The sequence below is a fragment of the bacterium genome, assembly GCA_013360195.1.
In the GTDB taxonomy this organism is placed as follows: domain Bacteria; phylum Electryoneota; class RPQS01; order RPQS01; family RPQS01; genus JABWCQ01.
On record JABWCQ010000017.1, the window covers coordinates 1 to 48,065 of the forward strand.

The 48,065-nt window shown below is 53.8% G+C and carries 39 protein-coding genes; 25 read left to right on the top strand and 14 right to left on the bottom strand.

The window, feature by feature from the left end:
* On the bottom strand, positions 1 to 1,061 hold a 1,061-nt coding region (locus HUU59_11560; protein ID NUO20076.1), incomplete at its 3' end, for a ChaN family lipoprotein.
* 2 nt (positions 1,062 to 1,063) lie between these two features.
* Positions 1,064 to 2,746 carry a T9SS type A sorting domain-containing protein gene (locus HUU59_11565; GenBank protein NUO20077.1) on the bottom strand — a complete coding sequence of 561 codons (1,683 nt, stop codon included), beginning with the start codon at positions 2,744 to 2,746 and terminating at the stop codon, positions 1,064 to 1,066.
* Between the two features lie 212 nt (positions 2,747 to 2,958).
* Here HUU59_11565 and HUU59_11570 point away from each other — a divergent pair, with 212 nt between their 5' ends.
* Genes HUU59_11570 through HUU59_11580 form a run of 3 tightly spaced genes read left to right on the top strand, consistent with a single transcriptional unit; the run spans position 2,959 to position 4,355 of the window.
* Positions 2,959 to 3,228 (top strand): type II toxin-antitoxin system Phd/YefM family antitoxin, encoded by a 270-nt coding sequence (locus tag HUU59_11570; protein NUO20078.1) that lies wholly within the window; start codon positions 2,959 to 2,961, stop codon positions 3,226 to 3,228.
* Complete coding sequence (locus tag HUU59_11575) at positions 3,225 to 3,584, top strand: type II toxin-antitoxin system mRNA interferase toxin, RelE/StbE family (protein NUO20079.1); 360 nt, start codon at positions 3,225 to 3,227, stop codon at positions 3,582 to 3,584. The genes HUU59_11570 and HUU59_11575 overlap by 4 nt, the downstream gene beginning before the upstream one ends.
* Entirely contained in the window at positions 3,585 to 4,355 is a 771-nt protein-coding gene (locus tag HUU59_11580) for a methyltransferase domain-containing protein (GenBank protein ID NUO20080.1), read from the top strand. It abuts the gene before it with no gap.
* On the opposite strand, the gene HUU59_11585 is transcribed toward HUU59_11580, so the two are convergent.
* From HUU59_11585 to HUU59_11595, 3 genes are read right to left on the bottom strand one after another with little or no spacing between them, the layout of a single operon-like run.
* Positions 4,352 to 5,833, bottom strand: a complete 1,482-nt coding sequence (locus tag HUU59_11585; GenBank protein NUO20081.1) for an oligosaccharide flippase family protein — start codon at positions 5,831 to 5,833, stop codon at positions 4,352 to 4,354. The two genes, HUU59_11580 and HUU59_11585, sit on opposite strands and share 4 nt — an antisense overlap.
* A 43-nt stretch (positions 5,834 to 5,876) precedes the next feature.
* On the bottom strand, positions 5,877 to 7,652 hold the full coding sequence (gene asnB, locus HUU59_11590) for an asparagine synthase (glutamine-hydrolyzing) (protein ID NUO20082.1): 1,776 nt from the start codon (positions 7,650 to 7,652) through the stop codon (positions 5,877 to 5,879).
* Positions 7,653 to 7,661: 9 nt separating this feature from the next.
* On the bottom strand, positions 7,662 to 8,672 hold the full coding sequence (locus tag HUU59_11595) for a methyltransferase domain-containing protein (protein NUO20083.1): 1,011 nt from the start codon (positions 8,670 to 8,672) through the stop codon (positions 7,662 to 7,664).
* Between the two features lie 30 nt (positions 8,673 to 8,702).
* On the opposite strand from HUU59_11595, the gene HUU59_11600 reads away from it, so the two are divergent.
* Positions 8,703 to 9,830, top strand: coding sequence for a glycosyltransferase family 4 protein (locus HUU59_11600; protein ID NUO20084.1), 1,128 nt, complete (start codon positions 8,703 to 8,705; stop codon positions 9,828 to 9,830).
* Positions 9,831 to 9,897: 67 nt separating this feature from the next.
* Here the strand turns inward: HUU59_11600 and HUU59_11605 are convergent, their stop codons facing one another.
* The 3 genes from HUU59_11605 to HUU59_11615 are packed head-to-tail and all read right to left on the bottom strand — an operon-like array spanning position 9,898 to position 12,534.
* Positions 9,898 to 10,083, bottom strand: a complete 186-nt coding sequence (locus HUU59_11605; protein NUO20085.1) for a hypothetical protein — start codon at positions 10,081 to 10,083, stop codon at positions 9,898 to 9,900.
* 15 nt (positions 10,084 to 10,098) lie between these two features.
* Entirely contained in the window at positions 10,099 to 12,333 is a 2,235-nt protein-coding gene (gene feoB / locus HUU59_11610) for a ferrous iron transport protein B (protein ID NUO20086.1), read from the bottom strand.
* Positions 12,334 to 12,336: 3 nt separating this feature from the next.
* Positions 12,337 to 12,534, bottom strand: a complete 198-nt coding sequence (locus HUU59_11615; GenBank protein ID NUO20087.1) for a ferrous iron transport protein A — start codon at positions 12,532 to 12,534, stop codon at positions 12,337 to 12,339.
* Between the two features lie 287 nt (positions 12,535 to 12,821).
* Between HUU59_11615 and HUU59_11620 the strand changes: the two genes are divergently transcribed.
* From HUU59_11620 to HUU59_11645, 6 genes are read left to right on the top strand one after another with little or no spacing between them, the layout of a single operon-like run.
* Entirely contained in the window at positions 12,822 to 13,892 is a 1,071-nt protein-coding gene (locus HUU59_11620; GenBank protein NUO20088.1) for a glycosyltransferase, read from the top strand.
* 34 nt (positions 13,893 to 13,926) lie between these two features.
* Complete coding sequence (locus tag HUU59_11625; protein NUO20089.1) at positions 13,927 to 14,283, top strand: four helix bundle protein; 357 nt, start codon at positions 13,927 to 13,929, stop codon at positions 14,281 to 14,283.
* Positions 14,284 to 14,323: 40 nt separating this feature from the next.
* Entirely contained in the window at positions 14,324 to 16,168 is a 1,845-nt protein-coding gene (locus HUU59_11630; protein NUO20090.1) for an ABC transporter ATP-binding protein, read from the top strand.
* On the top strand, positions 16,165 to 17,244 hold the full coding sequence (locus tag HUU59_11635) for a glycosyltransferase (protein ID NUO20091.1): 1,080 nt from the start codon (positions 16,165 to 16,167) through the stop codon (positions 17,242 to 17,244). Before HUU59_11630 ends, HUU59_11635 begins: the two co-directional genes overlap by 4 nt.
* Positions 17,241 to 19,271 (top strand): metallophosphoesterase, encoded by a 2,031-nt coding sequence (locus HUU59_11640; GenBank protein NUO20092.1) that lies wholly within the window; start codon positions 17,241 to 17,243, stop codon positions 19,269 to 19,271. The genes HUU59_11635 and HUU59_11640 overlap by 4 nt, the downstream gene beginning before the upstream one ends.
* Entirely contained in the window at positions 19,268 to 20,299 is a 1,032-nt protein-coding gene (locus HUU59_11645; protein ID NUO20093.1) for a glycosyltransferase family 9 protein, read from the top strand. Before HUU59_11640 ends, HUU59_11645 begins: the two co-directional genes overlap by 4 nt.
* Positions 20,300 to 20,371: 72 nt before the next feature.
* Here HUU59_11645 and HUU59_11650 read toward each other — a convergent pair whose 3' ends face one another.
* Together HUU59_11650 and HUU59_11655 are read right to left on the bottom strand one after the other, a co-directional pair.
* Positions 20,372 to 20,755, bottom strand: coding sequence for a hypothetical protein (locus tag HUU59_11650; protein ID NUO20094.1), 384 nt, complete (start codon positions 20,753 to 20,755; stop codon positions 20,372 to 20,374).
* Positions 20,752 to 21,435, bottom strand: a complete 684-nt coding sequence (locus HUU59_11655) for a hypothetical protein (protein ID NUO20095.1) — start codon at positions 21,433 to 21,435, stop codon at positions 20,752 to 20,754. The genes HUU59_11650 and HUU59_11655 overlap by 4 nt, the downstream gene beginning before the upstream one ends.
* Before the next feature lie 72 nt (positions 21,436 to 21,507).
* Here HUU59_11655 and HUU59_11660 point away from each other — a divergent pair, with 72 nt between their 5' ends.
* The 9 genes from HUU59_11660 to HUU59_11700 all read left to right on the top strand — a co-directional run bounded on the left by HUU59_11660 (position 21,508) and on the right by HUU59_11700 (position 37,040).
* Positions 21,508 to 23,286: a M20/M25/M40 family metallo-hydrolase gene (locus tag HUU59_11660; GenBank protein NUO20096.1), complete on the top strand. Its 1,779-nt coding sequence runs from the start codon at positions 21,508 to 21,510 to the stop codon at positions 23,284 to 23,286.
* Between the two features lie 41 nt (positions 23,287 to 23,327).
* The gene (locus tag HUU59_11665; protein NUO20097.1) at positions 23,328 to 24,371 is read left to right on the top strand and encodes a PD40 domain-containing protein; all 1,044 of its coding nucleotides are present in this window, start codon (positions 23,328 to 23,330) and stop codon (positions 24,369 to 24,371) included.
* 79 nt (positions 24,372 to 24,450) lie between these two features.
* Complete coding sequence (locus HUU59_11670) at positions 24,451 to 26,202, top strand: hypothetical protein (GenBank protein ID NUO20098.1); 1,752 nt, start codon at positions 24,451 to 24,453, stop codon at positions 26,200 to 26,202.
* Between the two features lie 468 nt (positions 26,203 to 26,670).
* Complete coding sequence (locus HUU59_11675; protein NUO20099.1) at positions 26,671 to 27,531, top strand: site-specific DNA-methyltransferase; 861 nt, start codon at positions 26,671 to 26,673, stop codon at positions 27,529 to 27,531.
* Positions 27,524 to 28,153 (top strand): hypothetical protein, encoded by a 630-nt coding sequence (locus HUU59_11680; GenBank protein NUO20100.1) that lies wholly within the window; start codon positions 27,524 to 27,526, stop codon positions 28,151 to 28,153. The genes HUU59_11675 and HUU59_11680 overlap by 8 nt, the downstream gene beginning before the upstream one ends.
* A 1,142-nt stretch (positions 28,154 to 29,295) precedes the next feature.
* Entirely contained in the window at positions 29,296 to 30,669 is a 1,374-nt protein-coding gene (locus HUU59_11685; GenBank protein ID NUO20101.1) for a hypothetical protein, read from the top strand.
* On the top strand, positions 30,666 to 31,040 hold the full coding sequence (locus tag HUU59_11690) for a hypothetical protein (GenBank protein NUO20102.1): 375 nt from the start codon (positions 30,666 to 30,668) through the stop codon (positions 31,038 to 31,040). The genes HUU59_11685 and HUU59_11690 overlap by 4 nt, the downstream gene beginning before the upstream one ends.
* Before the next feature lie 40 nt (positions 31,041 to 31,080).
* Entirely contained in the window at positions 31,081 to 32,163 is a 1,083-nt protein-coding gene (locus tag HUU59_11695) for a hypothetical protein (protein NUO20103.1), read from the top strand.
* 68 nt (positions 32,164 to 32,231) lie between these two features.
* Entirely contained in the window at positions 32,232 to 37,040 is a 4,809-nt protein-coding gene (locus HUU59_11700) for a T9SS type A sorting domain-containing protein (GenBank protein NUO20104.1), read from the top strand.
* 137 nt (positions 37,041 to 37,177) lie between these two features.
* Here the strand turns inward: HUU59_11700 and HUU59_11705 are convergent, their stop codons facing one another.
* From HUU59_11705 to HUU59_11720, 4 genes are all read right to left on the bottom strand, one after another.
* Entirely contained in the window at positions 37,178 to 38,881 is a 1,704-nt protein-coding gene (locus HUU59_11705) for a T9SS type A sorting domain-containing protein (protein ID NUO20105.1), read from the bottom strand.
* A gap of 10 nt (positions 38,882 to 38,891) precedes the next feature.
* A complete protein-coding gene (locus HUU59_11710) occupies positions 38,892 to 39,332 on the bottom strand; it encodes a hypothetical protein (GenBank protein NUO20106.1) in 441 nt (146 codons plus the stop codon).
* Positions 39,333 to 39,524: 192 nt separating this feature from the next.
* Positions 39,525 to 40,505 (bottom strand): ADP-glyceromanno-heptose 6-epimerase, encoded by a 981-nt coding sequence (rfaD, locus tag HUU59_11715; protein ID NUO20107.1) that lies wholly within the window; start codon positions 40,503 to 40,505, stop codon positions 39,525 to 39,527.
* Positions 40,506 to 40,522: 17 nt separating this feature from the next.
* Positions 40,523 to 42,085 carry an alpha-amylase gene (locus HUU59_11720; protein NUO20108.1) on the bottom strand — a complete coding sequence of 521 codons (1,563 nt, stop codon included), beginning with the start codon at positions 42,083 to 42,085 and terminating at the stop codon, positions 40,523 to 40,525.
* 111 nt (positions 42,086 to 42,196) lie between these two features.
* Here HUU59_11720 and HUU59_11725 point away from each other — a divergent pair, with 111 nt between their 5' ends.
* The 6 genes from HUU59_11725 to HUU59_11750 all read left to right on the top strand — a co-directional run.
* Positions 42,197 to 42,733: an FKBP-type peptidyl-prolyl cis-trans isomerase gene (locus HUU59_11725; GenBank protein NUO20109.1), complete on the top strand. Its 537-nt coding sequence runs from the start codon at positions 42,197 to 42,199 to the stop codon at positions 42,731 to 42,733.
* Positions 42,734 to 42,839: 106 nt separating this feature from the next.
* A complete protein-coding gene (locus HUU59_11730) occupies positions 42,840 to 44,294 on the top strand; it encodes a hypothetical protein (protein NUO20110.1) in 1,455 nt (484 codons plus the stop codon).
* Between the two features lie 265 nt (positions 44,295 to 44,559).
* On the top strand, positions 44,560 to 45,009 hold the full coding sequence (locus tag HUU59_11735) for a hypothetical protein (protein ID NUO20111.1): 450 nt from the start codon (positions 44,560 to 44,562) through the stop codon (positions 45,007 to 45,009).
* Positions 44,994 to 46,697, top strand: a complete 1,704-nt coding sequence (locus tag HUU59_11740) for a T9SS type A sorting domain-containing protein (protein ID NUO20112.1) — start codon at positions 44,994 to 44,996, stop codon at positions 46,695 to 46,697. Before HUU59_11735 ends, HUU59_11740 begins: the two co-directional genes overlap by 16 nt.
* A 284-nt stretch (positions 46,698 to 46,981) precedes the next feature.
* The gene (locus tag HUU59_11745) at positions 46,982 to 47,371 is read left to right on the top strand and encodes a hypothetical protein (GenBank protein ID NUO20113.1); all 390 of its coding nucleotides are present in this window, start codon (positions 46,982 to 46,984) and stop codon (positions 47,369 to 47,371) included.
* Positions 47,344 to 48,065 (top strand): hypothetical protein (locus HUU59_11750; GenBank protein ID NUO20114.1); only part of this gene is annotated, 722 nt, incomplete at its 3' end. The genes HUU59_11745 and HUU59_11750, both read left to right, overlap by 28 nt.

The following is a 48,065-nucleotide window of genomic DNA, read 5'->3' on the forward strand; positions in this document are numbered from 1 at the left end:
GATTGCTGTTTGGCGCGTTCGTAATTCTTGCCATTGATGAAACCTTCAATCGGCGTGACGCCATGATATTGCGAAATCGGGCATTGAAAAATCCAACCGTCGGCAAAAGTTGAGAGCGTAAAATTCTCGTAGCCTTGACTGTAAACGGAATTTTCGCCTTTCAATACTCCGAACGGCGTATTTTGCAAGTCGAATCCGACGGGATAATAAGTTGGCCCAAGTTCCTTGAAGAGCGCGTCAATTTGTCCGTCGGCGGCATAGACATAGATTCCACCGTAGCCGTCTTTCGGCGGCCAGATAGCGTGAAGATAAACCGTCATCACACGGTCGCCAAGAGATTTCTTGACAAAATTGCCCATGCGTTCGGTTTCAAAGCGAATGAATTTGCCGTCACCTACTATCGGCTGATTGTAAGATGAAAAGCCGTGATGAATCCCGCAATAGACCAGCACTTTCTCGCCATTCGCGACGGCATCGGTCACGACTTTAGCCCAAAACTTTTCACCGCCGCCCTGCCAAACTTTCTTCTTCTTCTCAGGGTTGTCGCGGTCTTCTTCCGTTTGGATGTGCGACCAATCGGGCGAATCGTTCATGCCGAGAATCCGGAACTTCGGCAGACTGTCAGGAAGTGCGCGATTCAGTTCCCACGCCGCTTTGAAGATATCCACGTACTCCTGAAAGCCCCAGAATGAAAATTGATTAAACGTAATTTCGCGCGCCAGCGCTTCATTATATGTGGCGCCGCTTAACAAGCTGTCAATCAACGGTTGGTCTTCACGGCGCGCGAACTCGGTGGCAAGGGTCCGGACGCTGCGGCCGTAGCAGCGCGGAATCAACTCGTGAATCAGTTCGACATTCTCTTTGATCCGGTGGTATTCGCCGAGAATCACCACATCGTGATTGGCGAATTTGCTCACAACGTAGTCGACCGGAGTTTGTTTGTGCGCATCGAGATAGCTCTTCAGCTCCGCACCAACCTTCGCATCCAGCGGCGGCGGCGCGTGGCGGTTGCTCGCGCAGGAGAGGAAGAGGAGGGCAGCAAGAAGAACAAGAAAGCGCATTCCTACCTCATCAACATCAACTTAACCGTCGCATTTTGATTGCCCGCGGCGAGTTTGGCGAAATAGACTCCGCTGGGTTGAGACAGGTCGAGCGAATAGGTATACTCGCCTGCGGACAGTTGACCGAGCGATTTTTGCAGGACACTTTGGCCCAGCGTGTTAAACAGTTCCAGCGACACGTCGGCGGGATTCGAGAGCGTGTACGATAGATTGGTTGTCCCGTTAAACGGATTCGGATAGGCGGAAAGAACGAAGGATGACGGATTCGGAATAGTTGGATCAACAGCATTCGGCTCGAACAGCGAATCAATCACCGCAACAAAAGCATCCTGGTCACCCATTCTGGTGTCGGTCCAGACGCAAACTGCTTTGTCATGCGCGGCGTACCAGCCGATATATTCACCGATTAACCCCGCATCGAGCGTGCCCGCTCCCGGGTTGCTGGACACTTCCGTGATACGTTCGTTGGGCCGCCATGTTTGACCGCCGTCTTCGCTAACCGTGAAATAAACATCCATGAGAATGTTCTGCGCGCTGTTGCGGCGGTCATACCACGCGCACCACACACGACCCTCTTCATCCACGGTTATCCACGGATGGAACTGGTCCACGGCATGCGGCTGATTCTCATCGTCAATCAGAATTGGCGCCCGCCACGTCGTGCCGCTGTCGTCACTTGATGTATAATATACTTCGGTGTGAGAGAGATTCGGTACGGCGTTCGTATAAAGCGCGTGTATGCGGCCACGATGGGGGCCGTTCGAATTATCTACGGCCATCGCCATGTACGAAAAGATGAGTAGCGCAGGGTCAATTTCGGCATTGGCAAAACGTGTTTCAAAGACAATCTGCTCGTCACTCCATGTCTGTCCACCGTCCAGCGAGCGTGAGAACATGATGCCGTCGTTGCGGTAGCTTACCCACGACACATACACCTCGCCGTTCGGGCCGGTGGCCACATTAGCCCATTGCACCGAGCGCGAGTCGGAGATTCGAATCGGCTCCGAGTATGCTTCACCGGGACGCTTGTACACCAGCACGATATGAGTCGAATCAAAGTTGCCGTTGTTCTGATTGATGAAGAAGCGTGCCCACGCGACATAAAACGTCCCCTGATAGGGTGAATCCGGCGAGTTGTCAATCGCCATCATCTGCTTGTCTTCAAACGAGGAGCCGTCCGTCGTGAGTTCAGCCCACACCGAATCCGTCCACGTCACGCCGCCGTCATAGGAAGACACCGAGAGCAAACCGTTGTCATCCACACCGCTCGGCTCAAAGGAAATCATATTGGCCGTGAACACGCCGTTGTGGTCCACCACGAGCACCGGATCGCTCTGCCACTCGTAGAACATCGCCGGAAAGAGCGTGTCGTGCCACGTCCAGCCTCCGTCGAGAGTATAGCCTACACCGATGCGGCGATACCCCAGACGGAAATCGCGCCACACGGCCACCATATTGTCCGGGTCGAGCGGGTTGATACAAACCTGCTGCTCATTCTGTATTTCACCGGAATTGTCCGTGTTAATTCGCTGATTCAGGTGCTCATCGAAAGGAATTACAAAGCCGCGGTGCTCAAGAGGTTTATGCTGCCAAATCGAATGCGGCTTTTGATGCTCAACCAGCGGCGTCACGCGAGCGAATGCTGTCGCCGCGAGGAGCAGTGTCATGAGAACGAAGTAATGCATGGTGCGGGGCCTGAGTTAGAGTTACCTTCTAATATACTTCTCCCTTTTCGCAATGGCAACTGCAAACCACGAGAGGTTGTCTTGCTTCGGCAACAGCCACAACAGGCCGATTAATTCAATTAATTGATTATTCTACACATAGCACAAAAAACACCATTTGCATCGAAACTATTTCCTTTGTACATTGATTTGTACAACAGAAAGGACAAAAGATGGCGAGACACATCAGCATAAGCGAAGCTCGCAACCAGCTGACACGGCTGCCGGAAGAACTCGAGAAAACTCACGAAACGGTGGCGATAACACGTAACGGCGAGCCGAAACTCGCCGTGATGAGTTGGGACCTCTATCAATCCATGGTCGAGACCATGGATATCATGAGCGATCCCGAGCTTGTCGCGCAAATACGCAAAGGGATCGCTGACATTGAGGCCGGCAGAGTCATTCCGTGGGAAGAGGCGCGTAAGGAACTTGGGCTTTGATCTACAAGGTGGTTGTAACGCGCACCGGAGTGGATTCGCTGAAGTCCATTTCCGATATTCGTATTCTGAGGTTGCTCGATGAGAAGATACAGGGTCTTGCTCATGTTCCGGAATTACAGGGCGAGCCGCTCCGTGATGAATTCACAGGCTACAGAGCGTTGCACGTCATCGGGAACAGATATAGAATCATCTATCGGATTGACAATGACATCGTTTCCGTATTTGTCGTCGCGGCGGGCATTCGCAAGAAAGGCGACAAGAAGGACATCTACGAGGTCATGCGACGTTACGTCCGGTTAGGGTTGATTGACGTACCCGGTCCGAAAGTACATCCTAAAAAGAAGCCGCGCAAATAAATGACCGAAACTTTACAAAACCCGCTGCCGAAAGGCGCATTTCGAATGAAGTACGAGGAGCAATTGCGACTCGTGCCGTGGCCATTTAAGGGCTATTGGAAAAAATTGGCCGCCAAGAACGGTTATTACAATCACACCTTCATGCAGGAATGGGCCGACGGGCTGGAAGATGAGCCCGTGCTCGAAGCCGGCTGCGGAGAAAGCAGCGACCTGACTAAACGCGAGAAGAAGATGAATTTTCTTGTCGGCATTGACCCCTTGCCCGATGATATCGCGAAGAACGAAGGATTGAAGTATAAGGTCATCGGAGTGTTGGAGGAACTGCCGTTCCGGGACGAACAGTTCGCCGGCTATTACAGCGATTCAGTCTATGAACATATTGACGATCCCGCCAGATGCTGCAATGAAGCATTCCGCGTGCTGAAACCGGGCGGAAGACTTATCATTAACACCAACTCGGTGTTCAATCCCTTCATGTTTCCCAACAAGTTTCTCTCCATCAAATGGCGGGAGAAGCTCAAAGGCGCCGCCAAAATCCAAAGCGAAGGCACATTTCGCGCGCCCTACAAAATCAATACAGCCAGACGGCTAAAAAAATACCTGCGCGAGGCAGGTTTTGTGGACATCAAAATTTATCGGTGGGGTGTGCCGGCGATGTATAAGCCGCGCTGGGTGCTGTTTCTGCTGCTGTGCATGGAGTTATTAGGTGAGACACCGTTGTTCTGCGGATTGAAACACCGCTTGATGGCAACCGCTCGCAAACCGGATTAAAACTTCCAGAGCGGCTTCGGCAGTTTGCTGTTGATGAAATCGCGCTCTTCCTTCGAGAAGCCGCGATTGACCATTGAGAAAATCAGAAACAGCGCACCGAAGACAAACACGCTCGCAATCACGCCGCCGAGACTGTTCAAATAAGGTTTGATGAAATAGACGATGCCGCCTGCCGCGGCGGCATTCAGCCAGATGCGGATGTTGCCCCATACATCCATGCGCGCGTTCGCGATGCGCTTGACGTTGTAGTAAACAATGTTGTTCTGCAGAATAACGGCAAATCCCGTTATCCATGGCATGATATTGTAACCGTATTTCGGAAGCAGCAGCACACCGGCGATGATTTTCAAAATGCCGGCAAGCTTCGCGAAAATGAGAATATCCACCCGCTCATGATTCTGCATCATCAGCCCGAGCGGCATCCGCACCGACGCGGCAGGCAGAAATAACGCCATCACCGCCACAAGCATCCATGCGTCGGCGTAGCGCGGGTCGAACACATAAATGATGACCTCCTTCGACATCACGGCAAGCCAAACCGCGACTGCGACCGTCGGAAACAACGTCGCCTTGATGAGCATCCGGAATCCGAACTCGGCCTTCTCCTTGTTCGCACCGTACTCGCTGAAGAAGAGCGGCTGTATCACCGGACCGAGCATCTTCATCGGCAGCACCTTTTGTGCAAGGTCATTGATGCGGTTGGCAAGACCGTAAAATCCGGTGGCCACTCCGCCCAGAATTCCGCTCACGAGAAAAAAATCCGTGGCGACCGAGAGAACCGATACGCCGATTTCGTTGACATAGCTAAGGCCCGCAAACTTCTTCATGCGCGGCCAATCGAGCTCCGCTGATTCCGCTTCGACTTTGACTGTTCGCTTGTAATAGAGTGCGTAAAACAGCAGGCAGAAAAACAGCGCGATTCCTTCCGCGATAACAACGGCCATGAAGTCGCGATAGTAAAGCCAGACACCGCCGAGCAGAATGAGCCGAATCGTGTTGTAAAGAACGGTAACGACGAAAATCGTCTGCTGCCGGAAGATACCGCTGAAGACGAGGTGATAGACCTCCGTCAGCAAATAGAGAATCGCCGCCAGACTGAACACGCGCAGGATGTTGGCTTCGTCCGGAAAATTTATCCACTTGCACAACTGCGGCGCGAGGAAGAACACCAGCACGCACGCACCAATCGCGACCAAAAATTGCGTGCGCAGGACCTTGCCGAAAATTTCGTGAATCCCGCGCCAGTCACTTGAGGTGAACCGCTCCGGCACATAGCGCGTTATCAAATTCGGCATTCCGAGTTGAAACACCATCGAAAGATTCACCATCACACCGATAAAGAGCAGCGAGTACAGTCCGTATTGCTCAACGGTAAGTACGTCAAGCAGCAGCCGGATGACAATATACGAGAATATTGCCGCCTGTGCCTTGCCAAGCAGCGAGAAGACCGTATTATGGAGTGTGCGTCGGCGGGGCAATTAAAGTCGATGATGAGAAGTTAATGATGAAACGGCGGAACGTCTAACGCTTCAGCCATTGCTGCAATACCAGTACGGTATAATTCGGGGGGAGTGAAAGTCCGCGCTTGAAAAAGCCGCCGTCACCGCGTTGCTGAGCAAAGTCCGGCATGGATTTTACCCACGTCATCCACGGAATCGAAAATCCCTTTTTCGGTTTTGACAATATGGACTCCGGCAGCACTCCGCGCATCGCTTGTTTGAAAATAAGTTTCAATGTCTTGCCGTCACTGCGCAGCTTGTCGGGAAGAGCGAATGCCGCCTCGACCAATTTGTGGTCAAGTAATGGCTCCCGCGCCTCAAGCGAAACGGCCATGCTTGCCCGGTCCACCTTAACCATGATGTCGTCGGGCAAATACGTTTTCAAGTCGAGATACTGCAGCCGCGTTGCCAACGGCAGCTCGGATTTCCAGAATCTCCGCCACGACCAATAGTCGTCGTAGTCTCTGAATTCGCGCAGAAGCTCAGCATTCAGCAGCCGCTCTTTGTCAGCTTTGGGAAAGCCGCCCATCAACACGCACCACAGCTCGAAATCGTCGAGCAGATAAAGCTGCGAACGGATGCGCCCTTTGCTCATGAACGGATAATACTTGTGCACAAAGTCGCGGAACGCGCCGCGCAGAGGAAAACCGTGCTGACCGTTGTGTTCCGCGAAATGCTGATAGCGTTTGTATCCCCAGAAAATCTCGTCTCCGCCGTCACCGGAAAGCGCGACCGTCACCTTCTCGCGCGCCATCTGAGAAACGAGTGTCGTCGGGAAAATCGAGGAGTCACCGTGCGGTTCGCCATACAAGAACATCCAGCGCGCGAAATCCTCTTTGGCGGATGCGACGTCGTAGTGCCTGACAACATGATTTGACTTCACAGCGTCCGCGACAATCTTGGCAAACTCAAGTTCGCTGTGCTCGTCGAAGCCTATCGAAAACGTATAGAGCGGATGGTCGGCGTTCTTTTGTGCGTACCATGTCACGCAGCTTGAGTCGATGCCGCCGGAAAGCAGCGTACCCACCGGAACATCGGACACAAGCCTCAACGCAATCGCTTGCTCGAGTTGCTCGCGAATCAGTGAGATGGCGTCGTTCGCTGAGATTCTATTCGTGCCGAATTCCGTTACATCCCAGTATTTCACATCGCGCAGTTTGTTATCTTGCCAAACAAGATAGTGTCCAGCCTCAAGCTTGCGCAGCTCCTTGAAAGCAGTTTTCGGCGACGGAATGTAACCGTAGGTCAGCGTGTCATACAGGGCGCTGACGTCGTCGCTCAATTTGAATTGCTCACATTGGGAGAATTGCTGAATCTCTGAGGCGAACGCGAATACGTCGCCCTGATGATAATAGATTACCGGTTTGACGCCAAGCCGGTCGCGCGCGACCCACAGGAGTTTCTTGTTATCGTCCCAGAGCGCGAACGCGAACATCCCGCGAAACTTGTGAATTGCGTCGAAGCCCCATTCCGCGTATCCGTGCAGCACAACTTCGGTATCGCTGTGCGTGCGAAACTTGTGGCCGAGCGCCTCCAATTCCTTGCGCGGCTCCGTGTAGTTGTAGATTTCGCCGTTGAACGTGATTGACAAACCACGTTCAGGATAGTGCAGCGGCTGGTTTGACCGCGGATCGAGATCGATAACTGCAAGTCTGCGGTTCCCAAGCGCAAGCGTGCGTGCATCATTAAGCCACGTCCCGCCTGAATCGGGTCCCCGATGGAACATGATGTGCGTCATCTTCTCAACAAGAGAAGTCTCCACGCCGCGAGGGTTGCAGATGCCGCAAATTCCGCACATAGGAAATTCTTACTGAGTAACCTTTCCGCCTGAAACCGGCTTCTTCGCCACGACAACGATAGGTTTGGTCTGGTTAAATGTGAATTCGGAGAATCCGGCCTCTTTGAGCCAGCGGGTTATCGTTGCCACGGAACTCGGCAAGTCATACGCCGGAGCAAGAGCGTCGAATGTGTCGTGAATGCCGTATTCCAATAGCTGTTGTTCACTCAGCTGCGGAAAGATGCGTCGGTAGTTCCGGTAGGGAAGCAGGTGAAAGTGAATCTGTCTCGTCCAGCGATTGCGGTCAAGCACGCCGACGATGGGATGAAGAAAAGGCGCGTACCAGCTGATGAACTTGTGCAATGTCTCAGGTTTCATTCGCTTGGTTAAGGGACGCATCCAATACTTCCACTGCAATACGTGCCGGAACGACTTCGGATAGGAGTGCAGAAACAGCGTTCCTCCCGGTTTCAAGTAGCGCACTATTTCCTTGAAGGTCGCTTCCGGATCCGGCGTATGCTGAATCACACGATGGCAATAGACAACGTCGTATGATTCCTCTTTGAGCGGCAAATTCATGATGCTGGCCTGCATCACGTTCAAGCGTTCGTTGGGATAATTGTTGTCCCGGCAGAAATCCGCGCCGATGCTGATATCAACTGAGGTCACAATCGCTCCCAAGTCCAGCAGGACCTGCGTGTCCGGCCCCGCGCCGCAGCCGCATTCAAGCAGCGTCCTGCCGCGCAAAAAATCCTCCGGCCATCTGCTGCGCGACAAAATGGTGTCCCGTTGAATCGTCGTCCCGTTGTACTTGTCCATCTGCAGCCGTGCGTGCTGCATACGCTGATACGCGAAACTGTCCGCGTAGTTTGACAGAGGAACAAAGCGCGGCACAAAATCCTTAATGACGTATGTGGCGCCGCAAACACCGCAAGCAAGCGTTCCGGACTTGATCTCTCCGTCCGCACGTTCGACGTCGGTTATCGTCAGTTCGCTGTGCTCCTGAGGACATCGCAGCAGGCTGAGAAGACTTTCTTTCATTCAAAAGGTTCGATTAAGAGATTATCTGAATTGCCACGCATTCTTTTTGTCACGCAATACCACTACCTGCGCCATACCGGCGGTGCCGAGCTGCAATGCTGGATGCTCGCGCGGGAATTTGTCCGCCGTGGATGGGACGTGCACTATGTCAGCGAGAATGACCGTCCCGATGCGCCGCGCGAATTGGACGGCGTCGCTTTGCACTACATCCCCGAAACCGCCGTCCGAAACGGTAACAACAGGGAAGAGTGCCGCCGCATACTCCGCGAGTTGAACCCCGATGCCGTTTATAACCGCGTCTTCAACATCTATACGTCCTACGCGATTTCGCTGGCGCCGGATAATGCAGTCACAATCTGGGCTGCAGCCGGACAACATGACGGCGAAGTTTCCACGACCCTCGGTGAATTGTGGCAAACTAAATCCCTGAAGCAATTTCTCGTTCTTGTGCCCAGAATTCTTCGCACAAGATTTCTGGCGCGCAAAGCCGCGTTGCATGCAAACGTTCAGCTTGCCCAATCTCGCGAACAGCTTGAACGGCTGACGCGGCAGGGGTTTCATCCTGTGCTCTTGCGCAACAGCCTCGCCAACACCGCCGAAACCGCTTTGCAAAAACATGAGGGCAAACCCCTCGTGCTTTGGGTCGGTTCCATCAAACAGTGGAAGCGCCCCGAACTCTTCATCGAGCTGGCACAACGCTGCGCCGATCTGGAGTGCGAATTTGTCATGGCGGGAGAGTTTCATGACTCAAAGAGTCAGACTGTTGTCGAGCGGGCTGGTCGTGAACTGTTTAACTTCCGCTATGCAGGATTTGTGCCGCCCGAGCAAATCGGAAAACTCTATGACAAAGCGCACATACTTGTTTCGACCAGTCGCGCCGAAGGTTTCCCCAACACCTTCACACAAGTCTGGCTGCGCGGTGTTCCGGTCTTATCTCTTGATGTAGATCCCGACGGTCTCTTGAGCAGGGAAGGCTTCGGTGCCGTGACGTCCGACACCACCGGACTTGAACAAAAGCTCAGAGAATTGATTGCAGACCAGGGCCTCCGAAGACAAATCGGCCTGCGTGCTTCTGAATTTGCCAAGAAAGAGTTTGATTTGCAAGCGAATGTGGACAGACTGGAGAATTTAATCAAGAAACGCCTGCAAACTACCTGAACAACAGGTTCGAAACTGACTCACAGCGATAAAATGAAGCGGGCGCCGTTATCGGCGCCCGCTTGCGTTACTTGGAAGAAAGCTGCACATGTTCCCGTGCTTTCTTGCGTATCTCGATGACCGGACAGCTGTCACAAGCCTCCACGTGTCCGCTCGTCCAGTCGCGCGGCACTCTCCGCGCCTGTCGCACTTTCCGCCAGACAAGATAGCCCGCAGCCAGGAAAACCGACAGGCTTACTAAGATGAGGTTCATGGTGTCTGACATCTCTTAACTCAACCCGAGCAGCTTACCGCCCTGATACACCGCAAATGCACCCGCCCACGCCAGTATCGTCATGTAAGCAACCATGAATGCAGGCCACTTCCACGAATTCGTCTCGCGTTTAACAATCGCGACGGTGGACATGCACTGACACGCCAGCACAAAAAACACCATCAGCGCGAATCCGACCAGCGGCGTGTAAATCAAACTGCCGTCGTCGTGCCGCGCCGTCTGCAGCGTCTCGCGCAATGATGTGTCGCTCTCATCGCTGCTCGACACTCCGTGAACCACCGCCAGAGAACTCACAAACACCTCGCGTGCCGCAAAGCTCGCAATGATGCCGATTCCCATTCTCCAGTCAAATCCAAGCGGTGCGATGACCGGCTCGATAAGCTTGCCAAGCTGCCCGCCTATCGAATGCTCCGTGCGCAGCGCCGCCTCCTGAGCGTCTATGCGCTCCAGCATCACCGCTTGCGTCTCTTGGTCGAATGCCGCATTTTTCTGTACTTCTGCGCGCGCGCGCTCAAACGTCGCGCTGTCCGTCGGGACCCACTCAATGGTCATCAAAGCCCAAAGCACAACCGTTGCCGCCAGAATCACCGTGCCCACTCGAACGATGAACAGCTTCGCCCTGTCCACCAGATTCATGATGACGGAGCGCGCTGACGGCAGCTTGTAGGTCGGAAGCTCAAGATACAGCGGCGGCGGCGGACTCTTCAATATCGTTTTCTTGAACAGCGCCGCCACACTGATTCCGGCAAACACCGATATCAAGTACATCCCCATCAGCACCATGCCGCCCACGGTGAACACTCCAAGAACACTCTGGTTTGCCGCGAACACCGTGCCGATGACAAGCGTGTAAACCGGCAAACGCGCACTGCACGACATCAACGGAGCGACCAATATCGTCACCAGTCTGTCCTTCTTGCCCGCGATTGTCCGTGTGGCCATAATCCCCGGGACGGCACAAGCGAAACTCGAAAGCAGCGGCACGAATGCGCGGCCGTCGAGTCCCACCTTTGCCATCACCCTATCCATCAAAAATGCGGCACGTGCCATATATCCGGTGTCTTCAAGCACTCCAATAAAGAAGAACAACAGTAATATCTGCGGCAGAAAAACAATCACGTTTCCCATTCCCGCAATCGCGCCGTCTATAACCAAATTCCTGAATAATCCTTCCGGCAGCATGGCCCCCACGTTCATTGCAACCCAACCCACCAAACCTTCCGTGGCCGCCATCGCCGGTTCCGCCCACGAGAAAATGGACTGAAAAACAAAGGCCATGATGGACAAGAATATCACCGGTCCGAACAAACGATGGAGCAGCACTCTGTCCAGCGCTTCCGTCACGCGATGAGGCAAATCCTGCTCAACTGCCGAGGACAGCACCATCAGATTGCGCAAGTACTGATATCTCGCGCTCGTCTCAATGGCACGCACCTGCCGCGTGGTCAATTTGCGCTTGTTCAGCACGCGCTTCGCCAGCGCCGTCTGCGTCGGTGAAACCCGGATTGCTTCGTCACCGTCCAGCGTGGAGACCAGGAGCCACAGAGCCTCGGCACGCGAATTCTCATTGCTCGATAATCCGCTCTGTTCCAAACCCTCGGCAAGCTCCTTGACAGTGCTCTCAAGAGGTTCCGGAAGCGTGTCAATAAACCTCGGCACTTGTGCAACCGGTCCGTCCGTGCGCGTGCCCTTCTCAACTTCAGCCAGAAGTTTGTCCACTCCTTCACCGGTTCTCGCAACCACCGGAACCACCGGACAGCCGATGGCCGCCGCAAGTTTGTCCGCGTCAATATGAAATCCGCGCTCGCGCGCGATGTCCATCATATTGAGCACCACTATCAGACGCACGCCCATGTCGCGCAACTGTGTCGCGAAATACAAATTCCGCCGCACGTTCGAGGCATCGAGCACCACAATCACCGAATCCGGTGACTTGAGCCCTTGACTCTCACCAATCAGCACGTCATGAGATATCTGCTCTTCGGGAGAACGTGCCGCAAAACTGTATGTCCCCGGCAAATCTACAAGGTCAACCACTTCACCGGAGGGAAGTGTGAACTGCCCTATCTTTCGCTCAACCGTCACACCCGGGTAGTTTCCAACCTTGTGCCGCGCTCCCGTCAAACGATTAAAAAGCGTCGTCTTGCCCGAATTCGGGTTTCCCGCAATAGCAATAAGCCGACGTGTTTGCGTCGGCGTACTGATATTCTGACGGGCGAACATTGTCATAACTTACTTATTGTCAGCCAAAGGAGCGACTACCAAGTGTTGCGCATCCTCCCGGCGAACAGCCAGAGTGCAACCCGGCAACCGAACACTAAACGGACTGTTCAGAGGAGCTGTTCGCTCAATTGTGACATCAGTCCCGGGGATGAGACCCATTTCCATCAGCCGGAGGATATTCTCCGATGGATCCTCAATCTCTATCAACTTGCAGCGACTCCCCACCGGAAGGCTGTCCAGACTGCATAAATCCGCCCGATTTCCCGTATAACCGCAACTAAGACACTGAAAACACTTATCTTCCATAATAAAAGTTAGATACTTCTAACATTAGTGCGTATTTCTTCGAGCTTTCTAAACTTTTCACGTGCAAATATGCACAATTTGTAGTAAGGAGTCAAGAAATCTCATTGTAAACTGCTCACACTATTTTGCTTATCCCCGCAAATTTGGCGATATTTCATGATTACCATTGACCCCTTACGCCTCGACCTGTGCGAATTCTCTTCAGCAACGCCTCGCTTATGTGGGGCGGTAACGAAAAATGGACACTCAATGCTGCCGAGACTCTCGCTTCGCGGGGTCATCAGGTCTCTGTGGCCGTCCGCGAACGAAAGCTCTGGCTCGAACGCCAAAAAGCTAATCAGGTCAATTGGATTGAGTTTCCGTTCTTGAATGATGCAGACCTGCGCACAATTCTCGGATTGCGCCGCTTCATCAGACAAAACAAAATCGAAATTTTTCTCCCCACTCGCAGCCGCGACTATTGGCTCGGAGGGTGGGCTGCGCTCGGAACGTCGGCAAAATATGTGATGCGCATGGGCATCACCCGCACGCTCCCCAATACAATCAAAGAGAGATTGCGCTACTCGATTTGGCCTGACGGCATTATCGTCAATGCCGAAGCCGTCAAACAATCTCTCATCGCGCATCCGTGGATTAAGGGCGACCGCATTCGCGTCATCTACAACGGCGTCGACCAGCGTGAACGCTGGACCCAAAGTGCTACGCGCAATTCTCAGGAGTTGCTGGTGCTTGCGGCCGGTCGTGTTGAAAGCGAAAAAGGCTTTGATGTTCTCATTGATGCAATGGCACTCGCAGTCAAACAAGAGCCGCGCCTGATTTGCGAAATCTGGGGACACGGAGATCTCGTTGATTCGCTGAATGCGCAAATCGAACGTCTCAACCTTGAAGAACATGTCCGTCTGCGCGGCTTCACACACGACATCAACCGCGAACTCGCACGGGCTGATATCGCGGTTTCATCTTCCTATCGCGAAGGCATTTCAAATTTCATTTTGGAAAGCTGGTCAGCCGGAGTTCCACTCGTTGCAACTTCCATCGAAGGCTCAGCCGAAATCGTTCATGACCGCACACGCGGCCTGCTCGTTCCGCCGGGCGATGCCCACAGCATGAGCAACGCTATCCTCGAACTCGTTAAGAACAAATCACTCCGCGAAACCTGCATCGCCGGGGGAAAACAAGCCATCGCCACGACTCACAACTGGACTGCCATGGCGGAAAAGATGGAAGCGTTTTTCTTGGAAATAGCAAATAGGAAATAGGAAATAGGAAAGAGGAAATACGACCTCAACTATTATGATAGACGACCTGAAGAATAGAACAAAAGCTTTTGCCGTTCGTATTGTTTCGCTTCACAATAGTTTGCGGGAGAAAAACTCGGCACAAGTGATTGCAATTCAGGTTCTCAAATCTGGAACTTCCGTAGGGGCTCATTGTGCTGAAGCCTCTCGCGCAAAGTCAAGAGCTGACTTCTTGAATAAGATTGTTGGTGCGTCCCAGGAGCTTGAAGAAACATTGTATTGGATGGATTTACTCGTCGAAGCCAAGTTGATAAAAGAATCAAGATTAGAGTTGCTAAGAAAAGAGGCTGATGAACTAATGGCCATTCTAACTGCAATCGCCAAGAACACAAAGGCCAGAGGTATGAAGTGACTGCGGTCCTCTTTCCTCTTTCCTTTTTCCAATTTCTTAAGTGATTACCTACCTCCGTTTCATAAACCCCTTTAAGCGCTACCCGCGTCATCTCATCCTGACCGCGCTGAGCACGCTGTTCTATGTCGTGTTCAACACGCTGTCCATTTGGTTGATTGCGCCGGTCCTGAATATCATCTTCCTGCCCGGCAAATCCACCGAACCTGCCGCGACGGAAGTGCTCACCGGCGGCCTTCGCGGAATGTATGATAGCCTGAAACAGTGGTCGTGGGAGATGCTCGGTGGAGGAGAACCGCTCTCCGTGCTGCCGCGGCTGTGCGTCGCGTTGGTTATTGTCTTTCTGCTGAAGAATATCTTCGCCTACTTGCAGATGCACTTTGTCTCCTATGTCGAGCAGCGGATGATCAAAGACCTGCGCGACCGTGTGTACGCGCATGTCATTCGCCAGCCCTACAAATTTTTCGACCGCAGTTCGACCGGTGAATTGATGAGCGCGGTGATGAATGACGTCAACACTCTGTCCGTCACTTTCCAGCGCGTCTTCACTCAGGCCGTCCGCGATCCCATCACCGTGGTCACGTTTCTGATAATTTTATTCGGCATATCGTGGCAGTTGACCTTGGCCGCGCTGGTCATCGTTCCGGCTTTTGGTGTGCTGTTCAAGAAAACCGGCGGAAGCCTGAAACGAAAATCGGGCCGCATTCAAGAAGGTTTAGCCGAAATAACGGGAGCACTTCAAGAGACCATCAGCGGTGCGCGCCTGATCAAATCCTCTGCAACCGAAAAGCTGGAAACGGAACGATTCGAAAACAGATCAAGCCGTCTGTTCCGTAATTCACTCAGACTGGCGCGGCTTGAACGGCTTGCGTCTCCGCTCTCTGAAACCATTGGCGTCATCATTATCGCCTCCGTGCTTCTGCTCGGTGGTCAGCAGGTTCTCTCTGGTTCCCTGCTCGATGCCGAAGACTTTATCCGTTTCATCGTGGTGTTGTTCTCGATGCTTGCTCCCGCTCGTGCCGTCGGGAATTTGCACAACTATTTGCAAATCGGAGCCGCCGCCGGTGCGCGCATTGACGCACTCTTAAACGAACCCATCGAAGCACCGGCAGAGTCCGTAAATGAGCAGACCATCAGCGGACTGAATGACTGCTTGGCCTTTGAGCATGTCTGGTTTCGGTATCCGACTTCCGAGCAATGGGTTCTGCGCGATATCAGTCTAACCGTCAAGCGCGGTGAACGCGTCGCACTCGTCGGCCGTTCCGGCAGCGGCAAAACCACCATGGCGAACCTGCTGCCGCGATTCTATTCGGCTGAACGCGGACAAGTGCTCTGGGACGGAACAAACGTCGAATCCATCGCGCGCGAATCGCTGCGCAAGTATATCAGCATCGTCAGTCAGGACGTGTTCCTGTTCAACGAGAGCGTGCGCTACAACCTCACCTACGGCCGCAGCGAAATCACCGAAGAGCAATTGAATGAGGCCATGCGCCGCGCACAATGTACGGAATTTGTGCAAAGACTCCCGCACGGACTCGATACGGTCGTCGGTGAACGCGGTGCACAGCTCTCCGGCGGACAAAAACAGCGTATCGCCATTGCCCGCGCATTGTTGAAAGACGCGCCGTTGCTGATTTTCGATGAAGCCACCTCCGCACTCGACAACGAGTCCGAGCGGCTGATTCAGCACGCGCTCGAAGAACTCTTCCGCGAACGCACTGTGATTCTCATCGCCCACCGCTTGAGTTCAATCCGATTTGCCGATCGCGTCATCGTGCTCGACGAAGGTCAAATCGCCGCGCAGGGCACACACGACAAGCTGCTCGAGCAAAGCGACCTTTACCGCACACTCACTCAACTCTACGAGCGCGAAAGTCTCTCCGAGTGAACATCCTGCTCGTCAATTCCGCCGCACCTGAATTGTGGGGCGGCGGCGAAAAGTGGTTTGTCAACGCCGCGCAGTGGTTCAACTCGCAGAGCCATTCGGTGACGCTTGTGGCGCGACCCAAATCAAAACTGCAGAGTCGCGCAGAGGAGCTGAATCTCGATACGATACCGTGCAAGTTCGGCGGTGACTTCGACCCGCTGGCCATGTTGCGTGCGCGTGAAGTCATCCGTGCAAGCCGCGCACAGGTCGTGCTCACTAATTTCAACAAGGAAAGCTGGCACTTCGGTGTCGCCGCGCGCACGCTGAAAATTCCGCTGGTCGCGCGTCACGGATTCACCCTCTGGTCGAAAAAATTCCGCCACAAACTGCTGGCCGAGAAAATCATCACGAAACTGATTGTCAATGCCGAAAGCATTCGGGACTACTATCTGTCGCTCGGTCTGTCACCCAGGGAAATGGTCGTCATTCCAAACGGAGTCGATGTTGCCCAACAGCGCGGCGGCGAACTGCGCAAGCAGCTTGAGATGAACGAGAGCACGCTGCTGCTCGTCGCGGCGGGAAGGCTCGAGTCACAAAAGCGATTCGACAGACTCTTGAACATCGCGGCGCAATCGAAGCATGAGTTCGAGTTCAAACTTGCAATCTTCGGCGCCGGACCTGATGAACAGGACTTGCAGGAGCAATGCAGGCGGCTTGGTTTGGAAAAGCTCGTTTCCTTTCGCGGCTTTGACCCGAACTTCGCGCACGTTGTCGGTGATGCCGACCTCTTCCTCCTGACTTCCGATGAAGAAGGCGCGCCAAACGTCGTCCTTGAGGCGATGAGCGCGGGTGTTCCCGTACTCGGGTTCAATGTCGGGTCAATGTCGAACATACTCGCAGGTGAGCTTGCGCCGTTTTTAATCGAAGCAAAAAATGAGCAGGTGTTTCACAAGCGTCTGCGTGAACTGGCGGGCGATCGCGCCACGCTTAAGAGCTGGCGCGCGAAGTTTCAAAACCGCGCGCGCGACGAATTCAGTTTTGAGTCTTCCATGCGACAATACCTTGATGTGCTAACCTCCGTACTCCCCTCCGCATGAGCACCCGCCGCGAACAGGCAATCGGTGCAGCATTGTTCATTCTGCTTGTGCTGCTGGGCTGGACTCCCTTCTTTTGGGAGACCGTACAAGCCGGAATCTATGATGCGATGCCAGTCATGCTTGGCGGATTCTTCGCCATCATCGCCGCCGGAATGACCTACGACACGGCCGAGCGAATGTTCGGCGATGGCAAAGGTATCTATGCGGCCGCAATCCTGACCTCACTGCCCGCCGCGGGAATCGTCTTCAGCGAACCGCCGCTGCTGGCAAATGCGTCGCTGATGTTCATCACCAGCGCGACCTGCTGGTTCGCGTCCAGAGCACGCGCCGAAAATCCGCGTGAAACCCTGTTCTTTATCGTCGTTCTCGGAGCAATTCCGCTCGCAATTTTCGGCTTCTGGCCGCCCGCGTTCATTCCGCTTGCTGCCCTGCTGCTCGTCCGTGACAAACTGAACGTACCGTGGACTACGATACTGATTACCGTTGCTCTCGGTCTCACAGGTCTATTGGCGAAGTATGTGATGCGGCTCGATTTGCCGAACATCATGAACCATCAGCCGCACATGGCGCTGTCACCGGCAGAGTCCGTCGTCATGCTCCTCCCGTGGCTGGGCGTGTTGCTGCTTGGATTGCTCAGCAAATCCGCATGGCCGGCGCTCGCAGTTCTGATAACAGCGCTGCTAAGCATGATGCACGTCGCATTCGACGGCGCGTGGCCGGCCATCATCGGTACCGCGTCGCCGCTGCTCGCGTTGGCCGGTCTGTCGGTGGTGCTGAAATGGTTTGACGCTGAATCAGAGAGCAGGCTTGGACAGTGGCGCTGGTTTGCTCTGCCGCTCGCGTTGGGGCTGATTGCGCTTGTCGCCGTGCGCATCGCGCGCTACGAAGATATTATCATCACACGCAACCATGCCGTGTTTGCGCTGGTCACCGGCATCGTGCTGCTCGTCGCCGTCATGAACGACTCGCGAAGATGGATTTTCGCGCTGCACGTGCTGGGCGGCTGGCTCATCGGGGCGTTGTGGTGGCACTACTGGCATATCGAGAATTACGGCGAAGAACCGCAGCCGTCCTTTGACGTCACGCCGTGGATACTCATCGCGGCCCTGCTTGTGCGCGCGCTGATAAGACTCTGGTACGGAAAACGCATGCCGCGCGCGCTTGCCGAAGAAGGACCGCGGCATCGCTTCGACGAGGCGGTCTTTCGCATGTTCACGAATGTTCGCCGCAAGCAGTTGGAAGGCGTGCCGGTTTCCGTCCAGCCGAAAGATGAGCCGCGCATTCGTTTCGCAATCTTCGGTGATGTTGCAGGTTCAGAGTTTCCGTTTGCTTCGCGCAAGTCGGGTTATTATGCGTTCAAACAAATTATCAAAGCGATTACCGCGCGTCAGCCCGATTTCGCCGTTTCCACAGGCGACCTGGCGACGCGCGCGACGCCGCTGGCCTATCGCCGTCTGCGCATGCTGCTTCGTCACGTCACGTTTCCGCTTATCACCACTCCCGGCAATCACGATATCGTCAATCGCGGAGCCGTACAATCGCAATTCTTTCACGGTTTGTTCGGCAGCGACCACGGCGATATCACCGTCGGCTGCGTGCGTCTGATTCTAATTAACAACGCTTGGGGAAGCCTGACCGATGAGCAGTGGCGATGGGTTGAAGAAACGTTTGCAAAGTCGTGCGTCTCGAAATTCACGCTCGTGTTCTGTCACAAGCCTGTTTTCGACCCGCGCGAAGGAACATTCTATGGCATGGAATGGCGGCCGCACGCTGAACGTCTTCACGCGCTGTTCGTGCGGAATCGAGTGAGCGCGGTTTTCTCCGGTCATATTCACAGCCTGCTGCACGACGAACGCGACGGCGTCCGCTATGTCATCTCCGGCGGCGCTGGCTCAAAACTGAAATCCGCAAACGACGAACACCACTATCTCTGGTGCGAAGCGGACGGTGAGCGCATGCGCATTACCGCACACGCGCCCGGCGCTGCAGAATCGCTGCTTGATTTGACTTTGGAGGCGAAATCGTGAAACTCTCGCGCAGCGCGCCCCGACTCTCGCCGAAAAAAATTCTGCTGGTGCAGCTTCGCCGCATCGGCGATTGTATTCTTTGCACGCCGGCAATTCGCGCGCTGCACGAAAAATTCCCTGATGCGCAGATTGATTTTCTGGCCGAATATCCCGCCGAAGAGACGCTGCGCTATCATCCGCTCATCTCGAAATTATGGGTGGCGCCAACGCGCGGATTGTCATCGACAATCGAATTGATTCGCGGGCTCAGGCGGGAGCGCTACGACTTCGTCGTGGATTTCTTCACGAATCCGCGCAGCGCGCAATTTGTGTTCTTCACCGGCGCTAAAGTGCGGGCCGGTTTGAAACGGCGAGGCAGAACGTGGGCTTATAACCACCACTTCATCGAGGAGGAAGAGGACCGCGGTCTCTACGCCGCCGACTTGCGGCTTGAGATGCTGAAGCTCTTTGATGTGCCGTCCTCCTCGCGCGCGCTCGAAATTTACAGCGATTCGCAGGATGACGCCGCTCAGACGAAGGCCGGCAAACTCATTGACAAACTCACCGGTGTCGTTGTGGCCGTCGCGACCGGAAGCGCGAACGCCGCAAAACGCTATCCCGCCGATCTGACTGCGCAGGTCATCGAATTGCTGCGCGCTTCACACTTGGAAGTTGTGTTGACCAGCGGACCCGGTGAGCAGGAGTTTGCGCAGCGAATCTTGAATCGGCTGGCGCGTCCCGTTCCGCATTTTGCCGATGCGCGCGTGCCCGATTTGGCCGCGCTCTATCGTCATTGCGCGCTCTATGTCGGACCGGATTCGGGACCGAAGCATGTCGCGGTCGCCTGTGGAATTCCCACCGTCACTATTTTCGGTCCGGGAAACCCGAACAATTGGAACGATTTCGCAAATCCGAAGAACATCGTGCTCTTTCCGCCGTGCAAAGTGCGTCCGAATTGCGTCGAACTTGAATGCGTGAAGCTCGGCCACTTGCCGATGATTACTCCGCGTGAAATTCTCGCCGCGTCCCTGAAGCTGATTCTTGAATGAAAAAGGCGGCATTGCTGCCGCCTCGAATGATGTTCGTGGTTGCGGGTTTCCAAACCCGCAAGCGCAATCAAATCATCTTCCGCGCAGCTTCTCAATATCGCGCCGGTCTTTCTTGGTCGGTCGTCCGCCCTGCTCACGCTTGCCGGACTCGCGCCAAAGTTTATTCGATTCCTGAATCTGCCGGAATTTCTCCGCCGTCGCTTCATCCGTAATCTCTTCGTACATGCGCGGCGCGTCCTTCTTGGACAGGTTGATATCCGCCGCCTCCAAAATGCGAAACGTGCGGTAAAGTCCCTTCATGCGGATTTTGATAACTGCACCTGCGTCAACCGTGTCGTGAGCGTCGGCGAATTTCTCGCCAATCATGATCTTGCCTTCCTTGCAGGCTTCCGTCGCCTGTGTGCGCGACTTGAAAATGCGCGCGCGATGAAGCCAGATGTCGACTCGCAGTTTCATATTTTGCCCAGCCAGCGGTCGGCAGCGCCGATTGCAGCCGCAGTTTGTTCCTTGGTAATTTCCTGATTGGCAAGCATGCTCGCGAGCACCGCAATCAACGTGCCGGGCAGAATCTTGAATTGCTTGTTTCTGCCTTCGGACAACTCGCCGTAGACCACCGGATATTCGGTGACTATCGACACGACGCGCTCAATTTCGCCGTCGGTCGCGCCAAGCTGCGACAAGTCGAGCCGGAGAGAAGAGACATAACCCGCCACTGATTCTTTGTCATGGCAGAGCAGCGTGGCAAACGCGGTCAACGCCCAGCCGTTTAAGCGCTCGTCCACGACAACGTCATGAAATCTGCACACGCGGCCAAAACTGAATTCGCTCAGACCGTCCGCCCAATGCTCAAGATGCACCTCCTCGACTGCCGCCAAGCGAAAATCGCGCACATCGGTATAGGCTGTCCACGACGGCACAAACTCTTCGAGCACGTCCACCGCATTCAGCACGGCTAAGGCTCGTCCGCGCTCGGGATAGGAGAGAATGCGCCACAAATAGTCGCGAGCGTCGGCTGGATTCGGAAGCAGCGGAGCAGGCAGTTCCGCAACTTCGCCAATCAGGTCGCGCGGAGGCATCTCGCCGCCCTGTGCATACTGCACCGCGCACTCCAAGAATCGTTTGACCCGTTTGTCCATAACCGTTGTCTCCTTGATTGAAGACAAGATACAAAGTCCCGCACAATTTTTCCACCATTCCTCCAACGAATCATGAAACGATTGACTTTACTTTGCTTGCTGTTCACCTTCGCGGCTCTCGCGTTCGCGCAGCCCGATGAACAGCGTATTCGCGCCGATGTGGCCTATCTTGCCGACGATGCCCGCGAAGGCCGCGGCATCGGAACCAAAGGGCTTGATGACGCCGCCGTCTATATCGCGGACAAGATGAAAGAGGCCGGACTCGAGCCCGCTTTCGGTGATTCCTACTTTCAGGAATTCGAAATGGGCTGGGGATTCACACTCGGCGAGAAAAATTTCATTACCTACGGCGGCCAAACGATTGACACCAAATCGGGCGTCATGCCCACGGGATTTTCCGCCGCCGGAGAAGTGACGGGCAAAGTCATGTTCGCAGGCTATGGCATCATCGCTCCCGAATTCGAGTATGACGACTTCGCGGACATTGACGTCAAAGACGCCATCGTGCTGTGCATGCGCAAAGAGCCGGGCGAGTTTGATTCAACCTCAAAGTTCGACGGCATCAATGTCACCGCGCACTCGACACTGAGAGCCAAAGCTGGCAATGCGAAATTGAAAGGCGCGAAAGCGCTCCTGCTCGTGGACGGGCCGCTCTATGCCGATACGTCGCAGGCCGAAGAGCTTGTGCCCCCGTCCTCCAACGAAGCCTATATTGACTGCGGTATTCCCGTGCTCAGAATCACGCGCGCTGCCGTCAAGAAGCTGTTTCCCGAATTCGAGCTGGACAAGCTGCAGCGCTCGATTGATTCCAACACGCAGCCGCGCAGTCTTGAAGTGACGAAGGACGACGCTTCGATGTCCACCGACCTGACGCGCGAAACCGTGTCCGTGAAAAACGTCGGCGCAATTCTGCGCGGCGGAGACGACATTCTCGTTGTCGGCGCGCATTATGACCACTTAGGCTACGGCCAAAGCGGAAGCCTTGACGAGCAGACCAATGTCATTCACAACGGCGCGGATGACAACGCCAGCGGTGTGGCGGGAATGCTGGAAGTGATGCGGATGCTGAAGGCCAATCCGATTAACTCCACCGTGCTTGCGGTGGCGTTTACGGCTGAAGAGACGGGACTCGGCGGGTCAAGCCATCTGGTGAAAAATTTCCCGCTCGATATGAGCAAAGTGCGGTTGATGCTGAATCTGGATATGGTCGGCAGACTTAACGAAAAGAACGAGTTTACCGTGCTGAGCTGCAAATCGGCTGAAGAGCTGTCAAGCATCGTTGAGCGCGCCGCCATCGGAACGGATTTGAAAATCACCTGCAAAGGTGACGGCTACGGCCCGTCCGACCATATGAATTTTTATCTTGCCGACAAGCCTGTGCTGTTCTTCTTCACCGGCGCCCACGCGGATTATCACAAGTCCACCGATGACGCGCATCTGCTGAACTACGAAGGTGAAGTGAAAATTACGCAGCTTGCCTATAATACGCTGCGCGAACTCGATGCGCTTGAATCGCCGCTGACTTATGTCCGAACCTCGGAGCCGCCGGATCAGGGAGGCGGGAGCTTCCGAGTATACTTCGGTTCGATTCCCGACTATGCGCAGCCCGATTCGCTGATTGGTGTTCTTCTGTCCGGAACTCGCGAAGGCGGACCTGCCGCGAACGCGGGTATCAAGGGCGGCGATTTACTCGTGCGCATGGGCAAGGTCACGCTCAATAATATCTACGATTTCGTGTTTGCGCTGCGCACCTACGCGCCCGGTGACACGGTCGATGTCGAGTATGTCCGTGACGGCAAGCACGAACTTGCCAACGTCGTGCTGAAGGCTCCGCCGGCCAAGCATCAATAAATCCTGCTTCATAACTTTCAAATTGAAACTTGGACCATATAATGAAAACTCCGGTTATTCTTCTCTCGCTACTTCTTGTCTCGCAGCTTTTCGCCGCCGAGCCGGTGTGGTTTGAAGGCGAGACTCATTTGCAGAATATTCAGCAGCTCACCTTCGGAGGTGAAAATGCCGAGGCCTATTTTTCCAAAGACGGCAAGTGGCTGGTCTATCAGTCCACGCGCGACAGTTTCGACTGTGACCAGATTTTCACGATGAATCTGGAAACGAAGGAATCGAAACTGGTCAGCACCGGCACGGGCGCGACGACGTGTTCGTTCTTCGTTCCCGGTTCGGACGAGTTGGTGTTTTGCTCGACACACGAGCACGGGGCGGAATGTCCGATGAAACCGGACAGAAGCCTCGGTTATGTGTGGGGACTGTTCGAGTTCGATGTCTATAAAAGCAAACTCGACGGGAGCGGACTTGTGAAGCTCACCAAAGAAAAGGGCTACGATGCCGAAGCGGCCGTATCACCGGACGGAAAGGAAATTGTGTTCACGTCGGGGCGCGACGGAGATTTGGAGCTCTACAAAATGAACATTGACGGTTCAAACGTCACGCGGCTGACACACACCGTCGGCTATGACGGCGGGCCGTTCTTTTCCCCGGACGGCAAGCACATCATCTATCGCGCCTTTCATCCGAAGACCGCAGAAGAGTTCGGCAAGTGGAGACATCTGTGGGAGAATCAGGCTGTCTCACCCGTGAGACTCGAACTGTGGATTATGGACACAGAGGGCAACAACCAGAGGCAGGTCACCAATCTTAATTCAGCGAGCTTCTGTCCCTACGTGCATCCGAGCGGCGAGTGGATTATCTTCACCACCAACTATGCGGACAGTCTGGGGGACAAGCGGATGCCGAACTTTGATTTGTTCCGCATTCGCCCGGACGGTTCAGACCTCGAACGGCTGACCTACAGCCCGACGTTCGACGGATTTCCGATGTGGTCCTATGACGGAAAGAAGCTGGTCTGGGCAAGCAACCGCGGCGAGCGTAAAGAAATGGGCGAGACGAACATCTTTATCGCCGACTGGGTGGATTGACTTGAAAATGTAAGAGTGAATCATTAGATTCTTAAATTCGTGTGCAGGACAACCAAACATTTCAGAAGGCAGGACGAGTATGAAACTGAATAAAGCGTTTTGGTGGAGCACCGCTGTGATTGTGCTGAGCTTTGCACTGACGTTAATTGTCAGCTGCAGCAGCGACGATGGCGGCGATGACAACGGCGGCGGTCAGGCCAAGTGGACAATTATGCTCTACGGCGCGGGCAACAATGACCTCGACCAGGCGAATAACGGCACGTCGTACATTGTTCAGGACGTGCAGGATATGGAGAAGGTCGGGAGCCAGCAGGGTATCAACATGATTGCCATGGTGTCGCGCTACGGCGGCGGCGGCAACGCGCGCTATTATAAGATTGAGTACTTCCCCAACGAGAATCCGAATCAGATTAGTTCACCGGAGCTGCAGAATCTCGGCACGAAGGATATGTCCGACCCGCAGACGCTCAAGAACTTTTTGAATTACTGCAAGGCGAACTTTCCGGCGGAACGCTATCAGCTGATTATTGACGACCACGGCGCGGGCTGGCCGGGAAGCTGTTCGGACGATTTGGCCGGAGCGGGCGGTCTCTTGACGCTGCCGGAAACGCGCGAAGCGATTGCGACCTCGGATTTAGGCCGCGTGGACATTCTCACGTGGCATGCGTGCCTGATGAGTATGACCGAAGTGGCGTACGAGCTGCGCAGTGTGTGTGAATACATGACGAGCTGTCAGTTCACGATGCCGATGGAAAATATTCTCGGCGCGGATTTGTGGCTGGCTTGGCTGAAGGACAATCAGAGTTCGTCCAATGAGAATTACGCGCGCAAGGTCGTGGAGAGCGTGATTCAGCGGGCGCAGTTCAAGCAGAAGACGACGCACTACGCGATGATCAAGATGTCGGAGATGCAGAATCTCGGCGCGGCGCTGGGCAACTTCGGCAATATTCTTGTGCAGGAAGGCGGCGCGAATTGGAATCAGGTGCTGAACGCGTGGAACAGCACGCACTCGACGAATCTGGATAATCCGACGTATGTGGATATTCGCGAATTCACGAACCAGATTCAGGCGCAGCCCGCGTTCACCGGAAACAATCTGATTAACTCGAACGCGGTGAGCGTGCGCAATGCTTTGAACGCGGCGGTGCCGTTTACGGACACCTATTTTCACGCGCCGGACAATCCGGTTCCGCGCGGCGGTCTGAATGTCTATATACCGTGGCAGCTTGCACAGTTCACGGCGGACGATTCGATCAAGTATTCGGCTCTGCAGTGGCGCGCGACAAACTGGCATTCATTTGTTTCGACGTTTGTGCGCAGTTTGGGCGGCGGTCAGGATCCTGTCGGACGGTGCTGTTACAACAACAATCAGAATTGTCAGGATGTCACGCAGGCGCAATGTCAGCAACTTTCCGGTGTGTGGACGCAGGGTGCGACGTGTGCGCAAGGCTGCGGCGGCGGAGGCCAGCAATGTGCGACGTCATGCGAGACGGCATCACAGATTTCTCTGGGACAGATTTATCAGTGCAACTTGCAGGGCGGTCGCGGCGCGGCGAATTGGTTCCGTGTGAATATCAACACGGGCACGTACCGCTTCGAGATGGCGACGTCGCAGGGCAATGACTACGATGTGTACACATTCGCGCCGTGCGGGTCGCAGCTGGGCTGTTTGAGCGAAGCGACGGGGAATGTGGAAGACTTTACTTGCAATTTCAACGGCTCGGGCGAGCTGTCGATTGCGGTGGCGATTTGGGATGGCGGCGGGCCGTTTGATTTCCGGATAACGCAAATCGGGATCACGGACGAGCCGGGTTCGATTGTCATCAAATAACTCCTTCCTATATATAGGTGGTTTGAGCAGGGCGGCTCCGCGAGGGGTCGCCCTGTTTTTGTTTTGGGTTGGAAATGTGTGTTTCATAAAACAGTAACTTAGCGTTGCTGATGTTGCGACCCTAATATACTACTGAAAATGGCGATTGTCAAGCATTTTTTGAACTAATGTTCTAAATTGTGATGAGCATTACAGTTGCGGTCTTTCAGGGTTCGAGAAAACAAGGGGTTGGAAAACGCAGTTTTGGGACTTACGAGAAGGAGAGGAGGCGTGGGGGCCTCCGGAAAAGCGGGGAAAACGGAAAGAGGAAAGAAGAAAGGCGAAAGCGAGTTGATCATTTGATCAATTATCGCTACGATCAATATGATCAAAATCAATAAGTTAGATAAGCAGAAACCCTTGAGCCACGCGGACTTAACAGATTCGATTCTTCGGAAGAAGGAGCGCAAAGAAGGCAAGCCAAAGACTATGTCCAAAAACGGACGTAAGCCTCTTGCTTTCGCTGTGCCGTCCGCTCGCGTCGAATTGCCTCAGCACATTGATCCGTACTTCAATGAAAACGGATTTTGTTTGCTGCAAGGAGATTGCCGCGAGTTGCTGGCACAGTTTCCTGAGAATCATTTCGACATGGTGTTCGCCGATCCGCCGTACATGCTTTCGAACGGCGGCTTCACGGTTCATGCCGGAAAACGCGCGAGCGTGAACAAAGGGAAGTGGGACAAGAGTCAGGGGCTTGAATCGGATTTCCGGTTTCATATGGAGTGGATCGCGGCTTGCCAACGTGTGTTGAAACCTGAAGGCACGATTTGGATCAGCGGAACGTATCATTCGATTTACGCGTGCGGGTACGCGCTGCAACTGCAAGGATTCAAAATTCTGAACGACATCGCGTGGTACAAACCGAACGCGTCGCCGAATCTGTCGTGCCGGTTTTTTACGGCCAGTCACGAGACGCTGCTGTGGGCGCGCAAGTCGGAGAAGGCCAAGCACGTTTTCAATTACGCGGCGATGCGCGAAGGAAATTGGGGCAAGGATTTTTTGAAGAAGCCGGGCAAACAGATGCGCTCGATTTGGGCCATTGGAACGCCGCCGCGTGAAGAAAAAACGTTCGGCAAACATCCGACACAAAAGCCGCTGGAACTTCTGAAGCGGATTGTACTCTCTTCGACAAATCCGGGCGCGTTGATTCTCGATCCGTTTTCGGGCAGCGCGACGACGGGATTGGCGGCGATTGCGTGCGGACGAAATTATGTCGGGATTGATATGGAGAAGAAGTATTTGGATTTGTCGGTGAAGAGAGTGAAACTGCAGATCGGACAACATGTCTAATACGCTTAGACCGATTCCAAGAGCCGAAGCTGTAAAGTCAATTCGTGGGTTAATTGGAACCGACTTGAGAAAGCTTGCAGAGGAGCTTGACGTAACAGTTTTTCATAAGGAAAGTGGTAAGCTCAACAAAGGCTGGGCCGGACACACGGTCGAAGCATTTCTCGGTATTCAACATAATTCCATTCAAGCGCCTAATGGAGAGTATTGGGAGTTAAAAGTAGTTCCTCTTAAGCAAACAAAAAGTGGAATTGTGCTTAAGGAGACGATGGCGATCACATCGGTCAACGCTGAAAAAGTTGTTGCCACAGATTTTGGCAACAGCGATCTGTTTCATAAACTTCAGAGCATGATTGTCTGTGCCCGCGTATTTGTTGATAAGTCTGAACCAGAATCTAAGCTTGTGAAAGTGGCAAGCTATGACCTCTTCGATCCTGCGTTAGTAAGTGCAATCATTGAAGACTATGAACTGATCAGATCGATCATTAGGGAAAAGGGTTTTAATGCTCTGAGTGGTCGATATGGCCAGTACATTCAAGCGCGAACCAAAGGGGTGAAGAACAGCACTACAAGATCGTTTTATGCACGAAAGAATTTGCTGAGAATTATTTTGGGGATAGATTGAAAAGCCCGTTAATAATTTACCAGCCACATCCCGACTTCGAGGTCCGCGTTTTCAAAGGCGGTAATCGGAAGGGGCGGCGCAGACAATTAGATATTCGGGTTAAATATCGTGTTTGGAATGGTGTTTCATGGAGTGATGACCGAAGCCCCGCGCATTCTCATTGGGCAGTAGACTTAATGCTAAAACGACAAGCGAAAAAACGGTTGACAAATAGACTTCTGGACCACATCGATCGAATTTGGACGACTACCACAGATCTAAGAAGTATCAAGGACAGAAATAGCTATTTTAAATCTTGTAAGTACTTTGACAAGAAACTTATTCAAACCTTTTCATCACTTGACAACTATGGCGATTATCCTGTAAGCGTACTTCTTCTGATGGTAAGGTTGATAGTTGTTCAAGAGAAAACTTCTCATGTAAATGCCCATATGTTTCACGATCTTGTTGTTGCACTGCGATCTGACAAAGGTGTTTGGGATGTAATAAGTAAGGCACGTTATAGTTGAAACATTGTTCTATCTTGTTACTGTTTATCAGTAAATGACGTGATGCAATGAATGGTGCGCTAGTAGGCGTTATCTTAAAACATTTCAAGCGACTCCGGATGGGGCCGCTTTTTTTGTGGGTGATTCACCAATTCTCGGTTCGCTTGAATAGATCCTTACCGAGGATGACAGAATGAAGGCAGGTCGAGCCGGAGGCTCGACTTAGTATTTTGAATTGCGGCTCTCATTTGAGGGCCGCTTTTTTTGTGCGAAAGCCCCCCTTAATCCCCCCGCTAAAGCGAGGGGGAATCAGACGGCCGGAGGCCGTCGGTAGTATGTGAAGAAATCGAATTGCGGCTCTCAGGTGAGGGCCGCTTTTGTTATTCAGAAGTCCCCCGCTAAAGCGAGGGGGAATCAGCTGTTGGAGTATTGGTGGCGCTTGGCACCCCCCCTTGCCCCCCCGCTAAAGCGAGGGGGAATCAGAAGCGGAGTCGAGCCGGGAGGCTCGACCTAGTTTATCGTGAATGACGAGGGGGAATGGAAGGCCAAGCGGCTGCGTTAGCGCAATGGGTCCAGCGTTTACGCTGGTGGCACATGGGTTGCTTTGTTGAAGTGTGACCAGAAGGTGCAACGGCATCTGTTATATAGAGTCACATGAAGACTAAAACTTTAATTATCCTTGTCTTGGCGGGGCTGGCGCAGGCGCAATCCTGGCCGTCCGGTGCCATTTCCGACCCCCTCGCGGGGGCAAAACCTGTCCCTGTCGGCACCCTCAGACTGGCCGGATTTGGCGCTCAGCTCTCCAATGATGTCTGGCAGGACGACCGGATGGGAGTCGGTTTCGAGGTCGGTTTGGCCACCGGACTGTCCCTTTCCGCAAGCTCGGGAAACCGGGATATTGCCGGCCGGGGAGCCTTCCAAAAGGGAGCCGAGGACACGCGGCTGGGACTTTCGGTGTGGCCGCTCTCTTATAAGGAGAGAGTCAACTTCGGGCTGAACGGCAGCTTAATCCTGCCGACAGGATTCCGCGACGAACAGAGCTATTACGATTCGACCACCAACGCGGTCGTGCATCTGCCTGCCTATTCTCTCGAACAGACCGCAGGACAGCTTTCACTTGCAACGGTGTGGTCGCCATCACGAGCCGCGGAGCTTAACGCATTCTTCGGATACTTCGGAACATCCGATAACAGCGAGCAGGCGTTTCGCTGGGGCACGCAACTTTCCTTGACACCGTTCGGAAAACGCGTCGGCGCGAACATCGCTTACGGACAATCCCTCACCCGCGTGGGCAATCTTCCGGATACGGAAGTGCTGCGCGGCGGACTCGATATTCAACTGCCGTGGGGATTCGGTTTGCATCCGGGAGTGTATGCCGAGCTTGAAGATGATCCGCTGATGGGCGGCGCGCTGGCTCTCAGTTTTCAAACAAGATTGCCGCGTTCGGTTTTTCCGCCGCGTGATTTGGCGCCGATGGCACCGATGCGCGAAGGTGCGATTCTCGTCGCACCGCCGCTGTCGGATTTGCCGTTAGCCGATAACGACGAGCTGTGGTTTCAACTGCGTGAATCCATGAAGAACTCGTTCGATGTGGTGCAGCCGCTGCCGTCACTGGACAGACCGGGGCTGCCGTTCGATGAAATGAACCGCACAAGTTTTTGGAATACGATGGCCGCCATCAGCGCGGCTTATCCGAGCACACGCTGGCTGCTCATTACGCACGTCGAGGACGAATCGGTGGTGCGCGATAACGGGTTGACCATTCCGCTGATCCTGACACAACCGCAAATCGAAGCCGCGTGCAAACTGCGCATTCAGCTTATCGATCTTTACGAACAATCGGCCTATCCCGAGCGCATCGTGATGGCGACTGCGATGATGAACGACGGGCTGCGCAGTCCGCTGCTGTCTTCATTAGAGAAGGAAAAAGTGAGCGTGTCGCAGGCACGGGAAATCACAATGCGCGCCTATCGCAACGCAGGACGTGAAGCGGCGCTGTCGCTGCCGCCGCGCGAGGACGGAGAATGAGATTCATTTTGTTATGCGCGCTGGCCGTTTGGTTTCAGTCGTGCACATCGCCGACGGATTCGAACGAGGACACTCCGCAAGCCGCGGAGACGCGCACGCTGACCGTGGAAGCGCGCCCGAACGCCATTCCGGCGGACGGGGTTTCGACGATGACGATTTTTGTCGAATATCATGTGAACGGCGAGCCGGTGACGGACTCGACCAGAGTCATTCTGTTGAATCCGATGGGGACACTTAACGCGGGAACAATTTACACTTTCGGCGGAGTGGCGCTGGATACGCTCACGGCCGATACGCTGGCGGGATTGGGCTGGCTGGTGGCGTACGCGGACGGCATTCGCGACAGCGTGGAGATCATGTTCACCGAGTGAAAATTAGAAATGAGAAATCAGAAATAGGAAAGAGCAGACATTGCGACTGAACGAAATGAAAATAACGGCTATGATTGCGGCGGCGCTGCTCATAGGGGCGTGCGGGAGCGGAGGTTCTTCGGGACCGACTGAGCCGATAGCGCCGCCGGAGTTCAGCATTGACTATTACCGCGTGGTGGAGGTGGACGGAAGAATGCGCGTTGAATGGTCGGCGAACCGTCCGACGACGGGCGAATTCCGTTACGGTCAGACCGTATTCACGCAGCTTGTCAATATCAACGTGATGGCGGATTCGCACAGCGTGGGTTTGACGAACTACTCGTTCAATACGATGTATATGTACCGGCTCACGGTAATTGATTCGGCGGGAAACCGGCTTGAGTTCACGGGAGATTTTGAAACGCCGGACAAGGCAACGCCCGAGCCGATTATCTCTCAGTTTGAAATTCTCGAAGTGACGGAAACCTCCGCGCGTGTGACGTGGCAGACGGATGAGCCGGCCTCGACGATACTCTATTACGGAGTGGGAACGGCGACGGACTCCGTGAAGACGACAACACCGGTGATGGATCATGAAATCGTGCTGGCAGGATTGCTGTCTTCGACGATTTATGCAGTGCGGCCGGAAGCGGTGGATGAGGACGGATTGCGAGGCGTCGGACGCGACAGCACGTTCGCCACGGCGGCGCGGCTGACAGTATGGCTGCCGAACACGCAGATCGTTTTGGGCGACACGGCCATCGTGCCGATTCATCTTGAGGCGGCGGACAATTTGGCGGCGCTGCAATATTCTTTGGTCTTTGAGGAGGGAAACATCGAAGTCATCGGAATCACGGAAGGACCGTTTTTCGACGACAATGAGGGCTTCAATTTCTTCCGCAACATACAGAACGGAGACAACCGCGTTACGAATGCGATGACGTGGGTGATAGAATACAACGGCAACGACCGTGTCGGAACGGACGCCGACGGAGACGGGATTGTCGCGTACTTGCAGATCAGAGGTCTTGCACCAGGCTCGGCGGGGGCTGCGTTTGATGCGGATTCGACATTCGGACTGGACATGTTCGCGCAGATGCGCGCATGCTCACTGCGCACGGGAATCATTACTGTATTGCCGTGAGCATTCAGATGAAGTTTAACACATTCACATATCCGGTACAGAAAAACCGGGAATTCGGGAGAATGACCATGCGAACTTGGCAAATCCTGTTGCTATCGTTGCTTGTCTTAGTGATGAGCATACCGGCCGCGTTCGGCGCGCCGACGTACCGCTCATTTATCGAGTGGAACGGACCGTACTATCATGTGCGCCACGGATTGACCGCGGATTCAAGCAGCTATCTTGACTACACGGTGAATAATCCGCTGCCGCTTTATTCCACTCCGTTCTCGTCACCGACCGCCGTTGAACTGTTTGGTTCGGTTGCGGCGCAGCGCGCGTTTGTGCTGGATCACGATCACCGCCGCGTGCAGGTGTTCGCGACTCCGGCCAACTGGAACGTGGAAGCGCTCTACTACAGCGCGACTCCGGTTCAGGGCAACTTCGGCGGCCGCGTTGTTAAATTTACGTACGGTGAAACCGTGCAGGGCAGTGAACGCATCTGGGTGAACGGCAAATTCTTTCAACGAGTAAACTCGCTGACGGGTTACGGCGCGACGGATTCCGTGTACACGATGGTGTATGGCGGTGTGCCGAACACGGGCGGAGTGGCGACGCTGCCGCTTGGCTGGGATTTGAACGCGCTGGACAGCGTGCGAGTGGAATACGCCTACGCGATTCCGCCCGGCACATCGGGAGTCGGTGAGATCGACTATGTGCTTTATCAATCTGCTCCGACGGATATTCCGCTGCAGCTCAATGAGGCGTCGTCCGCGACCGATCCGGCGATGACGGATTTGACATCGTTGGCGCTCAACTCTTCAGCGCGAGTCGGCGCGGTAGCCGATTTGTATTTGGTCAATGCGCTGACCGGCGGCAATGGCACGCTGGCAAGTTACGACCTGACGGCTATCGGAACGGGCGGAGTGTTTTCTCATGTGGATACCTATCCGGGCATGATGGGACGTCCTTACGACGTGGAAGTTGTTGACCTTGGCACGAACACCGACGGCGCAGTGGCCGAAGGTACTCCGTCAGGTGTCGCAAACACGACGCTGAGCGAAAGCATCACCAATCAGAATACCTATCTCGGTCATGACTATCGTATCACGTTTGCTTTTGACACCGCGACAACCATGAACGGTTCCGCTGCTCCGGATGTGGACGAAGTTGATCTTATCTGGGACGCGACTCGCGGCCGCCTGCATATGGTCATGACCTCGGACAATGACGATCCGGGCACGGCATACTCCTACAGCGACGATTACGGCGAAACGTGGTCAGCTCCGCAGACGATTTCCCCGGCGACATTGACGGGAGTGCATGCGCGTCCGCGCATCGCAGTCGAGAGCACCGGCGTATTGCACGTCGTCTATGAAGCAGTGAACGGCAGCGGCGACCGTCATATCTATCATTCGATTTCCGCTGATGGCTTGAGCTGGTCGGCAGGAGTCGAGTTGACGACGGCGTTGACACCGTCCACGGTGGCGGATAACCGTTACTGCAACTTGCTGGTTGATCCGTCGGACAACGTGTTCCTGATTTGGGCGGGTGACGATGATGTTTACTATCGCGTGTACAGCGGCTCATGGGGTGCAGCGACGCTTGTTGCGAACGGATCAGGGACGGGATTTTCGGCACCGCATGCAGTGATGGATAATGTTGGCCGCGTTTATATGGCCTATGTCTCGGATGCCGCCGCTCCTGCGGACATCAGTTACATGCTCTTCAATGGCTCGGTGTGGGGAAGTTATGAATCGGGCGGTTTCACGGCGGGAACACCCGATCCGGTGACGACTGCGGCTGGCTTTGTATCAGACGGAGGCGGACGCGGTGAAGCATTCCCGCTTCCGCAGATTGTGCTGGTTGATGACGCGGTGTGGGTGTTCTGGGCCGGAACAGGCACGGAAACTTACGGCACGGATCAGGCACAATTGCGCTATAACAGCATCGGCGATGTGGACGGCAATTTCACGTCCGGTGCGGGCACGGTCATTACAACCGGTGATGATGTCGCTCCGCTGGCATTCAGTGTTGCTGTTGACGGCAATAACGATATCCACGTGCTGTATGCGTATGGCACGACGGTGGATCAGGAAGGGTTGCGCTACAAGAAATACACCAGCGCCATGACAACGTGGTCGCCATTGACCACGACGACGGGACGGGAAATTCTCGAAGAGGGCGCCGTGGCAACGGTTTACGCCAATGAACCGCGCCTGGCCTGCCCGACGATTGCGGGACAGGTGGCGCCGTTTTTTGCCTGTGCGAAAGCCTACACAACGCTTGGCGGAGGATCGCCGCGCGGTTTATTCAAAACCATCGACGGCATTATCTCGATTACCGATCAAACGACGTTAGCGGAAATTCAGGCGTGGCGCGTTTGGACGCACGGCGTGGCGGACGTTTCTGGCATTCCCGGGCTGTCGTTCACGATTACCAATACGACGGACTTCGTGTCCTCCACGGATGACGTAGACGCGACGAATTTCAATGTGGGAGATTACTACGAACTTGACGGCACTCCGGCGGAGAAGAATGACATTCTGTTTGTCACCGATACGGATAATCACCGCGTAAAGGTAATTCGCGCGTATGACAATATTGACAATTGCTTTGCGGGCGATACGCGCTGGGATGTGCCCGGTCAATCCGACGGCACGCCCGGACAGACGTTCAAACTGGCGACCATCGGCGGCGAAGAGACGTTCACCGTCTGGGCGAGCACGGACAACACACCGTGGACGATTGTCGAGGATCTTCTGATTGCAGGTCCGGGCGACCGCTATTGTGAGATTAACCGCTATACGAGAGAGCTGCGCTTCGGTGACGGCGCGCACGGTGCGATTCCCGATGCGGGTGTGTTCATTCGCGTGATGTATGAAGAATCGGTTGACGAGGCGGAATTCGGCACGCTGGGTTCGGCGTCCGGTCAGCTTTCCTATCCGCGCGGTGTCGCGGCGGCCTATAACGACAATCTCGGTGTGTATGACGTCTATGTGTGCGACACGGGAAACGACCGGCTGCAGAAATTCGCTTACACTCCGAATTCAAGTTTGAATCCGGAGTCGTGGACGAGCAGCAAGGTGGCGTGGTCACGCGCAAGCAGTGCAACCGATTTGCTCAGCGCGCCGCAGGACATTGAAGTCATCACGCTGAACGATGAGGTATATCTCGTGGTCAGCGACAACGGCAATGACCGAGTGGTAATCTACAAGGATACTGAAGCGACAGGCTCGGGCGGCAACGGTGCGCCGGTGTTCTTCGCCGAAGCAGGAAGCAACGGCAACGGCTTGAATCAGTTTGTCAATCCGATGGGGCTTGGCGTCATGGCCGAAGACAGCGGATTGGTGATTCTGGCCGCTGATGCAGATCGTGACCAAGTGGTAAAGATAGTGCAGCGCGATTGGCTCGTAGAAATCGGCGGTGACAGCACGGACGGAACGGACAGCACGAATGTTTCGTCGGCGCTTTCGCTTGTGGACGCGCTGGACGGTGACGGCTATTTGCTGCTGCAGCCGGGTGCCGTGCGCACAATTCGCCTTACCATGAGCAATCCTGACTCGCTGGTGTCCGTGCGCGCGTCGTGCACTTTCCCGGCGACCATGATACAAATTCTGAATATCAGTGAAGGAAATCTGTGGAGCGGCGAGCGTTTCACGAACACGGTCTTCCTGACGGACGTGAACAACAGCGCCGGCACATTTGAAATCAACGCCTCTATGGTCGGTGACAATGACGGATTGTCGGCGAACGGCTCGCGCAACGTCGCCACTATCACCGTGCAAGCTCTGACGACCGTCACATTGCCGTCTTCGGGCGCCATCAGCTTTGCCAATACGACGGACTTGAGGAGTGTGGGCAACATTCCGCTGGCGAACGGACAGCGCAACGGTTTGACGGTGCGTGCGGGACGACTGGCGGACATCGCAACGACGAGCGGCTCTCCGGGCAGCGCTCCGAACATGGTGCCTGAGCCGGACGGTCAGATTAATTTTGCCGACGTGAATGTGTTCACGCAGGGCTGGAACGGTGACGGAATGAACTTTGATCCGATTGCGGATATCGGTCCGTACATCGGTTCGGAGGTGCCGAATCTGGTCGCCAATCCGGACGGACGTCTTGACGCGTTTGACCTGCTTTCGCTGTCCACGATGTACACATGGTACAACAGCCAGTCGGGCAATTCGAGCGCACCGCGTGACAACGGCTTGCTATCGCTTGACGATACGGGACATCTGCGCATCGCGTATTCGACGATGAACGGTGTGACAAAAGTGAGCATCGAAACGGATGCGAACAGCTTAACAACCGCACATCTCGTGGTGGACGTTCTGACGCCGCACGCGATGATTGTGAATGTGAGCGAAGGTGATTTGCTGCGGCGCAACGCGCAGACGATTTTCCTTGCGCATCACGACGGCGCCTACGCGGACATCAACATCGGCCGCTTGAGCCGTGATGTGCCGGGAATCAGCGGCAGCGGAACGCTGGCGAGCTTTGAGCTTGCGCTGCCGGAAGGCGAAGCGCCGGCCATACGCGTTCGCTATGAGCTGCGGGACAGCGAGAACAACATGATTGGATTCGGTCAAACCAATGAGATTAACTCGGCGGTTGTGCCGAATGATTTCGGACTGAAACCTGCTTATCCGAATCCGTTCAACCCGAGCACGAATCTGACCTTCATTCTGCCTGAAGCCGCGACTGTCACGCTGCGTGCATTCAACGTGATGGGACAGGAAGTGAACACGATTCTCGAAGGACGTTATGAAGCCGGTGAGCACACCATTACCTGGAATGCTGAGAATTCCAAGAGCGCTTTGCCGACCGGTGTGTATTTCGTGAGACTCGATGCGCTGGGCAAAACCAGTTTGCAAAAGGTTGTCTTAATTAAGTAACCAGATTCCGGCGGGGAAACGCTACGCTTAATCCCCGCTCGGCGATCAAGTAACGGAACGCCATCTGCCTTGACAAAAGAGAAACGGGGCGGCTCCAGAGAGGGGCGCCCCGTTTCGTATTTACTCAATGCGTGTTCTTATTTCAAGTACAACATTTTCACTGTCGAAGCGATGTCATCGCCGGAAAGTTTCGCAAAGTAAATCCCGCTTGCTTTTCCGTTCGGAATCCAATTGCGAACATGTACTCCTTTCCTCATTCGACCATTGCAAATCGTTTCCACGCGCCGACCAATTAAATCGAAAACTTCAAGAGCGATATCTTGATCTTTCGAGAGAACAAATTCAATTGTTACGGATGAGTTAAAGGGGTTGGGATAGGCATTGGTCAAAAATGGCAAAGTTGGCGACGGCAAATAGTTGCCTGCTTCGGCCACCGAATCGAATATTTGTTCCTCAGACAGCAACCATGGATCGTAAACGGTATGCTGATCAGTAGTGTCGCCAAGACTTGTCGGATTACTGACCGGCTCGTATGGTCCTGTGGCATCGCCCCACCAACTCAATACGGCATGACCTGTTGCACCGAATTCCCACGTGTCAAAGGCATGACCGATATTGCCGTGAAAGGCATTGCGCTCAAAGATCCCCGAATCAAGAGAAGATGTAAAGACGGCTCCCCCGGGAGGAGATGTCACGTTGAAATTTCGATTCGCAGTGAACGAATTGCGGCGCAAACGAAATGCGGCGGGATCAGCGTCCCCATTCACCTGTACACACGAGAATGCACCCCCTTCATTATCGTGAAAGCGACAATCTGCGAGCAAAAGACTGTCGCAGGACGCGTCATCGCAGGTGCCGTCAAAAGTCAGCAATCCCGCGCCGCCAAACTGCGGGCCGGGTCTGCGGTTGCCTTCAAACGCGCAGCGAGTAATGACCACGCGACGCAGCGAATCGAAATCGCTTGCGACAAGAAATCCATAGGCAACAGTATTGCCAATAATACGACATGAATCCAGCAAGAGATTTCGCATCCCGCCGTGACTCCCACCCGAAAAAAACTGCGAAAAAGCATTGCTGTCAATCGTACAGTTTCTGAAAACTATAGAATCGCAAAGAGAGCGATCTATCAGCGACAATGCAGTGACTCGACCTTGCGCGCTTGTTCCTAAACCGTGAATTCGGCCGTGAAGGAATTTGAACTCGCAGTCATCAAGGACGAACTCTGCTTCTGTGGATGGATCGTCAGCCAAGTAACCGCTCGGGCCAACATCACAGTTCGCAAATACAACCGTTGATTGTAACCCACGGAGCACACGACCCGAAGACAGCGCGTCATTTAATCTGAATGTGCAACTTGAAAAGTAGGCCTCGGATTGTTCGAGATATGTTGCTCCGCCACGAGTTGCCAAACATTCTTCAAAAACACAATCTGAAACGTACGCCGTTCGATAACGCAGTCGGAGTCCACCGCCCCATGAATCGTTTCCCGTGCATCTCGCGTCGGCGATTGTCAAACCAATGATGCGAACATATACGCTGTCAACAGCCTCCTCCGGTGTGTCGAGACAGCGTCTCGTCATCGCGCCAGAATCCGGAATGACTCTGCATGCTGCAATGTGAACAGTATCTTCATCGAGAATAGATTCACTGCCCAATGTGATACTATGCTGAGGCAGCATGATTGGACCCAGGTATGTACCATCGCGCAAGACAACCGTGTCTTCGGATGAGCTATTGTCCAGCGCTGCCTGTGGAGTGGCAAAGTCGTCCGGAACAAACCACACCGCCCCGAAGGACGGGGTGATTGTCAGAGTCAGCCAACAAAGCAAGTGGACAAACATCCGTCCTGTCTCAGCTGCCGTCGCAGTTCGCGGCGCAGGTATTGCCAGAGGGTGTAAAGAATTTCACACTTTCGCTGCCATTGTCGCAATCGTCCTCACAATCACGACACTTCACCCTGAACGACAGTTCGTGCCCTGCATTGACAGGAGAGTTATATACCAAGTATCTCTTGCAGCCGCAATTTTCTCCATCATTATCGTTTCCGTGAACCAGCTCAGAATAACCACCGCCGGATACGTCCGCGATGATAAACTCGATGCGATTATTGGTCGCAACCTCATACTGAATGTAAATAGAACTGGTATTGCAGGGAAGTGTGCAGGTTACTGCCGTTCCATAGTTATCGTCACAACAAACATTGTCTGACGCTGTCACGCACCAACTGCATTGCGCAAAAGCAATGAACGTCCATAACGCCAGAATCATTCCGACCAAAAATGTGCTTTTCATTTCTGTTTCCCCTGTTTGAGGTGAGTAGCAATATTCCTCCGGCGAAATTACCAATGTACCTACAATATACTACTGCCCCCCGTTTGTCAAGAGCAACGGGAAAGAAGAGAACAAAGATTATTAGAATTCAACGACAGATCAGCAAATACTTAGATTGTGGAGAGACGATAGTGGAAGCACAAGAAGAGACAATTACACATCCGCCAAATATTTCCCGCCTTTGTCCATGTAATCGCGGACATAGCTTTGCACGAATTCACCAAAACGGTCGGTGAATTTGGGCAGGCCTGCGGCGTAGAACTTGGTCATGTCGGCGCAGGTTTCATATTGATAGCGGTTGCGCAGATCTTCAGGCATCGGGAAATATTCGATGTTTGTTCTTTTGCCGAGCGCTTTGAAGACGTTTTCCGCGAGCTGATTGTAGGTGTGCGGTGTGCCGGTGCCTAAATTGAAGATGCCGTTGACGGTTGGTTTGTCAAGCAGGAATTTTATTCCGGTTAACACTTCGGCAATGTGTATGAAATCGCGGCGCTGCTCACCGTGTTTGAAATCACTGCGGTGCGATTCAAACAAACGGACTTTGTTGGTATCACGCGCCTGCGGATAGGCATGCAAGATGACACTGGCCATGCGCGCTTTGTGATATTCGTTGGGGCCGAACACGTTGAAGAAGCGCAAGCCCGCGACTTTGTCCTGCAGCTTGTGCTCAAGAACCCACATATCAAACAGCCACTTGGAGAAGCCGTAGGCGTTTAGCGGGCGCAGTTTGGGTGTCAACTCATCCTTGTCGGAAAACCCAAGCGCGCCGTCTCCATAAACGGCGGCGGACGATGCGTAGATGAAGCGCGCGTTGTTGGCCAGCGACCACTCGCAGAGAATCCGCGAATATTCGTAGTTCCACGTCATCAGGAAATCCACGTCGGCCTGCGTCGTGTCGGCGCATGCGCCCATGTGAACAACGGCTTTAATGTCCTTTGCCCACTCCGCAGTCTCCAGCGCGTCAAACAAATCTCCGCGGTCCACGAACTCCGTGAACTTGAGACCGCGCAGGTTTTTCCACTTGTCCGTCTTTCCAAAACTGTCGGCGAGAATCAAATCAGTTATGCCGCGCTGGTTCAGCGACCAGACGACCGCGCTGCCAATGAATCCCGCCGCTCCGGTTACCAGTATCATGTAATTGTGTCCGGTTGCTATTTCTTGTGTTCCCGGTTCTGCGCGTCGCGCAGCATCGCCGGAATTTCTTCCTCTGAGTCTTCGTTCGTCACCGCCGCGGCGTCGCGCACTTCGCAGTCGAACGCATGCACTTCCCACGGCTCCATATCGAGATAGATGCCGCGCATCATCACTTCCACGCCGTCCCGAATATAAACTTTGTCGGACAGCATGTCGCGCAGCACGACCTCCTTGCCCTGCAAGTTGCCGAAATGCAAATCCACCCAGCACTGCGTGCGGTAGTCCGCCCAATTCACGAATATGCGAAGATGTTTGTCGTCATCATCCCACGCCTGCGCTAATACCTGCCAAAACGTTTCGTTGCCCTGCCATGCCTGCCGCGGATGAAGATAGGCCCATTGACCGAGTCGTTTGGCGTCATGGCCGATGACCTTCATCAGCGCGTCGTAGAATTCCGAAATCTGCTGATTCGGTTCCTCTTTCGGCATTCGCAACAGCTGCACGGGAGCCTTCAGCTGCGTTCCCATGAATTGCCCTTGATAGAACAGATTAGCTGAGGGCAGCGTGAATATCCACGTCGCGGCGGCGCGGTGCATCGGAAAGGAGAGACGCGATGCGATCCGCTTCTCGTCGTGATTCTCCAGAAAACGCAATCGGCGGCGATGTTTCTCTTCATCATAATCGAACTGCACCCGCGAGAGCCCCGTCGGTCCGACCGCCCAGTCAAGCGGATCTTTGTCATAGGTGTAATCAAAGCCCATCTCGTGCAGCTCGGGGTCGAGTCCCCAATAGACTTCGGCGATGAAGAGGAAATCCTTCTTCTTCTCGCGCACAAGACGAATCGCGCCCGGCCAGAACTCGCGCATGTCTCCGCCCCAGGTCTTTGTGAACACATGCGACAAAATCAGCATCGCCATGTCACAGCGAACGCCGTCACACCTGGCGGCAACCTTTTGCAGCTCGCCAAGTACCGCAATCTGCGTGTCAAGCTTGCGCATGTCCGGCTGAGCGGTGTCCGACCATGCGGGAAAGTATGGATCGCGACCATGGGCGAGAACCTTCGGGCCGTGCACGGTTTCTACGTGAAACCACGAGTCCGGATCGCGAGCGAGATCCTCTTCCGTCCCCTGCACATAATACTCGGGATGAGACTCCGTCCACGGATGATCGCGTGCCGTGTGACTGGGAACAAAATCCAGAATCAGTTTCATTCCGCGTGCGTGAAGATTCTCACGGAACTTGGCTAATCCTTCTTCTCCGCCCAACTCCGGATTGACATCGTAGGAGACAATAGCATAAGGTGAGGCAGTGACATCGTCTTCATTCCAATCGGGAAGTACTTCACTATAGTCCTTGCGCAACCCCTCATGGACCAGCGCGATCTGTCGGGATGCGGAGCTTGGTGTCCAGATCCCCATCAGCCAAACGGCATCAACAGCCCGGGACTTCCAGCGGTCAAAATGTTCGCCCGCAACATCCGAGAGTGTGATGGGTGTCCCGTTTCCGAGCTGTCTAAGCCATAGCCGGGTGTTAATTTCCAGTATGGTACGGCACGAATTCATGGCCCGCGAGCCTTTCATGAATAATTACTTACGATGAGTTGCACCCATAGGGATGCTTTCTTATATTACGGGAAAACAGACTTAAAAACAAGGCCACCTCGAGTCGGTCAACACTAAGAGAGAACTTCCATGAACATCCTGCGATCCTGCCTGTTTCTGGCGCTCGTCTGCACCCTTGGCTGCGGCGGCGGCAATAAGCCCGTAGAGGCCGTGAAAACCACCCAAAATGAAACCCCGAAGACCGAACCCGTGAAGAATGAGACCCCAACCTCCAATGAAAAGCCAGCCGGTCCGAGCATGTGGAAGGTGCCCGGCGACACGATTACCACCGCCTCCGGACTGCAATATGTCGTTCTGATTCCCGGCACGGGGCCAAGCCCCAAGCCGGGCGACATTGTGCAGGTCCATTATTCGGGCTGGTTCCCTGATGGAAAGAAGTTTGACAGCTCGCTGGACCGCGGCACCCCGTTCGAGTTCCCGCTCGGCCAAAAGCGTGTTATCGCCGGATGGGATGAGGGCGTCGCACTGATGAAGCAAGGCGGCAAGACTCAATTCATCATCCCCGGCAAGCTGGCCTATGGAGACCGCGGCTACCCCGGCGTAATACCGCCCAACGCGACGCTGATTTTCGATGTGGAGTTACTCGGCATGCAGCCGTCGAAATAGATTCTTCATTCAAGATTGTTCGGCAAGGCGGCTCTTTGGGGCCGCCTTGATTGTTTTGGGGCAAAACTCTCTTGCTTTTGCGGGTTTTTGAGGTTAACTTATAGGCATGAAAGTTATTCTGGCCATACTTTTTTCGGCTCTTCTGGCGCGGGCGGAGATTCCGCTTGAACTGATTGCCGAGTTTGAGCTTCCTCCCGGAACCGGCGCATGGGACGTCCAGCATTGGATGGGTGATTCGACATATGGGTGGGCGGCGGTCATCGGGGGATGGGCAAACAGGCAGATCGTCTATGAAACTAGGCTTGGAGAAGGCACCGATACGCTTTTCATAGATGACACCATTTGCAGTACTAATGGAGAGGGAGGGCATACCTCTGTCATAGAGAAGTTGGCACTTGCGAAAGATGAGCAAGGTGATCTACTATTCGTTCTTGTCGGCGGAGTTGCTCCGTGGTCAGCGGGCAATCGAACAGTTGTCGTGATGAATTCTGTCACCGGAGAATCCGAGTGCATCCACTACAACAATGAGGCATGGTGCAACAGCCTCGAGTCAGGGCTGGCACCGACAGAACTAAGCGTATGGCCACCGCTGCCCGCACGAAGCCAGCGAATTCTGCTTTCCACGAATCGACAAGCATACTGCGACAATACCGGAACTAATTCGTCATACGACTATGCACGCTCGTTCATGTTTACAGTCTCGCCTTTTGAGGCAGTATACAATCAACCCAATGTTCATGGCATTCGTCCTTTCAACGACGAAGCTGATTTTAAGGCTGGCGTTGCAGGACACAAACACATCATCTATGATGACGATGACCCACCGTACGATTGGAATGTGAGTGCGGGGCTTGCATTGGTCGGCTCGGTGGTCGAAGAGAGTCATTCAATTGACACGATCTGCTATCAGTGGGTAGATTACAATCCCGACACAGGATATGTCTACGATTGCACGGACAATCGCAACTTGGCTGCTGCAACTACGACAGACGGCGAACAGCGATTTGCTGTTGCAGCACGTGTTTATACGGACGGCCAGATCGGAAACGGCGCAAGGTGTTATGACCTGAATACTTTGGATGAACGATGGGAAAGTAATCAGTTCATACCACACTTCACACTATGCAATAACCCTGGAATCGGTGAGATCATTGGCTATGTGGCCTATGACAAGCTGAAGCTCTATAGTCCGGATGATGGAAGCCTCTTGGATTCCACCATCTCGGTCCCGCGATATATTGTCAGGATCCTCGATACGGAAGATTGTGCCAGCAAGATTGTAACATGGACCTCAGCTCAGAATGCGCAGACCGTCAGGATATATTCGATGCCTTATCCTCGTGTTGATCTCACAGTTGCGATTGCGTTAGGAGGCGAGGTGCTGCTTCGCTGGCAATCGTATCCCACTGCAATATGCTACCGTGTTTGCCGCAATCTTGAATACAGCGGCGATCTTTGCTCTTACGGTGAAGTATATGTCACTACTGATACGACAATGGTACTGACGCCGTGGGCCGGAGCCGCGCAAGAGTTTTATCGCGTTGAACCGGTGTTTGAATAAAGCCGTCGGACAAGACCTGCTGCTACAAGTCGATAATAGAATAGGCGAACCAAGCGGTTCGCCTCGTTTGTATTACGTCACCAGAGTGTGAAATTCAATTCGCACCTCTACGGGCATTACTTCTTATTGTGTAGTAACTTGGCAGTGACCACATCGGTATTATGTAACAATGTTACAGACCCTTGACAAATAGGGGGGGGCATATATTATATTGTTGTTACCCTGCGCGCACGACGCCGGAGGTAACAATTTGAGGAGCAAGAGCATGAAGAACACATTTTGGGTCTTGATGTTGACGGGGATTCTTGCCGCGCAAGTTTCGGCGCAAACGGAAGCGAGTATGTGTGTAAGCATTACCAACACAACTTGCAGTACATGGGACAGTGTGGACTACGCAATTCCGACAGGACAGCAGATTACAAAAACTTATATTCACTACGACAGTCCGACTACAGATGGAGTGCGAGTAGATTGTTTCAATGTGAATGGAGACGGTTCCACAGGAACAAGAAGGTGGACAATCAATCAGACATTTTGCGGATGTGGCTCGACGGCAACAACAGATGGTCACACGATTTCCGGTGGGCAAACAATTAGGATGAGGATGTACCGTACGGCTTGTCCAGGCTATAATTGCAGTGGCGGACAGTCAAAGGTCTATTTTTACACAAGCGCAACAGCGGCAAGTTGTCCCCCGCAGTGCCAACCAAACTAGTGATGTGCACACTTCGGTGCTGTATTGCCCTGCTTGCCTGTGTTGGCTTGGAGGTCTCGGCTGCAATCATTCGAGTTCCCCAAGATGCTCCGTTTATACAGTTGGCAATTGACGCTGCGCAAGTTCATGATACAGTCTTACTCGATACTGGCAGATTTGTTGAATCTGTAGAAGCGCCTGCCCGCGATTTGACTATCGCCGGCAGGTTCTTGCTTTCCGGAGATACCACTGACATAGGCAATTGCACATGGGTTGGTGTTAACAACGGTGATGACACGCTCCGCTGTCTGCACAGTGACGGAACAAATGGTAACGCTCCATTTGTCAGAATTGTCGGAATTCGATTTGCAAACTCAGGCACTTATGCCACAGACGAAGGCGGCGCAATTCGAATCTTTCAACAAAACGCTACAATTGAGCATTGTCATTTTGACTCGTGCTACGCGGGTTTCGGAGGAGCACTTGCTGTGCGTCAAGGTCAATTGACCATGCGCCATTGCAGGTTTTCCCATTGCGGTCAAATTCAGCTTGCATCTGTACTCAGGCTTCGAGCAGGAACTGCGCTAATTGACTCATGCATCATTGAAAGTGACACTGCCTATTCTGGAATATTCGACTCGCCCTTACTTTTCTGGGTCCAGCGAAGCAAACTAATTGTTAGGAACTCGATCTTTCGAGATCTCGGATACAGTCACTATGAATGGGGCGGCACGTTCGTCTATGGATCAAAGCCTCCAGATTCTGTTGAGATTGTGAACTGTGAAGCCTATGACAACCACATAGAGGTGATGATCGCAGATGGCGGTCAGCCTATTAAGTATCTTCGACTCGACAGTTGCCACTTTCATGACAACATTCTCACTCAAAGCTTGTATGGACAGGGCTCTTTTGATTCGCTGACAGAGTTTCAAGCAGTTGGAAACGTTTTTGAAAGATTTGAACCGTACTTCAGGGCGTTAATGCACGGCGTGTTTGCACTGGACACTTCTTCGGATCACACAACTCGAGTGAAACATAACCTGATTCAGGAAATTCAAGGTGGTCACACTTCGTTTGGAACAATTTATGGAGACAACTCTGATACGCGGGAAGTTGCGGGAAACTACATTGTTCAGAATGGTTTGTACTCGGGTTCGGCGCCGTTTTCCGGTCAGATTCAAGGCATCCACGGTCCCGGGCCGGATGAAGTGAAGCACAACGTGTTCATGGGAAATGTCGGTTACGCGGCCTATCAGGGCGGTGGTCAAGTGCAAGGGTATGTGCAGAATAATTTCTGGGGACACGAGTCCGGCCCGTATGATTCCGTGAGAAATCCATTTGGCCAAGGAGATACTGTATCGTATCGTCTCGTTTACGAACCATGGGAAGAAGACACAAGCTTTTTCTCTGCGGCACCGGAGCCACGTGAACCGGTTGAGATTCCTGCAACCTTCATCGGCAATGCCTACCCCAATCCCTTCAACAGCACAGTCACGATTGAGTTTGTACTGTTGCACGATATGGAGATAACACTTGATATTTTTGATTTAACCGGCCGGCGCGTTGAAACGGTTTTTAGCGGCAGAATGAACAAAGGTGTGCACATTCGAGATTGGCAGCCAAAGTCTCAAGCGAGCGGAATCTATTTTGCGCGGTTGGCCGGAGAGAAGAGAATCAGCTCAACGGTGAAGTTGCTCTACATGAAATAGCGCGTTCAAGGCATTCTGCAAAATGCACACAAGGCGAGCCATTTGGCTCGCCTCAATTGTCCAGAAAGAGTGCGTAAATGAGTTCACACTTAAGAAACACCCAACTGTTTTTGCGCAACTTAGCGGGTCAAGAAAACTTTGTGACTTTGTAACATAGGTCTTGACAAATAGGGGGGGGGCATATATTATATTGTTGTTACCCTGCGCGCACGACGCCGGAGGTAACACATTGAGGAGCAAGAGCATGAAGAACACATTTTGGGTCTTGATGTTGACGGGGATCCTTGCCGCGCAAGTCTCGGCACGTCACGGATGTCTGCTGCAATGACACCGGCGGTGCGACATGGTCTTCCGTGGATTACACGATTGCTTCTGGGCAACAGATCAGCAAAACCTACTTTCTGTATGACTCACCCACCTCAAAAGCGGTGAGGATCAAGTGTTTCAAAGTTGAGAATGGTGTTGAAACTGAACTTTGGAATATCAACCAAAACTTTTGCGGATGCGGTTCCGATGCAACCACAGTTGGGCATGCAATGGAAGGGCCGATGACCATTCGATACAAAGTCTGGTGTACGGCATGCGAAGGGGATTGCTCGGCCGGAAACGGTAAAGTCTATTTCTACACCAGTGTAACCGCAGCTTCATGTCCGCCGCAATGTCAGCCCAATTGAGTTTGCTGATAGCCAAAGGGTTGCCCTGTCTTCTTCTGCTGTCGGCAAGCTGCGCATGTTTTGCAAGCATCCGGCATGTTCCGGATCAATACCAGAATATTCAGTCTGCAATAGACGCGGCGCTGCAAGGCGACACGATTCTTCTTGCTCGCGGGGCATACAATGAGTCCGTCGAAATTCCGTCGCAAGGTTTGACTATTGCGGGACCGTTTTTATTATCCGGTGATACCGTGCTGATTGACTCCTGTGTTTGGCGCGGCGTGAATAACGGCGACGACACACTGCGCTGTGCGACCAGCGCCGATGAGGGCGGACCGCAGCCGTGGGTAAAGATTTCCGGAATCCGGTTTGCCAACGCATCCGCGCATTTCAATGAAGAAGGCGGTGCAATCCGGATTGCGGGACAGAATGCCATCATTGAGCATTGCCGGTTTGACACGTGTTCGGCAGGATTTGGCGGCGCAATCGCTGTCCGGAACGCCCAAGCGCGAATTGTAAACTGTACGTTCACTCACTGCGGCATGAAGCAAAGAGCTTCAATACTCAGGGTTCGTGCCGCTCAAGTACTCTTGGATTCGTGCGTTATTCGTTCGGATACAAGCTATGCGCCGCTCTGGGAATCGCCCCTGCTGTTTTGGGTGCAGTCCAGCAAGCTAACCATCAGGAACACCGAATTCTACGACAACGGATTTAC

What these genes read in the sequence shown, in the direction of transcription:
- HUU59_11565 (NUO20077.1), bottom strand. Translation starts at nt 2,746, where the DNA reads ATGCATTACTTCGTTCTCATGACACTGCTCCTCGCGGCGACAGCATTC.
- HUU59_11570 (NUO20078.1), top strand. Translation starts at nt 2,959, where the DNA reads ATGGCGAGACACATCAGCATAAGCGAAGCTCGCAACCAGCTGACACGG.
- HUU59_11580 (NUO20080.1), top strand. Translation starts at nt 3,585, where the DNA reads ATGACCGAAACTTTACAAAACCCGCTGCCGAAAGGCGCATTTCGAATG.
- asnB (NUO20082.1), bottom strand. Translation starts at nt 7,652, where the DNA reads ATGTGCGGAATTTGCGGCATCTGCAACCCTCGCGGCGTGGAGACTTCT.
- HUU59_11595 (NUO20083.1), bottom strand. Translation starts at nt 8,672, where the DNA reads ATGAAAGAAAGTCTTCTCAGCCTGCTGCGATGTCCTCAGGAGCACAGC.
- HUU59_11605 (NUO20085.1), bottom strand. Translation starts at nt 10,083, where the DNA reads ATGAACCTCATCTTAGTAAGCCTGTCGGTTTTCCTGGCTGCGGGCTAT.
- feoB (NUO20086.1), bottom strand. Translation starts at nt 12,333, where the DNA reads ATGACAATGTTCGCCCGTCAGAATATCAGTACGCCGACGCAAACACGT.
- HUU59_11625 (NUO20089.1), top strand. Translation starts at nt 13,927, where the DNA reads ATGATAGACGACCTGAAGAATAGAACAAAAGCTTTTGCCGTTCGTATT.
- HUU59_11640 (NUO20092.1), top strand. Translation starts at nt 17,241, where the DNA reads ATGAGCACCCGCCGCGAACAGGCAATCGGTGCAGCATTGTTCATTCTG.
- HUU59_11650 (NUO20094.1), bottom strand. Translation starts at nt 20,755, where the DNA reads ATGAAACTGCGAGTCGACATCTGGCTTCATCGCGCGCGCATTTTCAAG.
- HUU59_11655 (NUO20095.1), bottom strand. Translation starts at nt 21,435, where the DNA reads ATGGACAAACGGGTCAAACGATTCTTGGAGTGCGCGGTGCAGTATGCA.
- HUU59_11660 (NUO20096.1), top strand. Translation starts at nt 21,508, where the DNA reads ATGAAACGATTGACTTTACTTTGCTTGCTGTTCACCTTCGCGGCTCTC.
- HUU59_11665 (NUO20097.1), top strand. Translation starts at nt 23,328, where the DNA reads ATGAAAACTCCGGTTATTCTTCTCTCGCTACTTCTTGTCTCGCAGCTT.
- HUU59_11670 (NUO20098.1), top strand. Translation starts at nt 24,451, where the DNA reads ATGAAACTGAATAAAGCGTTTTGGTGGAGCACCGCTGTGATTGTGCTG.
- HUU59_11675 (NUO20099.1), top strand. Translation starts at nt 26,671, where the DNA reads ATGTCCAAAAACGGACGTAAGCCTCTTGCTTTCGCTGTGCCGTCCGCT.
- HUU59_11680 (NUO20100.1), top strand. Translation starts at nt 27,524, where the DNA reads ATGTCTAATACGCTTAGACCGATTCCAAGAGCCGAAGCTGTAAAGTCA.
- HUU59_11685 (NUO20101.1), top strand. Translation starts at nt 29,296, where the DNA reads ATGAAGACTAAAACTTTAATTATCCTTGTCTTGGCGGGGCTGGCGCAG.
- HUU59_11690 (NUO20102.1), top strand. Translation starts at nt 30,666, where the DNA reads ATGAGATTCATTTTGTTATGCGCGCTGGCCGTTTGGTTTCAGTCGTGC.
- HUU59_11700 (NUO20104.1), top strand. Translation starts at nt 32,232, where the DNA reads ATGCGAACTTGGCAAATCCTGTTGCTATCGTTGCTTGTCTTAGTGATG.
- HUU59_11705 (NUO20105.1), bottom strand. Translation starts at nt 38,881, where the DNA reads ATGTTTGTCCACTTGCTTTGTTGGCTGACTCTGACAATCACCCCGTCC.
- HUU59_11710 (NUO20106.1), bottom strand. Translation starts at nt 39,332, where the DNA reads ATGAAAAGCACATTTTTGGTCGGAATGATTCTGGCGTTATGGACGTTC.
- rfaD (NUO20107.1), bottom strand. Translation starts at nt 40,505, where the DNA reads ATGATACTGGTAACCGGAGCGGCGGGATTCATTGGCAGCGCGGTCGTC.
- HUU59_11720 (NUO20108.1), bottom strand. Translation starts at nt 42,085, where the DNA reads ATGAAAGGCTCGCGGGCCATGAATTCGTGCCGTACCATACTGGAAATT.
- HUU59_11725 (NUO20109.1), top strand. Translation starts at nt 42,197, where the DNA reads ATGAACATCCTGCGATCCTGCCTGTTTCTGGCGCTCGTCTGCACCCTT.
- HUU59_11730 (NUO20110.1), top strand. Translation starts at nt 42,840, where the DNA reads ATGAAAGTTATTCTGGCCATACTTTTTTCGGCTCTTCTGGCGCGGGCG.
- HUU59_11735 (NUO20111.1), top strand. Translation starts at nt 44,560, where the DNA reads ATGAAGAACACATTTTGGGTCTTGATGTTGACGGGGATTCTTGCCGCG.